The 54,767-nt window shown below is 64.6% G+C and carries 55 protein-coding genes, 4 tRNA genes and 1 riboswitch (1 of these 60 only partly in view); of the genes, 31 read left to right on the top strand and 28 right to left on the bottom strand.

Annotated features, from left to right (window positions below; genetic code table 11):
- Window positions 1-710 carry the beginning of a phosphomethylpyrimidine synthase ThiC gene (gene thiC, locus AB1A62_RS11060; RefSeq protein WP_366661542.1) on the bottom strand. The gene continues 1,105 nt to the left of window position 1, outside the view, so the window shows 710 of its 1,815 coding nt (coding positions 1-710); its start codon is at window positions 708-710; its stop codon lies beyond the left edge, outside the window.
- Between the two features lie 137 nt (window positions 711-847).
- A riboswitch (TPP riboswitch) is annotated at window positions 848-976 on the bottom strand.
- Window positions 977-1,189: 213 nt separating this feature from the next.
- Between thiC and bioB the strand changes: the two genes are divergently transcribed.
- The 12 genes from bioB (at window position 1,190) to AB1A62_RS11000 (ending at window position 13,580) form a co-directional block, all read left to right on the top strand.
- Complete coding sequence (gene bioB / locus AB1A62_RS11055) at window positions 1,190-2,167, top strand: biotin synthase BioB (protein ID WP_008556688.1); 978 nt, start codon at window positions 1,190-1,192, stop codon at window positions 2,165-2,167.
- The gene (locus AB1A62_RS11050) at window positions 2,167-3,306 is read left to right on the top strand and encodes an 8-amino-7-oxononanoate synthase (RefSeq protein WP_366661541.1); all 1,140 of its coding nucleotides are present in this window, start codon (window positions 2,167-2,169) and stop codon (window positions 3,304-3,306) included. Before bioB ends, AB1A62_RS11050 begins: the two co-directional genes overlap by 1 nt.
- A complete protein-coding gene (gene bioD, locus AB1A62_RS11045) occupies window positions 3,303-3,929 on the top strand; it encodes a dethiobiotin synthase (RefSeq protein WP_366661540.1) in 627 nt (208 codons plus the stop codon). Before AB1A62_RS11050 ends, bioD begins: the two co-directional genes overlap by 4 nt.
- Window positions 3,926-5,224: an adenosylmethionine--8-amino-7-oxononanoate transaminase gene (gene bioA, locus AB1A62_RS11040; RefSeq protein ID WP_366661539.1), complete on the top strand. Its 1,299-nt coding sequence runs from the start codon at window positions 3,926-3,928 to the stop codon at window positions 5,222-5,224. The genes bioD and bioA overlap by 4 nt, the downstream gene beginning before the upstream one ends.
- A gap of 3 nt (window positions 5,225-5,227) precedes the next feature.
- Window positions 5,228-5,842 carry a pimeloyl-ACP methyl esterase BioG family protein gene (locus AB1A62_RS11035; protein ID WP_366661538.1) on the top strand — a complete coding sequence of 205 codons (615 nt, stop codon included), beginning with the start codon at window positions 5,228-5,230 and terminating at the stop codon, window positions 5,840-5,842.
- A complete protein-coding gene (bioC, locus tag AB1A62_RS11030) occupies window positions 5,842-6,633 on the top strand; it encodes a malonyl-ACP O-methyltransferase BioC (RefSeq protein ID WP_366661537.1) in 792 nt (263 codons plus the stop codon). The genes AB1A62_RS11035 and bioC overlap by 1 nt, the downstream gene beginning before the upstream one ends.
- A gap of 162 nt (window positions 6,634-6,795) precedes the next feature.
- The gene (locus tag AB1A62_RS11025) at window positions 6,796-7,764 is read left to right on the top strand and encodes an ABC transporter substrate-binding protein (protein ID WP_366661536.1); all 969 of its coding nucleotides are present in this window, start codon (window positions 6,796-6,798) and stop codon (window positions 7,762-7,764) included.
- Between the two features lie 384 nt (window positions 7,765-8,148).
- Entirely contained in the window at window positions 8,149-9,114 is a 966-nt protein-coding gene (locus tag AB1A62_RS11020) for an ABC transporter substrate-binding protein (RefSeq protein WP_366661535.1), read from the top strand.
- A 10-nt stretch (window positions 9,115-9,124) separates the two neighbouring features.
- Window positions 9,125-10,177, top strand: a complete 1,053-nt coding sequence (locus AB1A62_RS11015; RefSeq protein ID WP_366661534.1) for a betaine/proline/choline family ABC transporter ATP-binding protein — start codon at window positions 9,125-9,127, stop codon at window positions 10,175-10,177.
- Entirely contained in the window at window positions 10,177-12,213 is a 2,037-nt protein-coding gene (locus AB1A62_RS11010) for an ABC transporter permease subunit (protein WP_366661533.1), read from the top strand. Before AB1A62_RS11015 ends, AB1A62_RS11010 begins: the two co-directional genes overlap by 1 nt.
- Window positions 12,214-12,336: 123 nt before the next feature.
- Entirely contained in the window at window positions 12,337-12,999 is a 663-nt protein-coding gene (locus AB1A62_RS11005; RefSeq protein ID WP_366661532.1) for an NnrU family protein, read from the top strand.
- A gap of 62 nt (window positions 13,000-13,061) precedes the next feature.
- On the top strand, window positions 13,062-13,580 hold the full coding sequence (locus AB1A62_RS11000) for a DUF2478 domain-containing protein (RefSeq protein WP_222505444.1): 519 nt from the start codon (window positions 13,062-13,064) through the stop codon (window positions 13,578-13,580).
- 132 nt (window positions 13,581-13,712) lie between these two features.
- On the opposite strand, the gene AB1A62_RS10995 is transcribed toward AB1A62_RS11000, so the two are convergent.
- Window positions 13,713-13,796: transfer RNA gene (locus AB1A62_RS10995), tRNA-Tyr, on the bottom strand.
- Window positions 13,797-13,916: 120 nt separating this feature from the next.
- Here AB1A62_RS10995 and rlmB point away from each other — a divergent pair.
- The 3 genes from rlmB (at window position 13,917) to AB1A62_RS10980 (ending at window position 15,924) form a co-directional block, all read left to right on the top strand.
- Window positions 13,917-14,693: a 23S rRNA (guanosine(2251)-2'-O)-methyltransferase RlmB gene (gene rlmB, locus AB1A62_RS10990; protein ID WP_366661531.1), complete on the top strand. Its 777-nt coding sequence runs from the start codon at window positions 13,917-13,919 to the stop codon at window positions 14,691-14,693.
- Window positions 14,694-14,787: 94 nt separating this feature from the next.
- Window positions 14,788-15,249 (top strand): YHS domain-containing (seleno)protein, encoded by a 462-nt coding sequence (locus tag AB1A62_RS10985; protein ID WP_366661530.1) that lies wholly within the window; start codon window positions 14,788-14,790, stop codon window positions 15,247-15,249.
- Between the two features lie 204 nt (window positions 15,250-15,453).
- Window positions 15,454-15,924, top strand: coding sequence for a CoA-binding protein (locus AB1A62_RS10980; RefSeq protein ID WP_366661529.1), 471 nt, complete (start codon window positions 15,454-15,456; stop codon window positions 15,922-15,924).
- A gap of 246 nt (window positions 15,925-16,170) precedes the next feature.
- On the opposite strand, the gene AB1A62_RS10975 is transcribed toward AB1A62_RS10980, so the two are convergent.
- The 3 genes from AB1A62_RS10975 to AB1A62_RS10965 all read right to left on the bottom strand — a co-directional run bounded on the left by AB1A62_RS10975 (window position 16,171) and on the right by AB1A62_RS10965 (window position 17,713).
- Window positions 16,171-16,488 carry a phosphoribosyl-ATP diphosphatase gene (locus AB1A62_RS10975; RefSeq protein ID WP_366661528.1) on the bottom strand — a complete coding sequence of 106 codons (318 nt, stop codon included), beginning with the start codon at window positions 16,486-16,488 and terminating at the stop codon, window positions 16,171-16,173.
- Between the two features lie 11 nt (window positions 16,489-16,499).
- Complete coding sequence (gene hisF / locus AB1A62_RS10970; RefSeq protein WP_366661527.1) at window positions 16,500-17,261, bottom strand: imidazole glycerol phosphate synthase subunit HisF; 762 nt, start codon at window positions 17,259-17,261, stop codon at window positions 16,500-16,502.
- A gap of 137 nt (window positions 17,262-17,398) precedes the next feature.
- Window positions 17,399-17,713: a hypothetical protein gene (locus AB1A62_RS10965; RefSeq protein ID WP_039171404.1), complete on the bottom strand. Its 315-nt coding sequence runs from the start codon at window positions 17,711-17,713 to the stop codon at window positions 17,399-17,401.
- A gap of 144 nt (window positions 17,714-17,857) precedes the next feature.
- Here AB1A62_RS10965 and AB1A62_RS10960 point away from each other — a divergent pair, with 144 nt between their 5' ends.
- Window positions 17,858-18,304: a DUF302 domain-containing protein gene (locus AB1A62_RS10960; protein ID WP_366661526.1), complete on the top strand. Its 447-nt coding sequence runs from the start codon at window positions 17,858-17,860 to the stop codon at window positions 18,302-18,304.
- A 2-nt stretch (window positions 18,305-18,306) separates the two neighbouring features.
- Here AB1A62_RS10960 and AB1A62_RS10955 read toward each other — a convergent pair whose 3' ends face one another.
- Both AB1A62_RS10955 and hisA read right to left on the bottom strand, forming a co-directional pair.
- Window positions 18,307-18,594, bottom strand: a complete 288-nt coding sequence (locus AB1A62_RS10955; RefSeq protein WP_366661525.1) for a hypothetical protein — start codon at window positions 18,592-18,594, stop codon at window positions 18,307-18,309.
- 25 nt (window positions 18,595-18,619) lie between these two features.
- Window positions 18,620-19,342, bottom strand: coding sequence for a 1-(5-phosphoribosyl)-5-[(5-phosphoribosylamino)methylideneamino]imidazole-4-carboxamide isomerase (hisA, locus tag AB1A62_RS10950; protein WP_039189700.1), 723 nt, complete (start codon window positions 19,340-19,342; stop codon window positions 18,620-18,622).
- A gap of 134 nt (window positions 19,343-19,476) precedes the next feature.
- Between hisA and AB1A62_RS10945 the strand changes: the two genes are divergently transcribed.
- Window positions 19,477-19,863 (top strand): DUF2147 domain-containing protein, encoded by a 387-nt coding sequence (locus tag AB1A62_RS10945; protein WP_366661524.1) that lies wholly within the window; start codon window positions 19,477-19,479, stop codon window positions 19,861-19,863.
- Window positions 19,864-19,881: 18 nt separating this feature from the next.
- Here the strand turns inward: AB1A62_RS10945 and AB1A62_RS10940 are convergent, their stop codons facing one another.
- A complete protein-coding gene (locus AB1A62_RS10940) occupies window positions 19,882-20,133 on the bottom strand; it encodes a WGR domain-containing protein (RefSeq protein ID WP_174147431.1) in 252 nt (83 codons plus the stop codon).
- A gap of 106 nt (window positions 20,134-20,239) precedes the next feature.
- On the bottom strand, window positions 20,240-20,776 hold the full coding sequence (locus AB1A62_RS10935) for a peroxiredoxin-like family protein (protein WP_366661523.1): 537 nt from the start codon (window positions 20,774-20,776) through the stop codon (window positions 20,240-20,242).
- A 113-nt stretch (window positions 20,777-20,889) separates the two neighbouring features.
- Here AB1A62_RS10935 and AB1A62_RS10930 point away from each other — a divergent pair, with 113 nt between their 5' ends.
- Window positions 20,890-21,621 carry an AraC family transcriptional regulator gene (locus tag AB1A62_RS10930; protein ID WP_366661522.1) on the top strand — a complete coding sequence of 244 codons (732 nt, stop codon included), beginning with the start codon at window positions 20,890-20,892 and terminating at the stop codon, window positions 21,619-21,621.
- 69 nt (window positions 21,622-21,690) lie between these two features.
- On the opposite strand, the gene hisH is transcribed toward AB1A62_RS10930, so the two are convergent.
- Window positions 21,691-22,329, bottom strand: a complete 639-nt coding sequence (hisH, locus tag AB1A62_RS10925; RefSeq protein ID WP_366661521.1) for an imidazole glycerol phosphate synthase subunit HisH — start codon at window positions 22,327-22,329, stop codon at window positions 21,691-21,693.
- Between the two features lies 1 nt (window position 22,330).
- Window positions 22,331-22,918 (bottom strand): imidazoleglycerol-phosphate dehydratase HisB, encoded by a 588-nt coding sequence (hisB, locus tag AB1A62_RS10920; RefSeq protein WP_039180015.1) that lies wholly within the window; start codon window positions 22,916-22,918, stop codon window positions 22,331-22,333.
- 192 nt (window positions 22,919-23,110) lie between these two features.
- Here hisB and AB1A62_RS10915 point away from each other — a divergent pair, with 192 nt between their 5' ends.
- A complete protein-coding gene (locus AB1A62_RS10915; protein ID WP_019294629.1) occupies window positions 23,111-23,350 on the top strand; it encodes an Lrp/AsnC ligand binding domain-containing protein in 240 nt (79 codons plus the stop codon).
- Window positions 23,351-23,483: 133 nt separating this feature from the next.
- Here the strand turns inward: AB1A62_RS10915 and AB1A62_RS10910 are convergent, their stop codons facing one another.
- The 8 genes from AB1A62_RS10910 to AB1A62_RS10875 all read right to left on the bottom strand — a co-directional run bounded on the left by AB1A62_RS10910 (window position 23,484) and on the right by AB1A62_RS10875 (window position 28,212).
- Window positions 23,484-23,699, bottom strand: coding sequence for a hypothetical protein (locus AB1A62_RS10910; RefSeq protein ID WP_366661520.1), 216 nt, complete (start codon window positions 23,697-23,699; stop codon window positions 23,484-23,486).
- A gap of 26 nt (window positions 23,700-23,725) precedes the next feature.
- A complete protein-coding gene (locus AB1A62_RS10905; protein WP_366661519.1) occupies window positions 23,726-25,078 on the bottom strand; it encodes an aminotransferase in 1,353 nt (450 codons plus the stop codon).
- 153 nt (window positions 25,079-25,231) lie between these two features.
- Window positions 25,232-25,306 (bottom strand) — tRNA-Gly (locus tag AB1A62_RS10900).
- A gap of 144 nt (window positions 25,307-25,450) precedes the next feature.
- Window positions 25,451-25,525: transfer RNA gene (locus AB1A62_RS10895), tRNA-Gly, on the bottom strand.
- 90 nt (window positions 25,526-25,615) lie between these two features.
- Window positions 25,616-26,029, bottom strand: a complete 414-nt coding sequence (gene vsr, locus AB1A62_RS10890) for a DNA mismatch endonuclease Vsr (protein ID WP_366661518.1) — start codon at window positions 26,027-26,029, stop codon at window positions 25,616-25,618.
- Window positions 26,014-26,916, bottom strand: a complete 903-nt coding sequence (locus AB1A62_RS10885; protein WP_366661517.1) for a NaeI family type II restriction endonuclease — start codon at window positions 26,914-26,916, stop codon at window positions 26,014-26,016. Before AB1A62_RS10885 ends, vsr begins: the two co-directional genes overlap by 16 nt.
- A gap of 117 nt (window positions 26,917-27,033) precedes the next feature.
- On the bottom strand, window positions 27,034-27,993 hold the full coding sequence (locus AB1A62_RS10880; RefSeq protein WP_366661516.1) for a DNA cytosine methyltransferase: 960 nt from the start codon (window positions 27,991-27,993) through the stop codon (window positions 27,034-27,036).
- Between the two features lie 144 nt (window positions 27,994-28,137).
- A tRNA-Gly gene (locus tag AB1A62_RS10875) sits at window positions 28,138-28,212 on the bottom strand.
- A gap of 157 nt (window positions 28,213-28,369) precedes the next feature.
- Here AB1A62_RS10875 and AB1A62_RS10870 point away from each other — a divergent pair.
- A complete protein-coding gene (locus AB1A62_RS10870) occupies window positions 28,370-28,555 on the top strand; it encodes a hypothetical protein (protein WP_366661515.1) in 186 nt (61 codons plus the stop codon).
- Between the two features lie 83 nt (window positions 28,556-28,638).
- Here AB1A62_RS10870 and AB1A62_RS10865 read toward each other — a convergent pair whose 3' ends face one another.
- The 4 genes from AB1A62_RS10865 to AB1A62_RS10850 all read right to left on the bottom strand — a co-directional run bounded on the left by AB1A62_RS10865 (window position 28,639) and on the right by AB1A62_RS10850 (window position 35,971).
- Window positions 28,639-29,130 (bottom strand): DUF2314 domain-containing protein, encoded by a 492-nt coding sequence (locus tag AB1A62_RS10865; RefSeq protein WP_366661514.1) that lies wholly within the window; start codon window positions 29,128-29,130, stop codon window positions 28,639-28,641.
- A 72-nt stretch (window positions 29,131-29,202) separates the two neighbouring features.
- Complete coding sequence (locus tag AB1A62_RS10860; RefSeq protein ID WP_366661513.1) at window positions 29,203-32,646, bottom strand: pyruvate carboxylase; 3,444 nt, start codon at window positions 32,644-32,646, stop codon at window positions 29,203-29,205.
- A gap of 322 nt (window positions 32,647-32,968) precedes the next feature.
- A complete protein-coding gene (locus AB1A62_RS10855; RefSeq protein ID WP_366661512.1) occupies window positions 32,969-34,114 on the bottom strand; it encodes an alpha-hydroxy acid oxidase in 1,146 nt (381 codons plus the stop codon).
- A 63-nt stretch (window positions 34,115-34,177) separates the two neighbouring features.
- Window positions 34,178-35,971: a sensor domain-containing diguanylate cyclase gene (locus tag AB1A62_RS10850; RefSeq protein WP_366661511.1), complete on the bottom strand. Its 1,794-nt coding sequence runs from the start codon at window positions 35,969-35,971 to the stop codon at window positions 34,178-34,180.
- A gap of 207 nt (window positions 35,972-36,178) precedes the next feature.
- On the opposite strand from AB1A62_RS10850, the gene AB1A62_RS10845 reads away from it, so the two are divergent.
- The gene (locus tag AB1A62_RS10845; RefSeq protein ID WP_366661510.1) at window positions 36,179-38,536 is read left to right on the top strand and encodes a UvrD-helicase domain-containing protein; all 2,358 of its coding nucleotides are present in this window, start codon (window positions 36,179-36,181) and stop codon (window positions 38,534-38,536) included.
- A 146-nt stretch (window positions 38,537-38,682) separates the two neighbouring features.
- Here the strand turns inward: AB1A62_RS10845 and AB1A62_RS10840 are convergent, their stop codons facing one another.
- The 3 genes from AB1A62_RS10840 to AB1A62_RS10830 form a co-directional block, all read right to left on the bottom strand.
- Complete coding sequence (locus AB1A62_RS10840; protein WP_366661509.1) at window positions 38,683-39,546, bottom strand: hypothetical protein; 864 nt, start codon at window positions 39,544-39,546, stop codon at window positions 38,683-38,685.
- Window positions 39,547-40,335: a phosphodiesterase gene (locus AB1A62_RS10835; protein WP_366661508.1), complete on the bottom strand. Its 789-nt coding sequence runs from the start codon at window positions 40,333-40,335 to the stop codon at window positions 39,547-39,549. It abuts the gene before it with no gap.
- Between the two features lie 357 nt (window positions 40,336-40,692).
- Window positions 40,693-40,902 (bottom strand): DUF1127 domain-containing protein, encoded by a 210-nt coding sequence (locus tag AB1A62_RS10830; protein WP_366661507.1) that lies wholly within the window; start codon window positions 40,900-40,902, stop codon window positions 40,693-40,695.
- Between the two features lie 342 nt (window positions 40,903-41,244).
- Between AB1A62_RS10830 and AB1A62_RS10825 the strand changes: the two genes are divergently transcribed.
- From AB1A62_RS10825 to mraY, 8 genes are all read left to right on the top strand, one after another.
- Entirely contained in the window at window positions 41,245-42,309 is a 1,065-nt protein-coding gene (locus tag AB1A62_RS10825; RefSeq protein ID WP_366661506.1) for an Mrp/NBP35 family ATP-binding protein, read from the top strand.
- A gap of 841 nt (window positions 42,310-43,150) precedes the next feature.
- On the top strand, window positions 43,151-43,654 hold the full coding sequence (gene mraZ, locus AB1A62_RS10820; RefSeq protein ID WP_174147414.1) for a division/cell wall cluster transcriptional repressor MraZ: 504 nt from the start codon (window positions 43,151-43,153) through the stop codon (window positions 43,652-43,654).
- A gap of 3 nt (window positions 43,655-43,657) precedes the next feature.
- Entirely contained in the window at window positions 43,658-44,650 is a 993-nt protein-coding gene (gene rsmH / locus AB1A62_RS10815; RefSeq protein ID WP_366661505.1) for a 16S rRNA (cytosine(1402)-N(4))-methyltransferase RsmH, read from the top strand.
- Complete coding sequence (locus AB1A62_RS10810) at window positions 44,647-44,997, top strand: cell division protein FtsL (protein WP_366661504.1); 351 nt, start codon at window positions 44,647-44,649, stop codon at window positions 44,995-44,997. The genes rsmH and AB1A62_RS10810 overlap by 4 nt, the downstream gene beginning before the upstream one ends.
- Complete coding sequence (locus AB1A62_RS10805; RefSeq protein WP_366661503.1) at window positions 44,994-46,778, top strand: penicillin-binding protein 2; 1,785 nt, start codon at window positions 44,994-44,996, stop codon at window positions 46,776-46,778. Before AB1A62_RS10810 ends, AB1A62_RS10805 begins: the two co-directional genes overlap by 4 nt.
- 17 nt (window positions 46,779-46,795) lie before the next feature.
- Window positions 46,796-48,283, top strand: coding sequence for a UDP-N-acetylmuramoyl-L-alanyl-D-glutamate--2,6-diaminopimelate ligase (locus AB1A62_RS10800; RefSeq protein ID WP_366661502.1), 1,488 nt, complete (start codon window positions 46,796-46,798; stop codon window positions 48,281-48,283).
- The gene (gene murF / locus AB1A62_RS10795; RefSeq protein WP_366661501.1) at window positions 48,280-49,680 is read left to right on the top strand and encodes a UDP-N-acetylmuramoyl-tripeptide--D-alanyl-D-alanine ligase; all 1,401 of its coding nucleotides are present in this window, start codon (window positions 48,280-48,282) and stop codon (window positions 49,678-49,680) included. The genes AB1A62_RS10800 and murF overlap by 4 nt, the downstream gene beginning before the upstream one ends.
- Window positions 49,681-49,701: 21 nt before the next feature.
- Window positions 49,702-50,784, top strand: coding sequence for a phospho-N-acetylmuramoyl-pentapeptide-transferase (gene mraY / locus AB1A62_RS10790; protein WP_222505476.1), 1,083 nt, complete (start codon window positions 49,702-49,704; stop codon window positions 50,782-50,784).
- Between the two features lie 325 nt (window positions 50,785-51,109).
- On the opposite strand, the gene AB1A62_RS10785 is transcribed toward mraY, so the two are convergent.
- Window positions 51,110-52,024, bottom strand: a complete 915-nt coding sequence (locus AB1A62_RS10785; protein ID WP_366661500.1) for a glutaminase — start codon at window positions 52,022-52,024, stop codon at window positions 51,110-51,112.
- 130 nt (window positions 52,025-52,154) lie between these two features.
- Between AB1A62_RS10785 and murD the strand changes: the two genes are divergently transcribed.
- A complete protein-coding gene (murD, locus tag AB1A62_RS10780; RefSeq protein ID WP_366661499.1) occupies window positions 52,155-53,555 on the top strand; it encodes a UDP-N-acetylmuramoyl-L-alanine--D-glutamate ligase in 1,401 nt (466 codons plus the stop codon).
- A gap of 7 nt (window positions 53,556-53,562) precedes the next feature.
- Here murD and AB1A62_RS10775 read toward each other — a convergent pair whose 3' ends face one another.
- Window positions 53,563-53,727, bottom strand: coding sequence for a hypothetical protein (locus AB1A62_RS10775; RefSeq protein ID WP_366661498.1), 165 nt, complete (start codon window positions 53,725-53,727; stop codon window positions 53,563-53,565).
- A gap of 92 nt (window positions 53,728-53,819) precedes the next feature.
- Between AB1A62_RS10775 and AB1A62_RS10770 the strand changes: the two genes are divergently transcribed.
- Entirely contained in the window at window positions 53,820-54,716 is an 897-nt protein-coding gene (locus AB1A62_RS10770; RefSeq protein WP_366661497.1) for a LysR substrate-binding domain-containing protein, read from the top strand.
- Window positions 54,717-54,767 lie beyond the last annotated feature (51 nt).

The raw sequence follows: 54,767 nt of genomic DNA, 5'->3' as shown, positions 1-54,767 counted from the left end.
GCGCCCCAGCGGATCGCCCAGACCAGCTTGTCGACCTCTTCCTCCATCGAGGAGGTGACGGCAGAGGTGCCCATATTGGCGTTGATCTTCACCTTGAAATTGCGGCCGATGATCATCGGCTCGATTTCCGGGTGGTTGATGTTGGCCGGGATGATGGCGCGGCCGACGGCGATTTCCTGGCGCACGAATTCCGGCGTCACGTAGTCGGGGATATTGGCGCCGAAGTCATTGCCGTCGCGGTTGCCGTGGCAGGGCGACAGCTCGCGCAGCTGGTTTTCGCGGATCGCCACGAACTCCATCTCCGGGGTGATTAGCCCTGCGCGGGCATAGGCCAGCTGGGTCGGCGCCTTGCCATCCTTGCCACGCAGCGGGGCGGGTTTCACCGGGAACTCCGGCGTCAGCCGGTCGCCTTCGACAAAGCCGTTGTCCTCGGGCTTCACGTCGCGGCCCTGGTAGCTCTCAACGTCGCCGCGCGCCTCGATCCACTGGCGGCGCAGCTGCGGCAGGCCCTGGCGGATGTCGGTCAGCACATCCGGGTCGGTGTAGGGGCCGGAGCTGTCATAGACCGGCAGCGGCGCCTCGCCCGCGGTGGGGTGAGTTGATATCTCGCGCATCGGCACGCGGATGTCCTCGTGGACCTCGCCGCTGACATAGATCTTGCGCGAGGCGGGCAATGCGCCCGTGGTGATTTTGGGGTTGGGGACGTTCATCTGGTGTTCCTCCGGGCCTTCGGTTCAAAAACACCAATTGAGCCGGGACGGAGGAAAACGGGCAGGGGGGTGTACAGCCGGTGTACGGCCGGTGCACGCATGCTGCCTGTTCGAAACACGGGTTGCCGCCGGGGCGCCGCGCCATGTTTCTTGCTTCCTACGCCAGTATCAACTGGGTCAGGTTCAAAGGGTCGCGCCGCCGGTCCGGGATGCCCCGCACCATGACGCCTCTCAGTCCCTTGGGCGGGACTCCCCTGCGTGCCTATAGGGCTAGGGGAGGTGCGGGGTTTGCGTCAACCGGAATCTTTGTAGATTATTTTTTGGCATTAATATCAGTCTGATATTGGCCTTATGGGCGGGTATTTGAGGCAAATCGCTGCAGCGCAGCTTTGATGCTTGATCGGTGGCTGCAAAATTATCTATAAAAACCGGAAACGCCATCCGCGCATGGCCAACAGGTATAGAGAACAGGAGACAGCATGCTGGACGCTGCACCCATCCGCACCGACTGGACCCGCGAGGAAGCGGAAGCGATTTATAACAAGCCTTTCATGGACTTGCTGTTTCAGGCGCACACCGTGCACCGGCAGTATTTTGACCCGAACCAGGTGCAGAAATCCAAGCTCCTCAGCATCAAGACCGGCGGCTGCGCCGAGGATTGCGCCTATTGCTCGCAGTCGGCACGCAACGGCGCGCAACTCTCGGCCTCCAAGCTGATCGAGGTGCAGCGGGTGATCGCCGAGGCCAAGAAAGCCAAGGAAGGCGGCGCGACCCGCTATTGCATGGGGGCCGCCTGGCGCTCGCCCAAGGACCGCGACATGGCTGCGCTGGAAGCGATGGTGCAGGGCGTCAAGGATCTGGGCATGGAAACCTGCATGACCCTGGGCATGCTGGACGAGGAGCAGGTGTTCCGCCTGCGTGATGCCGGTCTGGATTACTACAACCACAACATCGACACCTCCGAGCGCTACTATTCTGAGATCATCACTACCCGCACTTTTGCCGACCGCATCGACACCCTGAACCGGGTGCGCGAGGCGGGCATCAAGGTCTGCTCCGGCGGTATCGTCGGCATGGGCGAGCAGCAGCTGGACCGCATCGACATGATGCTGGCGCTGGCCACGCTGGAGGTGCACCCTGACTCGGTGCCGGTGAACATGCTGATCCCGATCGCCGACACGCCGCTTGCCAATGTCGAGAAGCTGGACCCGATCGAATTTGTGCGTTCCGTTGCGCTGGCCCGCATCCTGATGCCGAAATCGCACGTGCGCCTCTCCGCAGGCCGCACCGACATGTCGGACGAGATGCAGGCGATGTGCTTCTTTGCCGGGGCCAACTCGATCTTTGTGGGCGACACGCTGCTGACCGCGGACAACCCCGAAGAGGACAAGGACCAGCAGCTGTTCGACCGTCTGGGCATCACCGCCATGGCTGCGGGCTGCGACGGCAGCCGCTGATGGCAGGCGCCTTCCCAAGGCATGAGAAATCGCTGGAAGCGCTGCGCTCGCGCGGGCGCTACCGGCAGCTGATGCCGCGGGACGGGCATGACTTTGCCTCCAATGATTACCTCGGGTTGGCGGGCAGCGATGTGCTGCGTGCCGCAGCTGCCGATGCGCTGGCGCGGGGGGTGCCGGTCGGGGCAGGCGGCTCGCGCCTGTTGCGGGGCAACGACGCGGAGCATCAGCTGCTGGAGGCTGAGGCGGCCGCGTTCTTCGGCACCGAGACGGCGCTGTTCATGGGCGGCGGCTTCAATGCCAATCAGGCGATCTTTTCCACCCTGCCTAAGCAGGGGGATCTGGTGCTTTACGACGCGCTGGTCCATGCCAGCGCCCATGACGGGATGCGGCTGGGCCGGGCAGAGACGCGCAGCTTTGCCCATAGCGACGCGGAGGATGCCGCGCGTATTCTGAAAGACTGGCGCTCTGAAGGCGGCACCGGTCAGGTCTGGATCGCGGTTGAGGCGGTCTATTCCATGGACGGCGACCTTGCCCCGCTGGAGGCGCTGATGGCGCTGGCCGATGCCGACGGCGCCATGCTGGTGGTGGATGAGGCGCACTCAACGGGCGTGTTCGGCGACCTGGGCCGCGGGCTGGCACATGAAATTGCCCACCGCCCGAATGTCCTAAGTCTGCACACCTGCGGCAAGGCGCTGGGCGCCTCCGGCGCGCTGATCTGCGGCCAGCGGGTGCTGATCGAGACGCTGATCAACAAGGCGCGCGGCTTCATCTTTGCGACCGCCCCGTCGCCCTTGAACGCGGCACTGGTGCGGGCGGCCTTGCAGGAACTGCAACAGAACCCGGGCCGCCGCGAACAGGCGTGGCAGGGAATTACCCATGCGCAAAGCGAGGCGCAACGCCTGTGCGGGCTGGAAGGGTTCCAAAGCCAGATCCTGCCGGTGGTGATCGGCGACGACAAGCGCACCATGGCGCTGGCTTCGCGGATGCAAGGCCGCGGTTATGACATCCGCGGCATCCGGCCGCCGACAGTGCCGCGCGGCACCTCGCGGCTGCGGCTGTCGATCACGTTGAATACGGGGGCAGAGGTCATCACCCGGATGTTCGAAGACCTCGCCCGGGAAATGGAGACAACCCCATGAGCGCGCTGATCGTGACCGGAACCGATACCGGCATCGGCAAGACCATCTTCTCGGCCGGCCTGGTGCAGGCGCTGGGCGCCACCTATTGGAAGCCGGTGCAATCCGGGCTGGAAGAGGAGACGGACAGCCAGATCGTCTCCCGCCTGTCGGGCCGCCCGGCGCTGCCCGAGGGGTATCTGCTGCAGCTGCCCGCCTCGCCGCATCTGTCGGCGGAAGCCGAGGGCGTGGAGATCGACCCGGACGCGCTGTCTTTGCCTGAGGTGGACGGTACGCTCATCGCCGAAGGCGCAGGCGGTCTGATGGTGCCGCTGAACCGCAAGGTGCTGTACCTCGACCTGTTCGCCCGCTGGGGCGCGCCGGTGATCCTCTGCGCGCGGACCCAGCTGGGCACGATCAACCACACGTTGCTGTCGCTGAAGGCGCTGCGGGATGCGGGCTGCGCGGTTGTGGGTGTGGCCTTCATCGGCGATCCGGAGCCTGCGGTGGAGGAAACCATTTGCCAATTCGGCCAGGCGGCGCACTTGGGACGGCTGCCGGTCCTTGGTGAGCTGACCTCTGACGCGCTGGCCGTGGCGTTTCAAGCCAGCATCCGGGTCGATCTGATCAAGGAGGCCTTGGTATGAGTGCCGCAGACCTCTCCCAGCTGGAATTCGATCAGCAGCACCTCTGGCATCCCTACACCAATGTTGCCAAACCCGGCCCGACGTTCGTGGTGAAGGAAAGCGAGGGCGTGCACATAACGCTGGCGGACGGCACCCGGCTGATCGACGCCATGTCGTCCTGGTGGTGCATGATGCACGGCCACAGGAACCCGGCGATCACCAAGGCGATTCACGACCAGCTCGACACCCTGCCGCATGTGATGTTCGGCGGGCTGACCCATGATCCGGCCATCGACCTGGGCCGCAAACTGCTGGAGATCACCCCCGAAAGCCTCACCCGCATATTCTATTGCGACAGCGGGTCTGTCTCGGTCGAGGTGGCGATGAAGATGGCGGTGCAGTACCAGCACGCCATCGGCCAGCCGGACCGCAAGGAGTTCGCCACCATCCGCTCCGGCTATCACGGCGACACCTGGAAGGCGATGAGCGTCTGCGACCCGGATACCGGCATGCACCACCTGTTCCAGGGCGCGCTGAGCGTGCAGCATTTCGTCTCCCGCCCGCCGATCCGCATCCACGAAAAGTGGAATGACGATCCGGCCCGGAACGGCTTGGGTGAGCTGCGCGCGGTTCTGGAAGCCAACGCGCAAAAGATCGCCGCCTTCATTCTGGAACCCGTGGTGCAGGGCACCGGCGGCATGTATTTCTATCACCCGGAATATCTGAACCAGGCCCGTGCCATGTGCGACGAGCTGGGCATCCTCCTGATCTTCGACGAGATCGCCACCGGCTTCGGCCGCACCGGCGAGTTGTTTGCCACCAATTTCTGCACTGTCGAGCCGGATATCATTTGCCTCGGCAAGGGGCTGACCGGCGGCCATATCTCCTTTGCCTGCACCATGACCAACGACCGGGTGGCAGAGGGTATCGGCGGCGGCAACCCGGGCCTGTTCATGCACGGGCCGACCTATATGGGTAACCCGCTGGCCTGCGCGGCCGCAAAGGCTTCGCTGGACCTTCTTACCGGGCAGGACTGGCGCGGCACTGTGGCGGCCATCAGCGAACAGATGCAGGCCGAACTGGCCCCGGCCCGCGATCTGCCCAATGTGGCGGATGTGCGGGTGCTGGGCGCCATCGGGGTTATCGAGATGAAGCACCGCGTCTCGGCGGACGAGGCGCATGCGCGGGCGCATGAAATGGGCGTATTCCTGCGGCCCTTCGGCTGCAACATCTATACCATGCCCCCGTTCATCACCGCGCCGGAGCAGCTGAGCGAAATCACCGCAGGCATGCTGCGGCTGGCGCGGGAGCTGTAAGCCATGGAGTTCCGCTGGCTGAAACAGGACAGTGCAGCCGAGGCCATCGTGGTCTTCGGCGGCTGGGCTGTGGGGCCGGAGGTGTTCTGGCACCTGGACGGCCTGCAGGACATCCTGTTTGCAAGCGGCTACACCGGTCTGGATGCAGACCTGCCGGACCTGTCCGGCTACGAGCAGGTCAGCCTGCTGGCCTGGTCCTTCGGTGTGGCTTCTTACTCTCATTGGCAGCAGGGGCGGCCTGATCCGTTCCATCGCAAGGCGGCGGTGAACGGCAGCCTCAAGCCGGTGAACCGCGGCGCGGGCATTCCGCCAGCCGTGTTCCGCCGCACCGTGGAAACCCTGAGCCTGGACAGCTACCAGCAGTTCCTGGACCGGGTGTTCGGCGCGCCGCAAGAGGCCGAGGCGCTGGACGTTGAGGCCCGGCGCGCAGAACTTCTGGCGGTGGAGCGCCGCGGGGATGCTCCGCAAATGCGCTTTGACCGCGTCTGGATCAGTTCCGGCGACAAGATATTCCCGCCTGCCAATCTGGCCCGCGCCTGGGCCGGGCAGAACGTTTCGCATCTGGAGGCGCCGCATGCGCCGTTTGACCGGTTTGCACAGTGGGAGGAGCTGTTCTGATGAAGGACATCCAGCCGCCGCATCTGGATCAGACCCGTGTGCGCCAGAGCTTCCGGCGCGGGCTGGAGAGCTATCACGGCGCGGCCTCGGTGCAGGCGGAAATTGCCAGCCAGCTGGCGCAGATGCTGCAGGCGCAGGGCGCGCCGCGGCACTTCGGCAGCGTCCTGGAGTTCGGCTGCGGCACCGGCCACCTGACCCGTCAGCTGCTGCAGCGGTTCGGTGCGGACAGCCTGATCCTGAACGATCTGGTGCCGGAGGCCGCACAGGTGCTGCGGACGCTGGATAGCACCGCCGCGGCGCAGTCCCGGTTTGCAGCCGGCCCGATCGAATGCCTGCCGCTGCCGCATCAGCTGGACCTGATCGCCTCTGCCTCTACCGTGCAATGGATTCCCGGCCTGCCGGCGCTGATGGCCCGGCTGACAAACCATCTGAAGCCCGGCGGCTGGCTGGCGCTTTCGGGTTTCGGCCGCAGCCAGTTCCGTGAATTGGCGGCGCTGGGGTCCGACGCCGCGGCGCCCAGCTATCTGGATGCGGATGAATGGCCCGCCGCCCTGCCGGAGGATTTGGAGATCCTGCAGATCGAGCAGCGCCCGGTGGTTCTGGAGTTCGACTCTGCATTGCATCTGCTGAGGCACCTGCGCCGGACCGGGGTGAACGGCAACGCCCAGCAGGGCTGGAGCCGCAGGCAGCTGCGGTCTTTCGAGGACGCCTACCGCGAGCGGTTCGGCCGAGGCGGCAAGCTGCCGCTGACCTATGATCCGGTGCTGCTGGCGGCGCGGCGCACAGGCTGACGCGCAAGCGTTCTTGAAGCAAGTTTTAGGTTTTTTTCTATTCGATGGCGCGGCCGTTCCCGCCCCCCGTTAATCTTTGTCAACTCCCGCCTGATACGCCGGTTCCCGGAGCTGCGCTGAAGTGCAGCGCGTGGGACGACTGGCAGTACGGGAGTAACGCCAATGAAAATGAATGTGATTGCCGCGGCCTTTGCGGCGCTGGCGGTTTCGGGGGCCGCCGAAGCAGCTGATATGGGGGATGTGGGAACTCCGATCCGGCTGTCGCTGAACAATTGGACCGGCCAGCACCTGTCCACCTATATCGCCGGCGGCATTCTGGAAGAGGCCGGCTATACCGTCGAATATGTCGAGGCGGATCAGAGCGCCTTGTATGAGGAAATCGCCAATGGCGATGTCCATGCGATGGTGGAGATCTGGACCAGCAGCGACCCGGAAGAATACTTCGATCTCGTGGATGAAGGACGGCTCGAAAACCTGGGGGACATGGGGCTGGACGCGCGCAACGGGGTGGTCTTCCCGCCCTATGTGGCGCAGATGTGCCCAGGCCTGCCCAATTGGGAGGCGCTGCGCGACTGCGCGGGCATCTTCTCAAAGGATGGCAAGGGCAAGCGCGGCATCTATCTGGCCTACCCGGAATCCTGGGGATCGCCCGGGGCCGACCGGATCCGGGCGCTGGACCTGCCGTTTGACGTGGTCGCCGCCGAATCCGAGGCGGCGATGATCGAGGCCTTCCAGATCGCCTACCGCGAGAAGCGTCCGGTGATCTCCACCTTCTGGGCGCCGCATTGGGCGATGTCCTCTTACGCGCTGCAGTTCGTCCGCCTGCCCAAGCCGGAGCCTGCCTGCTACTCCGATCCTTCCTGGGGGCCGAACTCCAAGGCCACCGGCGATTGCGACTTCTACCGCGGCGGCGTGGTCAAGGCGAGCTGGCCGGAGCTCAAGGACCGCTGGCCTGCCGCACACGAGATCCTAAAGAACTACGAGCTGAGCATCTGGGACCAGCAGCCGCTGATCGGACTGGTGGATGTCCGCGGCGAGACCCCGCAGGGGGCGGCACGCGGCTGGCTGGCGGTGAACCGCGCCAAGTGGATGCCTATTGTCGAGGAGGCCACCGGCAAAGCCCGGTCCTGACCCGCGCAATTCCCCCCAAACTCCGAAACAGCGCTCCCGCGATGCAGGGGCGCTGTTTTGCTGTCCGGGCATCCGTGTTGCGGCCCTGAAAGCAGCTGCGGTAAGCCCTGCGGAGCAGGGGCAGGTGATTCCGGAACTTGTGTGTTTGCACAAAAACTTGAACCGTCAATCAAAAAATTTCACCTTTTACGCCGCTATCGCTCGACAAAGTGTCGTAATATGTTCCAATACTTGCATTATCCCCGGCCACACTTGAGCCACTGGCACCTGCAGGCAAGAAGAAGACAAGCCAAAACGCCGGACAGGTGCCATGAGCCGCCGGGTTCCAAAGGCGCGCCAAGCCGGACAACCGGCGGCGCAACAACAATGACAGGGAGAATTGATATGAACTTCAAGGGATACGCGCTGGCACTGGGTGCTGCAACGATGACGGTTGCTGCGGGCATCGCCTCCGCCGCCGAACTCGGCGACACCAGCAAGCCGATCAAACTGGCGGTGAACGAATGGACCGGCCAGCATGTGACTACCCATATCGCGGGCGAGATGCTGAAGGCCGCGGGCTATGATGTGGAATATGTCTCTGCCGGGATGATGAACCAGTTCCAGGCGATTGCCGATGGCGACATCCACGCGACGCTGGAAATCTGGTCTTCCAACGTGTCCGACGAATACGCCAAGAAGGTTGAGGAAGGCACCGTCGTCGAGCTTGGCGATCTGGAGCTGAACGCGCGCGAAGGCATCGCCTATCCGGCCCATGTGGCCGAGATCTGCCCCGGCCTGCCGGCCTGGGAGGCGCTGAAGGACTGCGCCGCGCAATTCGCCACCGCCGAAACCCTGCCCGAAGGCCGCCTGGTTGACTATCCGGCCGACTGGGGCACCCCGGGCGCCGACCGCATGACCGGCCTGGCGCTGCCGTTCAAGGCCGTGCCTGCAGGTTCCGAGGCAGCGCTGATCGTCGAGCTGCGTGCAGCCACCGAACGCAAGACGCCGCTGTTGATCACCTTCTGGCAGCCGCATTGGGCGATGTCGGCTTATGACGTGAAATTCGTCGACCTGCCGCCGGGAGAGGATGCCTGCTTCAACGATCCGGCCTGGGGCCCGAATCCGGACGCGGTGAACGACTGCGACTTCTCGCCTTCGCGCATCTTCAAGGCCGCCTGGTCCGGCACCGCGGAAACCTGGCCTGCCGCTTATGAGATCCTGTCCAACTATACACTGGCCGTGGAAGACCAGCAGCCGATGATGGGCGCGATTGACGTGGACGGCGGCAAGGTCGAAGAGGTGGTTGCCGAATGGATGACCGCCAACGAGGACAAGTGGCGCCCGGTTGTCGACGCCGCCATCAACTGAGCTGCACACTGTGAGCGGCTCTGAGACGCCTGCCATCACCTGCCGGAATGTCTGGCAGGTGTTTGGCAACAACGCAGACAGCGCCTTGAAGGAGGCGCTGTCGCGGCACGAAGCACCCGAAGCTGCTGCGCAGGAGCTGCGCGGCAAGGGTCTGATCCCGGCGGTTCAGGATGCCTCCTTTGATGTGAAGGAGGGGGAGCTGTTTGTGATCATGGGGCTGTCCGGTTCCGGCAAGTCCACCCTGATCCGCTGCATCTCGCACCTGCTGCATGCCACCGGCGGCGAAATCCGCATCGACGGCGAAAACATCGTCGAGGCCAGCCCCAAGCGGCTGATCGAGCTGCGCCGCAAGAAGCTGGGCATGGTGTTCCAGCACTTCGGCCTGTTCCCGCATATGACCGTGGCCGAAAATGTCGCCTACCCGCTGCGGGTGCAGGGGGTGAAGAAGAAGCAGCGGCTGGCCAAGGCGCAGGAGGTGATCGAGCTGGTTGGCCTCGGCGGGCGCGAAAAGAATTTCCCGCGTGAACTCTCAGGCGGCCAGCGCCAGCGCGTCGGCATTGCCCGCTCGCTGGTGGCCGATTGCTCGGTCTGGTTCCTGGATGAACCCTTTTCGGCGCTGGACCCGCTGATCCGGCGGCAGCTGCAGGATGAGTTCCTGGAGATCCAGGCCAAGCTGAAGACCACCATCGTCTTCATCACCCATGACATCAACGAGGCGCTGAAGCTGGCCGACCGCATCGCCATCATGCGCGACGGCAAGGTGGTGCAGATCGGCACCCCCGCCGATATCGTGCTGCGCCCGGTCGATGACTATGTGCGCGAGTTTTCCAAGGACGTGGCCAAAGGGCAGCATGCGCGTGTGTCTTCGGTGATGCAGGAAGGCGAACACCATGTCTACGGCGCCGACGATCCCGGCCTGCGCCAGGATATGACGCTGGATGCGGCCCTGGCGCGCTGCATGGAGCTGTACGAGCCGGTGCCCGTCCGCACGGATGACGGCAAACTGGTCGGCGTGGTGAACCCTGCAGACCTCGCTGCCGCGCTGCAGGTGGAGCAGGGCTGATGGCGTCTCTCTCGAAAGGCTCGATTGCGGCGCTGATCGCGGCGGCGGTGGGTGCCCTGTGCCTGCTACTGGAAAGCAGCCTGCCGTGGCTGGTGAAATTCCCCGCCGCCTGGGTGCTGCCCGCCACCGACTGGGTCGGGGCTGCCATGGAGTGGTTCCTGGCGCTAATCAAACCAACAGCCCGCGCTTTCTCGGCACTGATGTTCTACCCGATGGAAGCCGCCAACTACGTGCTGAGCCACACGCCCTGGCCGCTGGTAATCTGCGCCACCACGGCGCTGGCCTGGATGCTGGGCGGCCTGCGGATGGCTCTCATGTCTGTTGTGGGTCTCGGCTTTGTGCTGGCGTCGGGCTATTGGCCCGAAAGCATGAACACCCTGGCGCTGGTTGCTGTCTCGGTGCCCTTGGCGCTGATCATCGGCGGCGGCATCGGCATCCTCGCCAATGAATACCCCCGCATCCGCCAGCCGGTGCAGGCGGTGCTGGACATCATGCAGACGGTGCCGACCTTTGCCTATCTCACACCCTTGCTGGTGCTGTTCGGCTTTGGTCCTGTGGTGGGCCTCATCGCCTCGGCGATCTACGCGGCGCCGCCGATGGCGCGAAACGTGCTGTTGGGTCTCGAGCGGGTGGAGCCCGAAATCAAGGAGGCCGCCATCATGGCCGGCGGCACCCGCCTGCAGCAGCTGTTCCAGTGCGAGATCCCCTCCGCCGGGCAGCAGATCATGGTGGGCGTCAACCAGTGCCTGATGGCGGCGCTGTCGATGGTGATCATCGCCGCTGTGATCGGTGGCTTTGACGACATCGGCTGGGAGGTCCTCTTGACCATGCGCAAGGCCCAGTTCGGGCAGAGCCTGCTGGCGGGCCTGGTGATTGTGATTTTTGCGATCCTGATCGACCGGATGAGCGGCACCCTGACCCAGGACCGCCGCGACAAGCACGATGTGCGCGTTGCCTGGGGCATTCTGGCACTGGGCGTGGCGGTGAGCGCCGCTTTCTGGAGCAGCGTTCAGCAGCCCGGAACCTATGGCCTGTTCAACCCGGTGGCGGACAGCGTCGACCGGGGGCTGTCTTCCTTCACCAGCGCCAATGCGGAGTTTCTGACTGCGCTCAAGAACAACGTGCTGTTCTATGTGCTGCTGCCAATGCGGATCGGGCTGGACCAGGCGGTTCTGCCCTTCACCTGGGGTTTTGCCTGGACCCCGGCGATGAGTGCGGCGCTGTTTGCGGCGGGCGCTGTTGCCGGCGTGGTCTTTGCATTGCGTGGACAGATGGCGCTGGGCGTGATGCTGCTGATTGCGGCAGGGATGCTGGAAACCGGCATTTCGCAGCTGCCCTGGCCCTTTGTGCTGGTGGGCGCAGGCGCGCTGGCCTGGGTCGCTGGCGGCCGCGGTCTGGCCATCCTCACCGTGGTGCTGCTGGGCACCATCCTGCTGTCCGGTCTGTGGGAGCGGGCGCTGCTGTCGCTCTACCTTTCTGGCGCTGCGGTGTTCGCCTGCGCGGTGATGGGCGGCGCCATCGGCTTGGCCTCGGCGGTCTCGCCGGGCGTCTGGCGGGTGGTGCGCCCGGTCTGCGACATGCTGCAGACCATTCCGCTGTTCGTGTTCCTGATCCCGGTGCTGATGGTGTTCCAGATCGGCGAGTTCTCCGCCTTCCTGGCGATCATCGCCTATGCCATCGTGCCGATGATCCGCTACACCCGGCACGGGCTGGTCTCGACGCCGGAAGAGATGATCGAGGCAGCAACCGCTTCCGGCGCCACAAAGTGGCAGATGCTCAAGGATATCCGCGCGCCTTATGCGGCACCTTCTATCCTTTTGGGGCTGAACCAGACCATCCTCTATGCCTTTGCGATGCTGGTCATTGCTGCGCTGATCGGCACCACCGGCCTCGGCCAGTCGATCTATCTGGCGCTGGGGCAGGCGGATGTGGGGCTGGGCATCTCTGCCGGCGCGGCGATGGCGATCCTCGCCCTGATCGCCGACCGCATGGTGCAGGGGTTTGCAGAGGAGCGGCGCAAGGCCCTGGGTCTGTAGCGGTCCTCAACTCCAGCAGTGAAGGGCGCCCCAGCGGCGCCCTTTTTTGATCTGGGGCAACGTTTTATACTGCCAGCCCGCCTATAGCTGCACTCAAGACTGATCAATATCCGGAGCGACCCCATGGGCTGGCTTGAATTCACCACCGCGCTGATGCTGTTCCTGGCCAGCCACGCGATCCCCGTGCGCCCGCCGGTGCGGCCCTGGCTGGTCAACCGCCTGGGGCTGCGCGGCTATATCGTCGCCTACAGTGTGCTGTCGCTGGCAATCCTGGCGTGGCTGGCGGTGGCAGCCGCCCGCGCGCCCTACATGGGCGTGCTGCCCTATTGGGAGGGTTTCCGCTGGGTGCCGCTTCTGGTGATGCCGCTGGCCTGCCTGCTGGCGGTGGCGGGGATGATGCGGCAGAATCCGTTCGGCTTTGGCGGGCTGGGCTTGCGCGCCTTCGATCCTGAGGATCCGGGCGTTCTGGCCGTCAGCCGCCACCCGCTGCTGGCGGCGATGGCGCTCTGGGCCGGAGCGCATCTGCTGGCCAATGGCGACTTGGCGCATGTGATCCTGTTTGGCCTCTTTGCAGGCTTTGCCTGGATGGGCATGGCGCTGATCGACAAGCGCAAGCAGCGCCAGATGGGGCAGGGTGAATGGCGCCGCCTCAGCCGCAACACCGCGCGGCTGAACCTCGCCGGCCTGCGGCCCTCGGCCGGTGAGGCCGGGCTTGCAGCGGCCGTGTTCCTGGCGCTGCTGGTCCTGCACGCGCCCGTCATCGGCTACAGCCCAATGCCCTGGTAGGGCTTGACCCCGGCGGCCGCATGACCACCTATGAAATAACATGAGACTGGAGAGACCAAGAAATGCACCTGGCCTATGTGATGACCGAAGAGCGCGGCGCCACCGACCGCCTGCTGAGTGAGCTGGCCGAACGGCTGCAGGCCAAGGGCCTACGCCTGGCCGGCATCGTGCAGACCAATGTGGAATGCTACGACAAGGAGTTGTGCGACATGGATGTGCGGGTGCTGCCCGAGGGCGAGACCATCCGCATTTCGCAATCGCTGGGCGCGGGCGCCCGCGGCTGCCGCCTCAACCCCGAGGCGCTGGAGCAGGCTGTCGGGCGGGTCTCTGCGACGCTGCATGGCGACCCGGCGCCGCAGTTGATGATCGTCAACAAATTCGGCAAGCACGAGGCCGACGGGCGCGGCATGCGCCCCATCATTGGTGAAGCACTGGCCCTGGGCATTCCGGTGATTTCCGGCGTCAACAAGATGAACGTGGAACCGTTCCAAGCCTTTGCCGACGGTATGGCCGTCGCGGCAGGCCCGGAGCTGGACGCGCTGGTCGAATGGGCGCAGCAGGCCGTCGCCGAAACCGCCTGACCTTCAGGTTCCTGTTTTAAATCAAAAGGAAAGCCCGCTTAGATCACGCGGGCTTTTTGCTGTGCCGCACAGCACGCGGCCTGTCCAGCCTGCTGCTGAACCACCATCATCCGTCGTTTAAATGAGAGAAGATGGTGGGCGACCCTGGAATCGAACCAGGCGTGCGTCTCCGCGAGGGAGTTACAGTCCCCTGCCACACCTTGCGGCCTGTCGCCCACTGTCAGTTGCGTGTTGCACCTGATGTGGAGGCGTGATTACAAGCAGGCCAAAGGGGCGTCAACCGGAAAAACGCAAGTTTTTCGCGCGCCTCGCAAATTCTTTCTGCCGGAGAGCAAAATGTCCAAGAAACCCAAGTGGGTCGTCGAAAAAGAGCAGGCCAAACGGGCCGCCGCTGCGGAAACCGTGTGGCTGTTCGGGCTGCATGCGGTGCGCGATGCGCTGCTCAATCCCAAGCGCGAAAAACTGCGCCTGATGGTGACCATGAACGCGCAGGCAAAACTGGCAGACGCAATCGAAGAGTCCGGCATCGCGGCAGAGGTTATCGACCCGCGCAAGTTCAACCCGCCGATCGACCCGCAGTCGGTGCACCAGGGCGCGGCGCTGGAGGTGAAGCCGCTGAACTGGGGCGGACTGGCCGAGAACTGCATCGGCCGGGAAGCCCCGCGGGTGCTGCTGCTGGACCGGGTGACCGATCCGCATAACGTTGGTGCTATCCTGCGCTCGGCCGAGGTGCTGGGGGCCAGCGCGGTTATTGGCACCCGCCACCACTCAGCCCCGGAGACCGGCGCGCTGGCCAAGACCGCCAGCGGCGCGCTGGAGCGTCAGCCCTATCTGCGGATGCGCAATCTTGCCGATACCATCACCGAACTGCAGGGCATGGGATTCATCGTGCTGGGGCTGGATGGCGAGGCGGATGAGACCATCGAATCCGCGCTGGAGGGCAAGCAGCACCTGCCGGTGGCTCTGGTGCTGGGCGCCGAGGGGCCAGGGCTGCGTCAGAAGACCAAGGAAACCGTTGACGGGCTGGTCAAAATCGATGCCGCGGGCGGCTTCGGCTCGCTCAATGTTTCCAACGCAGCAGCCATCGCGCTCTACGCCTCCATTGCCCGCTGACGCCCCTGGTGTCACGTCCTGTTCACATCTGCGTATGCTGCCTTTGCAAAGCCGGGGCTGTGCGGCAGACTGGCAGGCCAGTTGCAAGCAGTGAATGGAGAGCAATGTGATCCTGCGCCTGGTCCTGATGGCTGCCGCGGTGCTGTTCCTGTCCTTGCCGGAGACGGCGCGGGCTGAACCGGCGGTGTTTTCCTCCCGGTCGGGGGTGGCCATCGGCGGATATGACGCGGTTGCGTTTTTCGAGCACGGCGCCGCAGAGCATGGGCGCCGCAGCCATGCGGTGATGTGGAAAGGTGTTGTCTGGCGCTTTGCCTCCGCCCGCAACCAGGCGCGATTCGAGGCCAATCCGCGCGCCTATGCGCCCGCCTTTGGCGGCTACTGCGCCTATGCTATGTCGATGGGGCTACTGCACGAAGGCAACCCGCAGTTGTGGGCGATAGTTGATGGTGAGCTTTTTCTGTTGAATAACAGGCGGGTGTATGTGCTGTGGCAGGCTGACACCGCAAATCTGATCACTGCCGGCCGCAGCCATTGGCCCGCTGTGTTACAAAAATAGCTTGTCACCTCACAAATGCGTGAGGGGCACTTTTATTTTTCAAACTGTGGCCCATATTCAATACAGACTGCGGAGTGGAACCACCGCAGATCTTTTTCACTGTCCCTCGTTCCATACCTCGCGCCCGGTTCGTCCGGGCGCATTTTTATTGGCCGGAAGCGAATCCGTCTATGCGGCTGCCGGCGCCGCGGCTAGGGTGCCCGCATGACTGACTACAGCGACGAACATCTGAAAAAGGTCCTGCAGCGCGCCAAGATTGTGGCCGTGGTGGGCGTGTCGATGAATCCGGTGCGCCCCAGCTACTATGTGGCGCGCTATCTGGGCCTCAAGGGCTACCGGGTGATTCCGGTGAACCCGGGCCATGCGGGCAAGATGCTGTTCGGCGAGACGGTGCGGGCCAGCCTGTCGGAGATTGATCTGCCTGTGGACATGGTCGACATCTTCCGCCGGTCCGAGGCGGTGCCGCCGATCGTGGATGAGGCGCTGGAGGTGTTTCCAAAGCTCAAAACCGTCTGGATGCAAATCGGGGTGGAACACGCCGAAGCCGCCGCCAAGGCAGAGGCGCGCGGCGTGACAGTGATCCAGAACCGCTGCCCCAAGATCGAATACCAGCGGCTGTTCGGCGAGCTGCGCATGGGCGGCTTTGCCACCGGGATCATATCCTCGAAACTTTGACGGCTGGCGCGGGGCGGGCGGGGCGCTCCCGCCCGTTCCCGCCGCCCTGCAGGGCGGCCTTCACGGTTGGGCCGGGCGCCGCTGCGCGGCGCAAAGGATTTGCTGAGAAGCCATTTAGGGGCAGAAATGCCCTCAATGGCCTTGCCGATTGTGTTGTTTATTGGCGCGTCAAGGGCAAGCCGCGCGTGCCGCGCGGAGGCTGCGCCTCCCTTGACCCGCCGCGAGCGGGCCGGCCGAGCGCTGGGATCAGCCCTTGGGGCGGCTGGCTTTCTCGGCAATGCCGCTGAGGCCCTGGCGCTCGGCCAGCACCTGCAGCACGTCGTCCAGCGCCACGTCCCGGGCGGCCAGCATCACCAGGAAATGATAAAGCACGTCGGCGCCCTCAGACGCGAGCCCCGCCTTGTCTCCCTTCACCGCTTCGATGATCGCTTCAATGGCTTCCTCGCCGAATTTCTCGGCGCATTTCTCCGGCCCCTTGGCCAGCAGCTTGGCGGTCCAGCTGGTGTCCGGATCGGCGCCTTTGCGGGACAGGATGGTGGCTTCGAGATCGTGCAGCAGGCTCATCACATGCCCCTTCAGTTCAGCCGCATCGGAATGCCTGCAGCGGCCATGTGTTCCTTGGCTTCCTGGATGGTGAATTCGCCGAAGTGGAAGATCGAGGCCGCCAGCACCGCGCTTGCGCCGCCTTTGGTCACGCCTTCCACCAGGTGATCCAGATTGCCGACGCCGCCCGACGCAATCACAGGCACGTCCACCGCGTCCGAAATGGCCCTGGTCAGCGGCAGGTTGAAGCCCGATTTGGTGCCGTCGCGGTCCATCGAGGTGAGCAGGATTTCCCCCGCGCCCTTGGCCACCACGGTCCGCGCGAATTCCACTGCGTCGATTCCGGTCGGCTTGCGTCCGCCGTGGGTGAAGATCTCCCAGCGGCCCGGCTCCACCGTCTTGGCGTCGATGGCGCAGACGATGCACTGGCTGCCGAACTGGTCCGCCGCTTCGGCGATCACGTCCGGATTGGCCACCGCGGCTGAGTTAAAGGAAACCTTGTCAGCCCCTGCCAGCAGCAGTGCCCGCACGTCTTCCTTGGTCCGCACCCCGCCGCCCACGGTCAGCGGCACAAAGCACTGCTCGGCGGTGCGCTGCACCACGTCGAACATGGTGCCGCGGTTTTCATGGGTCGCGTGAATGTCGAGAAAGCAGATCTCATCCGCACCGGCGGCGTCATAGGCCTTGGCCGATTCCACCGGGTCGCCTGCGTCGCGCAGGCCGACAAAGTTGACGCCCTTGACCACGCGGCCGTCGGCGACGTCGAGACAGGGAATGATGCGGGTCTTCAGCATGTTGCCGTGCCTTTCAAACTGCTTGGCCCCGTGGGTACGCAAACCAAAAGGCAAGCGCAACAGATATGGCGGGGGATGCGCGTTTTGGTCCAGGCATGCGGAACTGCGCTGAGTTTATGTTAGTCCAGTTGCTGCGTTCATCTAAGCTTCCGAAAGGCCAGGAAAACAGCCAGCCCAAGGAAGCAGGGCACGGCAAAAGGCAGCAAGAGCATGTTCAGGATGAACGGCCATGTAAGAAAGTTACCGATGGCTTCCAAGAGCTCTGGGCTGCAATTCGTCCAGCCGACCTTTATGTGGTTGCCACCGCATCCCTTAATAACAACCATGTTGAGCAGCACTAGCAGCCCCATCAAGAGTGGAGCCAGAGCAATGCCTTTGGCTTTTCTCGGGGCTGCAAAAAGGAGTGCGGCAGCCGTGAAAAGGGGTGCCCCTACGAAAATGAAATCCTTCAAGTGTTGACCCAAAACCTCAAAATTTTCTCTGCCTCCTAATGAAGCGGGGAGAATAAGAATAATCTAGTGCCGGAAACGTGATTTGATGCTGGCGCTTTGTTAGCCAGATTTCAATGACGTGTATGACTGATTGGAGCTGATGTTATGAAAAAATATCTTTCCCTTGCAGGCGCCGTTGCGCTCGCCTCTACACTCCCCGCCGCCGCTGAACTGGTGACTGTGCAAAGCCAGAAATCCGTCGGTGAAACCATGGATGCGCTGCAGGCCGCGGTGGAGGGTGCGGGCGCGACTGTCTTTGCCCGGGTGGACCATGCCGCAGGCGCGCAGAATGCAGCACTGGAACTGAGCCCGTCCCAGCTGCTGATCTTCGGCAATCCGAAACTCGGCACTCCGGCGATGCAGGCAGACATGCGGGCGGGGCTCTACCTGCCGCTCAAGGTGCTGGCGTATGAGGATGGGGACGGCAAGGTCTGGCTGACCTATCAGGATCCAGGCGAAATGCTCTCTGGCCTCGACATCCCGGCTGATGCGGCGTTTATCGCCAAGATGCAGGGCGCCCTGGGCAAGCTGACCGCAAAAGCAGCCGAGTAGGCTTAGCGCCGCGCTGCCAGATAGCGTGACAGCGCAATTGCCAGCCCCCACAGCAGCCCGGCCCCAACGGAGACCGGGCCAAAGATCAGCGGCCCCCAGGCGGCAAGAACCCCCATAGTATAGGCGGTCTCGCCCAAGTCCTGGCCCAACACCACGCAGGGGTTGGCAAACCCCTCGTGGATTTCGCAATCAAAGCCGAACCCCAGCAGCATCACAAAGGCAATGCACAAGAGCCACAGGACAATCGGCCCAATGGTCAGGATTGCCAGAACTCGGCGGACAAGGCGCATGGGTTTTCCCTTCGCCAGTAAGGCGTCAGGCTTTCAGAACCGCCAGCGCCTCTTTCAGGTCAATGGCGCCATCATAGAGCGCCCGGCCTGAAATCGCACCATTGAGAGGCGCGCCGCAGGATTTCAGCGCCCGCAGATCGTCCAGCGAGGAGACGCCGCCAGAGGCAATCACCGGGATGCTGACCGCATTGGCCAGATCGGCAGTCGCCTCGACGTTCGGGCCCTTCATCGCGCCGTCGCGCAGGATGTCGGTATAGATGATCGCGGCAACGCCTGCGTCTTCAAAGGATTTGGCGAGGTCGGTGACCATCACGTCGGTCTCCTCGGCCCAGCCCTTGGTTGCGACCTTGCCGTTGCGGGCGTCGATGCCGACCGCGACTTTGCCGGGGAATTCCCGCGCCGCCTCGCGCACCAGGTCCGGGTTCTCCACCGCCACGGTGCCCAGGATCACCCGCGCCAGGCCCTTATCAATCCAGCGTTCGATGGTGGCCATGTCGCGGATGCCGCCGCCCAGCTGCGCGGGCACCTTGGTCTGCTTCAGGATCTCCTCGACCGGTGCGGCGTTCACGGGCTCGCCGGCGAAGGCGCCATTGAGGTCCACCAGATGCAGCCACTCGCAGCCCGCCTCGACAAACTCCAGCGCCTGCGCGGCGGGATTGTCGTTGAACACGGTGGTCTTGTCCATCTCGCCATGCAGCAGGCGCACGGCCTGGCCGTCTTTGAGGTCAATCGCGGGGTAGAGGATCATCCGGGCGGTCCTTCGTGAAATCAAGCTGGCGGTGTTTTGCACAACGCGAGGGCAGATTGCAACGCGACCCGAAGTCAACCTTGCCTCGAAGCGCGCATCAGGGACAGGCTGCCTGAAAACAGGGAGGAAATGGAATGAAACATCTTTTTGCGGGCGTGGCGCTGGCTCTGGGTTTGGCAGGGGCCGCAGCGGCGGACCCGGTGCTGGGTGTCTGGAAGACCCAGCCCGACGATGGCTCCTACGCCCATATCCAGATGGCCAAATGCGGTGCTGCGGTTTGCGGCAAGATCGCCCGCACCTTCAACAGCGGCGGCGAATACCAGTCCCCGAACCTCGGCAAGACGCTGGTGATCGACATGGTGCCGAACGGTGACGGCTCGTACGAGGGCAAGGTCTGGCGGCCGTCGAATGACAAGATCTACATCGGCAAGATGGAAGTAGCGGGCAACAGCCTGGCCTTGCGCGGCTGCGTGGCAGGCGGGCTGATCTGCTCGAAACAAACCTGGTCCCGCGTCCAGTAAGCCCCTGAGGGGCTGTCTTTACAGCAGCCCCAGCTGCACCGGGATCGGCGCATAGCCGCGCTTCAGCTGCCGGTCCCGGAACCCTTCAAAGATCGCCAGCGCCTCGGCATGGGCGGCAAAATAGGTCCGCTTCTGAGCGCCGCCCGGTGCATTCAGCGGTCCCGAGACACGCTCAACACACCAGTCGCCGAACAGCGTCGGCGTCAGGCTCAGCAGGCAATAACGATGCTTGCCGTCGGCGTGGTCGTATTTCTCGAAACGGATGTGCAAGGGGCTGCCGCAGTGACAAAAGGTCCGCTCCGTATGCCTCGAAGCGGACCTCTTGTCTATTGCTCAAACCGGTGAATTGCACTGGTCCCTGCGGCAGCTGTGACGGTTACACATCACCGGTGTATTCGCCGCGCGCCGGGTAGTTGTTGGGGATAGCGAAATCCAGCGCCGCCACCAGTTCCGCGAAATGCGGGCGCACAAACGGCATGGTCTGCACCGAGCCGTAATACAGCGTCTGTTCCGGCGTCACCATGAACAGGCCGGGCTCGGAGAACAGCGCGGGCTCCTCGATCCCGATCGAGGTCTTGCCGCGGGAGGTGGAGATGTAAAGCCCCCATTCCTTGGCAACAGCCAGCGGCAGGCCGTAGCCGAACCGCAGCTCCTTGGCCTCGATCTTGTCGGCCATCGCGCGGGTGCGCTCCTCGCCGTCGGAGCTGATCGCGATGCAGTTGACGCCGCGCTCGGCAAAGGCGGCGACCTTCTTCTCGAACTCCTTCAGATAGGTGGCGCAGATCGGGCAGTGCAGGCCTCGGTAAAAGCAGATCACGGTGCCGCGTTCGGCCGTTTCTGACGACAGGTCGAACTGGCCGTGGTCCAGCGTCGGCAGGGTCAGGTCCGGGGTCTTCTGGCGGGGGATCAGCATGGGCAGGGTCCTTGTGAATGGTGTGAGTGGTGTGAGTGGTGGTGCTTGCCTAACTGTATCGCGCGGTTTACTGTCTCATAAATCCGAAAAACCTGATGGAAACACCGGAGTTCATGGACCGCCTGACCACACTAATGGACCGATTTCAGCTCGCCGTGCAGGCAGCTGCACCGGGGGAGGCCAATCTGATCGCACTTGCGGATGCGGCAGGGGAACCGGTGCGGATCCTCTATTGCACCCGTGGAACGCCGACGGATGTGTCCCCCTTGGACGTCATGTGGGCGGCGCGGGTGGAATGGTCGGGCCAAAGCAACCCCTTCCTGGCCGCCTTGCCGCCGGTGGTGGACTATGACGTTTCCGGCAATGCCGAGGCGCAAGGGCTGGTGCGGCTGATGCAGGAGGAAGCCGAAGGCCAGCACTGCGGCGCTCAATCGGTGATCAACCGGCTGGGCGAGGTGCTGATGGTGCGTCTGTTGCGCAATCAGATCAAAAAGGGCGCGACTGAGCCCGGGCTGCTGGCGGGTCTTGCCGATCCGCGCCTCAGCCGGGCCATCGTGGCGATGCATGATCATCCCGGCAGGCTCTGGACCAATGCTGATCTGGCGCATGAGGCCGGGCTGTCGTTGTCGCGCTTTGCGGAACTCTTCGCGGCGGAAGTGGGCGAAACCCCGATCGGCTACCTGCGCCGCTGGCGGCTGATCCTGGCGCACCAGGATCTTGCGCGCGGCGACCGGGTGGAGGCGGTGGCGCGCCGCTATGCCTATACCAGCCCCGAAGGCTTCACCCGCGCCTTCCGCAAGGCCTATGGCGTCGCGCCGGTTTCCCTGAGAACGGCTGCGGCCTAGAAACCCTCCAGGCTTCTTCTTTGTTTAAATACTCAAAGCCGAAGGCAACGGCGCGCCAGCGCCGTCCTCTTACGGTTTCCAGGTCAGGAAGTTGCCGATCATCCGCAGCCCGGTGGTCTGGCTTTTTTCCGGGTGGAACTGCATGCCCACCATCGTGTCCCGGCCGATGACCGCGGTCACGTCGCCGGCATAATCCACATGCGCCAGCCGCTCCGCCGGACTGGCGACGCGGAAATGATAGGAATGCACGAAATACACGTGATCGCCGCTCTGGATGCCGTCAAACACCGGGTGCGCATGATCGATCACCAGATCGTTCCAGCCCATGTGCGGCACCTTCAGCGCCGGATCCGCCGGCGTGATTTTCACCACGTCGCCGCCGACCCAGCCGAGGCCCGGCGTTTCTTCATACTCATGCCCAGTGGTCGCCATCAGCTGCATGCCAACGCAGATGCCCAGGAACGGCCGACCCTTCTGCTCCACCGCCTCGACCATGGCGTCATAGATGCCCTTATGGCCGCGCAGCTCTGCCGCGCAGGCGGGAAAGGCGCCGTCGCCGGGCAGCACCAGCCGGTCAGCTTTGGCAACCACATCGGCGTCGGAGGTCACCACAACCTCGCCTGCATCCACTTCCCGCGCCATGCGCTGAAAGGCTTTTTCGGCGGAGTGCAGGTTGCCGGATTCGTAATCAATAATTGCGGTCAGCATGTCAGAGCGCGCCCTTTGTCGACGGAATCGCATCTGCTTTGCGCGGGTCGGTTTCCACCGCCAGCCGCAGCGCGCGGGCGACAGCCTTGAACGCCGCCTCGGCAATGTGGTGGCTGTTGAACCCGTGCAGCTGGTCGATGTGCAGGGTGATGCCGCCATGGGTGCTGAGCGCCTGGAAGAACTCGCGCACCAGCTCGGTATCAAAGGTGCCGATCTTCTGGGTGGGCAGCTCCACATTCCAGATCAGGAAAGGCCGCGCCGACAGGTCCAGCGCGCAGCGCACCTGCGCGTCATCCATCGGCAGGTGGCACTCGCCGTAGCGGCGGATGCCCTTCTTGTCCCCCAGCGCCTGCACCAGCGCCTGACCCAGCGCGATGCCGGTGTCCTCCACCGTGTGGTGGTCGTCGATGTGGTAGTCACCCTTGGCGCGGATGGTCATGTCGATCAGCGAATGGCGCGCCAGCTGGTCCAGCATGTGGTCGAAAAAGCCAACCCCGGTCTGGTTGTCGTAAACCCCGGTGCCGTCGAGGTTGATCTCGACCGAGATATCGGTTTCCGCGGTCTTGCGGGTCACTTTGGCGGTACGCATCAGCGGCTTATCCTTCGTCATGCTGCCAGAACTTCAATTCTGCCTGGGCGCTTATAGGGCGGGCAGGGGGGCTGGCTCAAGTGCGGCATTGTGCAAGCGGGGCAATCTGTTGCAGCAATCCCGGTCTCTTGCGCCCGGATGCGGCGCATGCGAGCTTGGGCGCAAATCCGTGACCATTCAAAAGGGCCGCCCATGTCCACCTGCGTCTTCGTCCAGATCCGCTGCAAGCCCGGCACCACCTACAAGGTGGCCGAGGAGATTGCCCTGCGGGAAATCCACTCCGAGCTTTACTCCACCAGCGGCAACTTCGACCTGCTGATGAAGCTCTACATCCCCTCAGGCGAGGATGTCGGCAAATACATCAACGACCAGCTGCTGCAGATCGATGGGATCGAACGCTCGCTGACCACCATGACCTACAAGGTTTTCTGAAGCACCCAGCGAAAGCCCCCCGCAGCTGCCCGGGCCGCGAGGGGCATTGAGGGTCCCCGGTCCCCAACGGAACTCGTGACCGGAACAGGCGCCCGGTCTGCGTGTCAGCAGGCTGAGATTCGGCGCTAAGCGCTCAGCGGGTCATGAAGCGGACCCTGGCGGCGGTATGTCTGGCAGATTGACCGGCAATGCCGGTACGGCGCGTCATCATAAAAATCTCGGTCTGAAACAAACTGCGCGCAGTGTACACGATTTCCGCGGAAAAATCGACCTGCTTGCCGGGGCGCGAAACCCATTTGCGCCACAGATGCTTACAGGAAAACGCCCCGGACAGGCCGGGGCGTTTCACGGAGAATGCAAAGGCGCCAGGCAGGCTCAGCCTGCGATCAGCCCCTGCGCCTTCAGCTCCTCATAGGCGCTGTCGACCGCGGTCTTCATCCGCGCCAGCATGTCGTTGATTTCATCCTTGGTGATGATGATCGGCGGGCAGAGTGCCAGCGCATTTCCGGCCACCGCCCGCAGGATCAGCCCGTTTTCCTGGCAGGCCTTCTGCGCGGCAGCGCCCGCGGCCCCCTTGTCAAAGCTTGCACCGGTGGTCTTGTTCGACACCAGCTCCAGCGCCGCAATCAGGCCCTTGCCGCGGACCTCGCCCACCAGCGGATGATCGGTGAAAACCTCCCGCAGCTGCGCCTGCATATAGGCGCCTACTTCGGCGGCGTGCTCAAACAGGTTGTCGCGCTCATAAATCTCCAGCGTCTTCAGCGCCGCGGCACAGGCCGCCGGGTGGCCGGAGTAGGTATAGCCATGGCCGAAGACGCCGACCTCATTGGTCTGGTCGATCATCGCCTCGTACATGTAGCCCGGGATCACCGAAGCCGAGATCGGGAAATAGGCCGAGCTCAGCTGCTTGGCGAATGTCATCAGGTCGGGCTTGATGCCCATGGTGGTGCAGCCGAAATCGGCACCGGTGCGCCCGAAGCCGCAGATCACCTCATCGGCCCAAACCAGGATGCCGTGCTTGCGCAGCAGCGCCTGCAATTTCTCGTAATACCCTTCCGGCGGCACGATCACGCCCGACGCGCCGGTGATCGGTTCGACAATCATCGCCGCGATGGTGTCGGGGTCTTCGGCCAGGATCTGCTCTTCCAGGTTATTGATGATCCGGTCGACAAACTGCTCTTCGGTCTCGTTGCCCTGGCGGCCGGTGTAATAATGCGGCGCGTCCGAGCGCAGGATGTGCAGCGCCTCCAGCGGCGCGTCGAAATGCGCCAGGTTCGCGGGCAGCGAGGTCAGCGAACCGGCCGCCACAGTCACCCCGTGATAGCCGCGCTCGCGGGTGATGATCTTGCGCTTCTCCGGCTTGCCGATGGCGTTGAAGTAATAGCGCAGCATCTTGTAGTGGGTGTCATTGGCGTCGGACCCGGAGTTGCCGAAGAAGATATAAGCATCCTCCACCGGGACCATCGCCTTCAGCTTCTCCGCCAGCTCCATGATCGGCGTGTGGGTCTTGCCGCCGAAGGTGTGGGTGAAGGGCAGCTTGTGCAGCTGCTCGGTGATTGCATCCATCACCTCGGTGTTGCTGTAGCCCAGCGAGGTGCACCACAGGCCCGCCAGCCCCTCGATGTATTTGTTGCCGTCCGTGTCATAGACATAGATGCCTTCGCCGCGGTCCAGGCACAGCTGTTCGGTCGCGGTGAAATTGGTGGTGGGGTAGATGACTGGGGCCATGGCCAAACTCCTGCGATGATCTGCCCGTGAGCATTGTTTGGCAGTAGCATTGGCCTGTTTTTCAGCCCGCGTCAAAGGAATTTGATCAAATTTCACGGGGGCGCTTGAAAAAGCGAAAGGCCGCCCCGGAGGGCGGCCTTTTCGGCTTTCGGATGGAGCGGGCGATGAGATTCGAACTCACGACCCTTACCTTGGCAAGGTAATGCTCTACCCCTGAGCTACGCCCGCGTTGCCATCCGGTGACGCGGTGAATAGGAAATCCGGCAGGAGGCTGCAAGCGGAAAATGACAGGAGGGTGAAGAAAGTCCGGCCGGCGCAGCGGTTTGGAAAAGCGAAAGGCCGCCCCGAAGGGCGGCCTTTTCGGCTTTCGAATGGAGCGGGCGATGAGATTCGAACTCACGACCCTTACCTTGGCAAGGTAATGCTCTACCCCTGAGCTACGCCCGCGCTGCCATTCGGTGAGGCGGTGTTTAGGGTTTTCCCAAACGGGCCGCAAGAGGAAATTTTCAGAACCGAGCAAGTATCTGTGGGTAAGCGTTATTCTCCGGTTTCGAGGAACTCCGCGAGGCGGGATTGCAAAGCGCCAAGGTCCTTGGTCTCGCATTCCCAGACGGTCAGCACCTGCCAGCCCGCCGCCTGCAGGGCGGCCAGCTGTTCGGCGTCGCGCTCGGCATTGCGCTGCAGCTTAGGCTCCCAGTAGTCGCGGCGGCTGGCTGGAATGCGCCCGTCGCGGCAGTCATGCAGATGCCAGAAACAGCCATGCACAAAAATCACCTTGCGGCGGGGGCCAAAGACGAGGTCGGGCTTGCCGGGCAGGTCCTTGCGGTGCAGCCGGTAGCGGTAGCCCATGCCATGCACCATCCGCCGCACCAGCATTTCCGGCTTGGTGTTCTTGGCGCGGATCTTTGCCATATTGGCGCTGCGCCGTTCCGGTGTCAGCTTGTCGGCCATTCCACCTTGTGCCTGGATTGTTCCACCATGCGGGCATGGTAGCTGGTTTCAATCCGGCAGGAAATGAAGGCGCTGGCCGGGCAGGGTGGCAGCCCAAGCGCCTTGATCAGCTGGGCATCCTTCTGGCCTTCCAGCAGCACGATCCGCTCGCGGGCCAGCATGTCACGGGTGCCGTGGCCGCCATCGGCCCGGATGCGGCGCATGAAATCCTTCTGCTGCGCCACCGCCTCCACCACGTCGCGGGGAACCGGGCGGCCCTGGATCAGCCTGAACAGCTGCGCCATCCGTTCATTGCCGGTCTCGCCTGCGAAAATCCGCTCCACCGCCGCTTCATCCGCGGTGCGCCAGAAGTTGGCGGGGTAGGGCTGGTCCTTGAGCAGCCACAGGATATGGCGGAATCCTTCGGCGGAGATACTGCGCTTGGCATCCTTGTTCTGGCCGTGCGTCAGGTACTCGGGCCGGGCGATGATCAGGCCGAGGTAGCAGCGCGCCCGGACCTCATCGGCGGCAACCAGCAGGCAAGCGCAGTCAATCGCCTCGGTCGGGATCATCCAGTTGCCGCCCATGGTGTGCTTGATGTCGACATCCTGGCCCAGGATCTCGGTGTCCAGCCGCCCCTTGCGCAGCTTCAGCAGCGCCCGCAGCTCGATCTCGACCCTTGTGCCGATATAGGTCTTCTCGGTCTTCTCCAGCTCTTCATATGCGCGCCGCCCGGTCTTGGGCGTCATGATCACATCGTCGATGCACTGGCGCAGCATCTGCGGGACATCGTATTCCAGCGCCAGCGCGCCGCCCGCACGGGTAGTGATCTCCTCCGCCAGCGGGAAGAGGACGCCAAAGTCCGGGTGGCCGGGAAGCACAAGGCTGTTGGGAAGTTTCTGTTTCAAATGCGGATCTCCCGCCCGGCGGCACGCCGGGCAGCGCCCGGCCCCACGGGGCGGGCGCTACGCTTCCACCCCGTGGGGCCGGGCGCTGCCCTCAGTTCGATAATCGCTTTGATGCTTCTACGCCCGCACAGCATGCAGCTTCGGCTTGGCAATTGCCGCCTTCAGCTCCCGCGCCACCGCCTCCGCCACCGGCGGCGGGAAGGCGTTGCCGACCTGACGGTAGGCATTGGTCTTGGCGCCGGTGAAATGCCAGGCGTCCGGGAAACCCTGAATGCGTGCCACCATCCGCACCGTGAGGCGCGGCATGTCGTTGTGGAAGGGATCCGGCGCCTCATTGGCGATGGTGCGCCCCTCTACCCCCAAGGCCGCCCAGGCGCGCCGCGCGCGGGTCGGACCCAGGTCGGGGCCCCCGTGTTTCTTGGAGCCGCCGACGATGGTCGGCGCGATCTCATCCGCCTTCGCGGCCCAGTCATCCGCCCCGCGCCAGCCGCGCTCCTTCATCAGATCGATGAGGGTTGCGCCCACGGTCGGCGGGTTGTGCGGCAGCGGCTCGGGCCAGTTGAACTGTCCGGCAAACTCCTTGCGCAGGGCAACGATCGCCACCCGCGGCCGCAGCTGCGGCACCCCGAAGTCGGAGGCGTTCAGCAGCCGCCAGTCGGTCTCATAGCCAAGCTTCGAAAGCTGCTTCTTCAGCTTCTCGCGGTAGTCGTGGAATACCGCATCCAGAAAGCCGCGCACGTTCTCGATCATCACCGCGCGGGGGCGGGTGGCATCGACGATCTCGATCGCGTCATCGAACAGGTTGCGCTCGTCCTTCTCGCCCAGCTGCTTGCCGGCCACCGAGAACGGCGGGCAGGGCAGGCCGCCCGCCAGCAGGTCGATGCCCTTGTAGTCGCCCGCAACCTCCTTGAACTTGCGCACGTCCTCTTCCAGCACGTTCCACTGGGGCCGGTTGTGGCGCAGGGTGGCACAGCAGTGCTTATCGATCTCAACCAGCGCGGTGTGATCAAAGCCTGCCTTCTCCAGCCCAAGGGCCTGGCCGCCCGCACCTGCGCATAGTTCTACCGATGTCAGCATTTTGCTCTGCCCGCCCGTATCTGTTCCTGCTCTGTTCCTATGCGGTAAAGCGATTCCGCACAAGGTTTTCTGCACCCGGCCAGACTAAGCGGAAATGCTGAAAAGCGAAAGGCCGCCCCGAGGGCGGCCTGTCCGTTTTCCCGATGGAGCGGGCGATGAGATTCGAACTCACGACCCTTACCTTGGCAAGGTAATGCTCTACCCCTGAGCTACGCCCGCGCTGCCATCCGGTGAGCGGTGAAATAGGGTCTCCGCCCGCCGCCTGCAAGAGGAAAATCGGCAGCGGGAGAAAAAAATCCGCACCGGTGGCGACGGAAGTGCTGGGGGCACGCGTTTCACCCCCAAACAACCGGATTTTCAAAGGGAGATTTTAGCCATGCTTTGGAAAGATGTTCTGCGGATCACCAGCCTGGCTTCAGCAATCGCGGTCGGGCTTCTGGTGCAAGGTGCCCGCCACGCCAGTGCGCCGGAGGCGGACAGCTTGGCGGGGCAGGCCGAGGGGATCAAGCCGGTGCAGGTCGAAACCGTCACCTTGCCTGAATTTGCCGCACGCAACGCCTGATCCGGAAACGTACTCTTCGAACGCGCCCCCCTGCGGAACAGGGGGGGGCTTGGCCCGCCAGGCACTGCTGCTGGCTGCCGTATCTACCAACCCTGAGGCACAGGATTGGCCGACAGCACCTGTTCAAGCTGAGCCCGGCTGTCCGCGTCCAGATGCGGTATCATCACCCGTGTGGTGAAGTTGCCGTAAAGCTGCCCGTTAATGAAAACGCTCCAATCGCGCAGGCTTGCCCGGCCGAATTCCACCGTATCGCCAAAATGCTTGCCTGGCAGGTCATTCGGTTCATTGGCCAGCTTGCCGGTCATGCTGCCGCCGGATGCAAGGGTGAACTGGTCCACCCAGATGTTCTCGTGGCCATAGCTGGTCTTCAGCGCCACTTTGACCAATGCACCGTCTGCCGCATTACCCTGGCTGTCCAGAACATAGGTGAAAAAGGCATCCATCGAGCTTAGCGCCGAGCCGATGGCGGCGTTCATTTCCGGGTCTTCAGTTTCGAACTGGATGATGGGATCCCCGGCGAATGCGGCGGCAGGGGAAAGTGCGACGAAAGCAGCGAAAATCAGAGGCCTGATCATTTGAAACTCCACAAAAGAAAAGCTGCGGCCAAGATCTGGCCGCAGCTTCAACTCTAGTGCTTTCGGGCTGGCTTATTCCAGCTCAACCAGCAGGTCCTTGGCGTCGATCTGGCCGCCGGCCTGAACGTGCACGGCCTTCACCACCGCGTCGCGCTCGGCGTGGATGCCGGTTTCCATCTTCATCGCTTCGATGGTCAGCAGCATGTCGCCTTCATGCACCTGCTGGCCCACCTGCACCGCGACCGAGGCGACAACACCCGGCATCGGCGCGCCGACGTGGTTGGGGTTGCCAGCTTCGGCCTTCGGGTTGGCTTGGGTCGACGCCTTCACCAGACGGTTCGGCACCCGGATCACCCGCGGCTGGCCGTTCAGCTCGAAGAAGACCTTCACTTCGCCCTTCTCGTCGGTCTCTGAAATCGCCTGCAGGCGGATTTCCAGGGTCTTGCCCGGATCGATTTCGGCGGTGATCTCCTCGCCCGGCTCCATGCCATAGAAGAAGGTCTTGGTCGGCAGGGTGCGCACCGGGCCGTACTGGCGGTGGCGGCCCATGTAATCCAGGAACACCTTCGGATACATCAGGTAGCCGTTCAGGTCCTCGTCATCGACCTTGAAACCTTCCAGCTGCTGGGACAGATCGGCGCGGACCGCTTCCAGGTCAACCGGCGCCAGATGCGCGCCGGGGCGCTCGGTGTTCGGCGCTTCGCCCTTCAGCACCTTGCTGACGATCCCTTCCGGGAAGCCGCCCGGAGGCTGGCCCAGGTTGCCGCGCATCATGTCGACAACCGAGTCGGGGAAGGCGACGTCGGTCTCCGGGTTTTCAACCTCATCGCGGGTCAGGCCCTGGGAAACCATCATCAGCGCCATGTCGCCAACCACCTTGGAGGAGGGGGTCACCTTCACGATGTCGCCGAACATCTGGTTCACGTCGGCATAGGTCTGCGCCACGTCGGCCCATTTCTCTTCCAGGCCCAAGGAGCGCGCCTGCGCCTTCAGGTTGGTGAACTGGCCGCCCGGCATCTCGTGCAGGTAGACCTCGGAGGCCGGGGCCGCCAGGCCGCTCTCGAATGCCGCGTACTGCGCCCGCACCTGTTCCCAGTAGCCGGAGATCTCGCGCACCTTGGCGATGTCGATACCGGTGTCGCGGTCGGTGTTGCGCAACGCCTCGACGATGGAGCCCAGGCAGGGCTGCGAGGTGCCGCCACTGAAGGCGTCCATTGCCGCGTCCACCGCATCCACGCCGGCATCCGCCGCCGCCAGGATGGTTGCGCCGGCCACGCCGGAGGTGTCGTGGGTGTGGAAATGGACCGGCAGGCCGACCTCTTCCTTCAGCGCCTTGACCAGCTGGCGGGCGGCGGCAGGCTTCAGCAGGCCCGCCATGTCTTTCAGGCCCAGGATATGGGCGCCGGCGGCTTCCAGCTCCTTGGCCATGCCGACATAGTACTTGAGGTCGTACTTGGCGCGGTTCGGGTCCAGGATATCGCCGGTATAGCAGATGGTGCCTTCGCAGACCTTGCCGCTCTCGACCACCGCATCCATCGCAACACGCATGTTCTCGACCCAGTTCAGCGAGTCGAAGACGCGGAACACGTCGACGCCGGTCTCGGCCGCCTGGCGCACGAACTCCTGCACCACGTTGTCCGGATAGTTGGTGTAGCCGACGCCGTTGGAGGCGCGCAGCAGCATCTGGGTCATCAGGTTCGGCATCCGCTCGCGCAGGTCGCGCAGGCGCTGCCAGGGGCATTCCTGCAGGAAGCGGTAGGCCACGTCAAAGGTCGCACCGCCCCAGCACTCGACCGAGAACAGCTGGCTGAGGTTCTGCGCATAGGCCGGCGCCACCTTGATCATGTCGATCGAGCGCATCCGGGTCGCCAGCAGCGACTGGTGGCCGTCGCGCATGGTGGTGTCGGTCAGCAAGAGCTGGCGCTGCGACTTCATCCAGTCGGCGACAGCCTGGGCGCCTTTCTGCTCCAGCAGGTTGCGGGTGCCATAGGGCAGGTTGCCGGGCTCCGCCTTGGGCGCGCGCGGCTCTTTCAGGTCGGCGGCGGGGGCCGCGCGGCCTTCGGTCTCCGGATGGCCGTTGACGGTGATGTCGGCGATGTAGGTCAGCACCTTGGTGCCGCGGTCGCGGCGCTTCTTGAACTGGAACAGGTCCGGGGTCTCGTCGATGAATTTGGTGGTGTATTCATTCGACAGGAAGGTCGGGTGCTTCAGCAGGTTCTCGACGAACGCGATGTTGGTCGACACACCACGCACCCGGAACTCGCGCAGCGCGCGGTCCATGCGGGCAATCGCCTTCTCCGGAGTCGGCGCCCAGGCGGTCACCTTGGTCAAGAGCGAGTCATAGTAGCGGGTGATCACGCCGCCCGCATATGCGGTGCCGCCGTCCAGGCGGATGCCCATGCCGGTGGCGGAACGGTAGGCGGTGATACGGCCGTAGTCCGGGATGAAGTTGTTCAGCGGATCCTCGGTGGTGACCCGGGTCTGCAGCGCGTGGCCGTTCAGGCGGATGTCGTCCTGCGACGCCTTGCCGGTGGCTTCGGCAATGGTCTTGCCTTCGGCGATCAGGATCTGCGCCTGCACGATGTCGATGCCGGTGACCTCCTCGGTCACGGTATGCTCCACCTGCACCCGCGGGTTCACTTCGATGAAGTAGAATTTGCCGTCGTTCATATCCATCAGGAATTCGACGGTGCCCGCGCATTCATAGTTCACATGCTGGCAGATTTTGCGGCCCAGGTCGCACAGCTCGGCGCGCTGCTCCTCGGTCAGATAGGGGGCAGGGGCGCGTTCCACCACTTTCTGGTTGCGGCGCTGCACCGAGCAGTCACGTTCATAGAGGTGATAGATCTCGCCGTGCTTGTCGCCCAGGATCTGCACCTCGACGTGGCGGGCGCGGGTGATCATCTTCTCCAGATAGCCCTCGCCGTTGCCGAATGCGGCTTCCGCCTCGCGGCGGCCTTCTAGCACCTTCTCTTCCAGTTCCTTGTCGGCGTGGATCGGACGCATGCCGCGGCCGCCGCCGCCCCAGGAGGCCTTCAGCATCAGCGGGTAGCCGATCTCGGCCGCTTCCTTGCGGATCGCGTCCATGTCGTCGCCCAGCACTTCGGTCGCCGGAATGACCGGGACGCCGGCCGCAATCGCCACCTTGCGGGCAGAGGCCTTGTCACCCAGCGCGCGCATGGTTTCGGCCTTGGGGCCGATGAAGGTGATGCCGTTGCGGGCGCAGGCGTCCACGAATTCCGGGTTCTCGGACAACAGGCCGTAACCGGGGTGGATCGCATCGGCGCCGCTTTCCTTGGCGACGCGGATGATCTCGTCGATCGACAGGTAGGCTGCAACCGGCCCCATGCCCTCGCCGATGCGGTAGGCTTCATCCGCCTTGAACCGGTGCAGGCCGAGCTTGTCCTCCTCGGCATAGACAGCGACGGTGCGTTTGCCCATTTCGTTGGCGGCGCGCATCACGCGGATCGCGATCTCGCCACGGTTGGCAATCAGGATTTTTTTGAAGTCGGTCATGTCACCCTCGGGGTCCGTGCAAGTTGGTGCAGTGTTAGGCGGATATTATCGAACCGCACAACAGTAGTTCTGGGTATTTCCGGCATGATTGCGCTCTCAAGCGGCTTGTCCTTTCCTTTCTGGCCACGTTTTTGCGGGGTGCTGACTTTGCAACTTACCGCATTGCTTGGCGCTAACATTTGCAGATTCTGCAGAAATTCTGCGCATGCAGCATGGTTTTGTAACTTTTTTTGTTGCGGCGCAGCGCAAAGTGACGCTGCGGATGCGTCATTTTGGCGCAATTCGTGCGAATTCGCGCAAAAAGCGCCGGCAGAGCGCGCAATCAGCCCAGATGACGGGTTTGCAAACCGCGTGCTTCGGCCAGGCTGGACAGGCCCAGCTGGCCCATGTTGGCTTCCAGATCCTTGGCCAGAATGCTGACCAGATGCGCAGGCCCGGCACTGCCCAGGGCCGCCAGCGCATAGTGGAAGGCGCGGCCCAGCATAATGAAATCCGCCCCCAGCGCCAGCGCCCGCAGGATGTCCAGCCCGCCACCGATGCCGCTGTCGAATATCACCGGCACGGTCACGGCGTCGCGCACCTCCGGCAGCAGGCTGATTGCGGGCGGGCAGCCGTCGAACTGGCGGCCGCCGTGGTTGGACAGCCAGATCGCATCGGCACCGGCCTCCTGCAGGCGGCGGGCATCCTCCGCCCGCTGCACGCCCTTGATGATGAACGGCCCGTCCCAGTGGCGCCGCAGCCAGTCGACATAGGCCCAGTCCGGCGAGGTCCGAAGCAGGTAACCGATATGCGCGGTGGGCGGCAGGTTGGCCTGTTCGCCGCTGATGTATTTGTCCAGCGTCCGCATATGCGGCATCCCGGCCCGGGCCATCCCCAGCGCCCAGGCGGGCCGCAGCGCGATCTGCGCCAGCAGCCGCGGGGTCAGCCGCGGCGGCTGGGTCAGGCCGGAACGCGTCTGCCGCTCCCGGCGCGAAGCCACCGGCACATCCACCGTCAGCACCAGCGTTCGGAACCCGGCGTCCTTCGCCCGCGCCAGCAGATCGGCGCGGATGCCCTCATCCTTGGGCGGATACAGCTGAAACCAGGCGTCTGAGCCGATATGCGGTGCCAGATCCTCCGGCATCTGGCTGGCGACGGTGGACAGGCAATAGGGGATGCCCGCGGCGGCGGCGCTGCGGGCCAGAATGCCCTCGGCGTCGGGCCAGATCAGCCCCGACATGCCGACGGGGGCGACCCCGAACGGGAATGCGTGCTTCGTGCCCAGCAGCTCAACTGACAGATCCGTCTCCAGCGGCCCGTGCAGCACCGAGGGCAGCATCCCGATCCGGTCCAGCCCCGCGCGGTTCTGCGCCTTGGCGGCCTCAGCGCCGGTGCCGCTGTCCAGATACTCCCAGACAAACCTGGGCAGCCGCCGCTGCGCCCGCTGTTTCAGGTCGTCAAGGCCCGGGTATCTCTGATGCAGATCCATGCGGGCATTGGTACGCGGACACAGGAATTGTGCAAGGAAAAGAAGGGGCAGCGCGCCGCAGCCCTAGGCTGCCGCGCCCGTGTCCTTCTCCCCGCCGGTGCCAATCTCCGGCACGGCAGACGGATTGCGCGGTGCGGGCACTGCGCCTTCAGCCACGCAGACCTGGTTGCGGCCCTTGGCCTTGGCCTCATACAGCGCCTCGTCCGAGGCGCGCAGCAGGTCCTGCGGCATGGCGCCATGCGCGGGATAATGGGCGACCCCCAGCGAGATAGAGATCCTGGGCAGTGCTTTTTCACCATAGCGCACCACCACATCCTCGATCGCCTGGCGCAGCAGTTCCGCCTTGGTGACCGCATCCTCCGGGCGCACGCCCGGCAGCAGTAGCGCAAATTCCTCACCGCCGGGGCGGCAGGCCACCTCGTCGCCGTCGCAGGCCTGCTCCATCGCGGCGCCGACAGCCCGCAGCACCATGTCGCCGGCATCATGGCCGTGATTGTCGTTGAATTTCTTGAAGTGATCCACGTCGATCGACACCACGCTCAGCGGCCGGCCGCTGTTCTGGCTGGCGGCCACGAACTTGCGCAGGGACTCGGTCATGTGGCGGCGGTTGAACAGGCCGGTCAGCGGGTCGCGCACCGACTGGTCATGCAGCTGGTCGCGCATTTTCACATTGGCAATCGCCATGCTGATCTGTTCCGCGCACATTTGCGCCAGCTGCTTGCAGCCGGCGAAATCGCCGGCCCGGCTCGGCCGCGCCCGCAGGTGCATCAGGCCGACGGTCTCGCCATGCGCCAGGATCGGAAAGCAGAAATAGGGCCGCCCGTCATGCGGCTCCGCATGGGCGCAGGTGAACTCCACCTCCGACGCGCCGAACTCATAGGTCCGCCCGCGGCGCAGGCCCCAGCACTCGCCCGGCTGGATATGATCCTTGTGGCTGCCGCCGTTCCAGCTGGAGCAGCCGTCCAGCACATCGCGGGAGTTTGAGAACACATAGATGCTGCCCTCGGAATCCGGCAGCAGATGGCTCATGAACTGCGACACCATGTCGAACAGCTCATCCAGCGAGCGGCAGGACTGCAGCCATTCGTTCAGCTCGCCCAGGAGCTTCACCTCCCGCGCCAGTTGCAGCTGGTTGGCCATGATCTCCTGATCCTTGGCCGAACGCTCCTCAACCTGGCGCAGGCTGCGGCGGTTGGTCTTGAAAACAACCACCGACACAATGGTCATCGCCGCAACCGTCACCGCAAAGATGAAGGCAAGGGAGATTCGGACACGGGTGATAAAGGTGTTCCGGACATCGGTGATGTCCGAGTAGAACTCGATGGCCCCGATGAAAATGCCGTCATGCATGACAGGGGAGTAGACTTCGGCCACCTCGCGGTTCGGGATGGAGCCGTCCGCATTGACCGCGGTCTGCAGCCCGTCCACCTCGGTCGCGGGCTTCTCTTCATGTTTGTAGTAGACCAGTCCCCGCGAAACGACGGTCAGGAAATACGGCTTGGTGTTGCGCTCACCGATTTCCCCGGGGCGGGTCGACCAGAAGATGGTGCCATCCGCTTCAAACAGCTTCAGCCGGAAAACATCCGAGGTTGCCGGCACCAGTCTCAGATACTCCTTGTCGTGCTCATCCAGATCGCCCAGCACGAAGGCATCCTTGCTATTTGAAAGATGCAGCAGAACAGCCCGCCGCCAGGTGTCGGCCTGTTTGCGCAGATCCGCCTCCAGCATCCGGTCAACAACCGGGGCCGGCACGGTATAGACCGCCCAGGCCGACAGCGCCGCCGCCGCCAGCAGCAGCGGCAGCATCGAAAAGGTTTTGAGCTTGGAGCCTAGTTTCCAGGCTGGCCGCTGTGTCATGATGGTCCTCAGGCGTTAGGCGTTTGCGCTAGAATTGCGCAACAGCCTTTACAGACCATGAAGACACCCCGTCTTTGCGAGTGCCGGATAGGCAAAATACAAGCAAAAGCGGGTCTTGACGCCGGGCGCGGATACTACGTCCGGACAAGTGAACAGACTGTGAACGTCCTCTTTCCGCCGGACCTGAATCAGGCTAGGATCGCGGCCATGAGCAGTTTTGACGAAATGGACGCCTTTGAGGGCGCATCGCTGTCGTCCCGCGCCATGGCAGCGCGGCCGATGCCCTATCTGGATACGCTGAACCCCGCCCAGCGTGAGGCGGTGGAATGCCTCGACGGCCCGGTCCTGATGCTGGCCGGCGCCGGCACCGGCAAGACCAAGGCGCTGACCACCCGCATCGTGCACCTCCTCAGCACCGGCAGGGCGCGCCCGAACGAGATCCTGTCGGTCACCTTCACCAACAAGGCCGCGCGCGAGATGAAGGAGCGGGTCGGCGGCATGCTCGGCCAGGCGGTCGAGGGGATGCCCTGGCTCGGCACCTTCCACTCGATCTGCGTCAAGCTGTTGCGCCGCCACGCCGAACTGGCGGGGCTGAAGTCGAATTTCACCATCCTTGATACGGATGACCAGATCCGCTTGCTGAAACAGCTGATCCAGGCCGCGGGTATCGACGACAAGCGCTGGCCCGCGCGGATGCTGGCGAACATTATCGACGACTGGAAAAACCGCGCTCTGACACCTGAAAAGGTGCCCGCAGGCGACGCCAGCGCCTACAACAACCGCGGCATTGAGTTCTACGCTCAGTACCAGACACGCCTGCGCGAGCTGAACGCGGTCGATTTCGGCGACCTGCTCCTGCACATGGTCACGATCTTCCAGAACCACCCGGACGTGCTGGAGCAGTACCAGCGCTGGTTCCGCTACATCATGGTGGACGAATACCAGGATACCAACGTCGCCCAGTACCTCTGGCTGCGGCTACTGGCCGGCGCGCATAAAAACGTCTGCTGCGTCGGTGATGACGACCAGTCGATCTATGGCTGGCGCGGCGCTGAGGTCGGCAACATCCTGCGGTTCGAAAAGGATTTTCCCGGTGCAATGGTGGTGCGGCTGGAGCAGAACTACCGCTCCACCGGCCACATTCTGGCCGCCGCTTCCAACGTGATCCGCGGCAATGCCGGCCGTTTGGGCAAGGAGCTGTGGACCGACGCCGGCGACGGCGAGAAGGTCCGCCTGATCGGCCACTGGGACGGCGAGGAAGAGGCCCGCTGGATCGGCGAAGAGATTGAATCGATGCAGCGCGGCACCCGCGGCCAGTCGCCCGTCGGCCTCAACAGCATGGCCATCCTGGTCCGCGCCTCGCACCAGATGCGCGCGTTCGAGGACCGCTTCCTGACGATCGGCCTGCCGTACCGGGTGATCGGCGGCCCGCGCTTCTATGAGCGGATGGAGATCCGCGACGCGATGGCCTATTTCCGCGTCGTGGTCTCGCCCGACGACGACCTGGCGTTTGAGCGCATCGTCAACACTCCAAAACGCGGCCTTGGCGACAAGGCGCAGCAGACCATCCAGATGATTGCCCGTGAAAACGGCGTCTCATTGGTTGAAGGTGCCCGGCTTGCAGTTGAAGGCGGCCAGATCAAGGGCAAGGGCGGCGGCGCTCTGCGCCAGCTGGTCGAGGGCATCGCCCGCTGGGGCCGCATGGCCGGCGACGCGGACATCACCCACATGGAGCTGGCCGAGATCATCTTGGACGAGTCGGGCTACACCGCCATGTGGCAGAACGACAAGAACCCGGATTCGCCCGGCCGCCTGGAAAACCTCAAGGAACTGGTGAAGGCGCTGGAAAGCTTCGAGAACTTGCAGGGTTTCCTCGAGCACGTCAGCCTGGTGATGGACAACGACAAGCAGGACGCGGATGAGAAGGTCTCGATCATGACCCTGCACGCCGCCAAGGGCCTGGAGTTCCCCGCCGTTTTCCTGCCGGGCTGGGAGGACGGTCTGTTTCCCTCGCAGCGCTCTATGGACGAAAGCGGTCTCAAGGGCCTCGAGGAGGAACGCCGCCTGGCCTATGTCGGCATCACAAGGGCGGAGCAGATCTGCACCATTTCCTTTGCCGGTAACCGCCGTGTCTTTGGCCAGTGGCAGTCGCAGCTGCCCTCCCGCTTCATCGACGAGCTGCCCGAGGAGCATGTCGAGGTGCTGACCCCGCCGGGCCTCTACGGCGGCGGCTATGGCGCCGCAGCACCGGGCGCGGGGCAGGTGCGGTCCACCATCGAAGAAAAGGTGGCCCAGGCCGACGGCTACAATTCCCCGGGCTGGAAACGGATGCAGGCGCGTGCCGGCCAGTACGGCATGTCGCAGCCGAAGGAGAGCAAGAACACGGTGATCGATCTCACCGCCACCTCCAGCTTCACCCTGGGCGAAAGGGTGTTCCACCAGAAGTTCGGCTATGGGGCCATCACCGGCATCGAGGGTGACAAGCTGGAAGTGGACTTTGAGAAGGCAGGCCCCAAGAAAGTGGTGGCCAAGTTCGTGACTGCCACCGACGACGTTCCGTTCTGAATAACGTTTTTACACCGGCAAGGCCGGCGGATCGGATCGCCCCGCGATCCGATCCGGGCGCAGGCGCGGCGGGCAGCTTTGCTGCCCGCCGCGCCTGCGCCACCCCCTTCTTCTGATATTCGTGTGAGGCGGGGAGGGCGGCAGCCCTAGCGCAGCGCAATCATCGCAATGCCCGCGGCAATCAGCACCGCCCAGCCCAGGCGGCTGAGGCCGCGCGGCTCCCTTAGTACCAGCGCCGCCAGGATCACCGAGACCGGGATCGACACCTGCCGCACCGCGCTCACCGCTGCCGCCTCAGCCCCCAGCTGGAACACCCGCAGGATCAGCAGGTAGGACAGGTAGGACGAGAGCCCCGCAAACAGGATGCGCCAGGGGTGCCGCGCCCAGCCGCGCACCACGCCCAGCAGGGGCGCCGACTGCCCCCGGTCCTCCCAGGCACGCAGGGCCCCCATGGCCAGGGTCACCAGGATATAGGTCCAGAACAGGAACGGCGCGCTGGCCGCTCCCTGCATCGCCGCCGCATCGGAGATCGAATAGGCCGCCGACCCCAGCATCGCCATGGCAGCCATGGCAAAGGCGCGCGGATCGTCCAGCAGCCGCCCCTTGCCCTTCTGGATCATCAGCCCGGCCCAGATGATCAGCCCCATCCCCAAGAGTGCCGCGCCGGTATAGCTGCGGTCCAGCACCAGCCAGCTGAACGCGGCAATCGCCAAGGGCGAGGAGCGCACGATCGGGTAATAGGCGGACAGGTTTCCCCGCCGCAGCGCCGACAGCGTGCCGAAATAGTAAACCGTCAGCCCCAGCGCCGAAGCCGGCACCAGCGGCCAGATCCCGGCGGGCAGGGCAGGGCTATGCCCCGCCAGCGCCATATGCACAGCGGCAAACACCACCCAGGACAGACACACCCCGGTGTAGCAGGACACCGGATGCGCCACGCCCTTCAGCGCCAGGTCCCGCAGCGGGTGGGTAATCGCCGACAGCAGCACCAGCAGGATCCACAGCAGTTCCACCTAGGAGGCAGCCCCCTGGCCGGGCCGGTCCAGGTAGGCATCGAAATGCACCGTCAACTGGTTCTCCGAAACCTGCACCACCGCGTATGCTACCGGTTCAACGCTGTATTCCGTGCCGGCGCGCTCCGGTACCAGCGGGATCTGGTGGTTGGTGCCGGGCAATGAGGTGAAGCTGTAACCGCGCCAGTTCACATAAGTCATCCGGTGCACATGGCCGTAGAAGATGTGGCGGATGTTCCGGCCCTTCTGCAAGGCGCGGTGAAACGCCTCCGGGTCGCGCAGCTTGATTTCGTCGACATCGGGCAGGCCGATGTCAAACGGCGGATGGTGCAGGAACAGGAACACCGGCGCCTCATCCGCCGCCTCCAGTTCGGCCTCGAGCCAGGCCAGCCGGTCCGCGCACAGCTCCCCGTCATGCACGCCCGGCCCGCCGGTGAGGGTGTCGAGGAACAGGAATTTCGCGCCGCCAGCCGCATGGCCGTGCTGCACGAACCCCTGCGAATCCCGCGGATGATCCGCAAACACGCTCAGGAATGCCTCCCGCACGTCATGATTGCCCAGCATCAGGAAGGCCGGCAGCGGGAAGGCCGCCAGCTGCTCCTGCAGCCATCCATAGGCCGTGGGGTCGCCCTCATCCGCCAGATCGCCGGAGATCACGCAGAATTCCGCGTCCCGGTGCCACTCGGCAATATCGTCCAGCACCCGAGACAGATTCGCCGCCGGGTCGCCGCCGTTCAGCGGCACCCCCGGCGCCATCAGGTGGATATCGGTGAGGTGGATGAATTTCATGGTGCTATCCTGCAATGCCTCCTGCCTGCAAAGCCTCCTGCTCGTTCGGCACGTGTAACAGAGCGCGGCGAGATGTGACAACTAGACAACTGAGGGCCAATAATAGACAGCAGGATGTCAATAACGGAGTTGTGAAGGCGCGGTGCATTTCGAACGCGCAAACAAGAAACGGCGGCGCCCAGGGAGGAGGAGGGGCACCGCCGTTCTGTCATACACCGGGCATCAGGGAGGAGGAGATCCCGGTGATCCGAACCCGGCTTTCGGCCGGTATAGGGTGCGGCGGCATCAGGGAGGAGGAGGATGCCACCGCCAAAGACAGGTCCTTCAAGGGAGGAGGAGAAAGGACCTGATCTCTATTCAGTTGTTCTCGTAGGCCGCCTGATAGGCGACGCGCTTGATTTCGGACCGGTTCAGGCCCAGGTCTGCCAGGTCGCGGTTGGTCAGGGCAGACAGCTCGTTGACGGTCCGGCGGTACAGGCGGTAGCGGGTGAACTTGACCAGCAGGGCATCCAGGAAGCCAACCGGGGGTGCAATGCTCACCGCGGAGATCTGTTGTGCTGCTGCCATCGTTCTGTTCCTTCGTCTATCGTCTCGTCGTGTGCCGCTGTGGCGTTTCTTGAATGACAATTTAAGGATATGCCGCAGATGCACAATCCCGTGCCTCGTCAATGCTGCTATGCGGCATGTGCATGGGTGACGCTAGGTAGGTCTTTGTAATTGGACAAGATTTTCAGCGGTTCGTTATGCGGCTGTATAATTTCCGGGCACGCCGCTGCACTCAATGCATGGCTTGTGCGGCTGCGGATTGACACATCCCCCTCCCTGTGGCTGCGGCAAACGCGCAGGCCGGGTTCCCTGCGCGCCGGGGCACACATATATATGGCCCGGATTTGACGCAGGAGAGCAGCTATGGGTGTCACACAGGAACAGATTCGCGCGGTGCTGGAACGGCTGGCGCTGCCGGACGGCGGCACCCTTGTGTCGCGCGACATGCTGCGGGCCTTGCGCATCGAGGGCAGCAAGGTGAGCTTCGTGATCGAGGCGCCGAGCCCCGAGATTGCCAAGCTGATGGAGCCCTTGCGCAAGGCGGCGGAGGCAGCGGTGCTGTCGCTGGAAGGGGTGGAAACCGTCTCCGCCGCGCTGACCGCCCATGCGCCGCAGCAGCCCGCCCCCAGCCTCAAGGTCGGCGGCCACCCGAAGCCGCAGGCCGAGCCGCTGAAACCCGCAGGCGTCAAGCGCATCCTGGCGATTGCCTCCGGCAAGGGCGGGGTGGGCAAATCCACCGTCGCCTCCAATCTCGCGGTGGCGCTGGCCAAACAGGGCCGCAAGGTGGGCCTGCTGGACGCCGATATCTACGGCCCCTCCCAGCCCCGCATGATGGGCGCCAAGGGGCGGCCTGCCAGCCCCGACGGCAAGATCATAGAGCCGCTGCACGCCCATGGCGTCACCCTGATGTCGATCGGCTTCATGCTGGAGGAGGGCAAGGCGGTGGTCTGGCGCGGCCCGATGCTGATGGGCGCGCTGCAGCAGATGCTGGGCCAGGTGAACTGGGGCGAGCTGGACGTGCTGATCGTCGACCTGCCGCCCGGCACCGGCGACGTGCAGCTGACGCTCTGCACCAAGGCGGAGCTGTCCGGCGCCATCGTCGTCTCCACTCCGCAGGATGTGGCCCTTCTGGATGCGCGCAAGGCCATGGACATGTTCAAGACGCTGAAGACCCCGGTGCTGGGATTGATCGAGAACATGTCCTTCTTCACCTGCCCGGACTGCGGCGGCGAGCATCACATCTTCGGCCACGGCGGCGTCGCGGCAGAGGCCGAGACGCTGGGACTGCCGCTTTTGGGTGCGCTGCCGATTGATCTGGAAACCCGCCTGGCCGGAGACGGCGGCACGCCCATCGCGGCGGGGGAGGGGCCGATGGCCCGGGCCTACGCCCGCATCGCCGAAGGTCTGATCGGCGGCGGCATGGCCTGAAGCGCTCATCCGCCCCTATATAGAGAGCACTGAAAGGCCTGCCATTCCGGCGGGCCTTTTGAGTCAGCACGGCCAGCCGCGCTGCAATTCGGGCGCGGATGGGATTGCCCGCTGCAAATGGGACTGCATGGCACCTGCCGCACCGCGTGGGATCTTATGGGGCGGCCGGGAAACCATGGGACAGCCGGGAAATCATGGGATCGGCGGGATTTCATGGGCTGCATGGGAAATCATGGTCCGTTTTCCGCCCAATCCCTCTTGCAGACGCGAATCACCCGGTGTTGAAACGCTGTTGCGGGGCATTTCCGGCGCTTCCGCGGGCTGGAGTGTGCGAACGTAAGGGGAACTTTTCAGAATCCTGACACCTGGTAGGCGGAATCGCGGGAAACTATGGGAAAAAATTTGCGGCCGCAACTCACCTCTATATCTGGTGTTTGCGAAGGGAATGCTCACAACAAGTTCCGAAATCCCCGCTGAATCAATCACGAATCTGGTCCGAATCTGTGGATTACCTGTCAAGGCTTCGGCGGTTTCCCGCAAAAAACAGTTGCAGGGCCATCAATTCCCATAGTATCCCTAGTTCATCAGATGAGACGAGGGACGGGGCGCCAAACGACCCCAGAGCCAAAAACAAAACAAGCAGGTTTCATACAGGCCTTCGCTTTCATCGAACAAGAGATCCGGCGCGCGGGCGAGCAGACATCCCCCCAGGTGGCGCGTGCAGTCGGACATCCCGCAAAGCGGGCCAAGGCGGCGGGTTGATCAGTGGCAGCAGATCAACCCGCCCCTTTTCATTCTGGGGGACGGATTAACGCGAGGGACGCGCGAAAAGGACGGGAAATTGGGCCGCAGGTTCAGAGGCGAAAGCCACCACAAGGTGGACAGCAAGGGGCGGGTGTCAATTCCTGCCTCCTTTCGCCGTGTGCTGGAGGCCGCGGACCCCAATTGGCAGCCCGGCCAGAACCCCGAACTGGTGATCGTCTACGGCGACCAGCGCCGCAACTTCCTGGAATGCTATACTATAGAGGCGATCGAGGAGGTCGACGCCAAGATCGACCAGCTTCCGCGCGGCTCGATGCAGCGCAAGATGCTGCAGCGCATGTTCCACGGCCAGTCGTTCCCGACCAACGTGGACGAGACCGGCCGCCTGGTGCTGCCCGCCAAACTGCGCCAGAAGATCGACCTTGAGGCAGAGGCCTTCTTCATCGCTGCGGGCGACACCTTCCAGATCTGGAAGCCGGAAACCTACGAGCAGGAAGAACTGGCCCAGGCCGAAGAATGGATGGAAGACCTGCCCGAAGGCTTCGATCCGATGGAATTCCTAGACGGCGCCGGGGGCGCTTAAGACATGACCCAGGACCAAACAGCTGCCAATGGTCCCCACATCCCGGTTCTCCTCCGCCCGCTGCTTGCAGCCGTGGCGCCGGTATCGGGCCGCTGGCTTGACGGCACCTTCGGGGCGGGCGGCTATACCCGCGGCCTGCTGGAAGCCGGTGCTGAGCAAGTGATCGGCGTCGACCGCGACCCGCTGGCCTTCGAACTGGCAAAACCCTGGGCAGGGGACTACGGCGACCGCCTGATCCTGCAGCCCGGCGTCTTTTCCCGCATGGATGAATATGCCCAGGATCTCGACGGGGTGGTGCTGGACCTTGGCGTCTCCTCGATGCAGCTGGACCTAGCCGAACGCGGCTTCTCCTTCATGAAGGACGGCCCGCTGGACATGCGGATGTCCCAGTCCGGCCCCTCTGCCGCCGACCTGATCGCCGAACTCACCGAGGCGCAGATCGCCGACATCCTGTTCCACTACGGCGAGGAACGCGCCAGCCGCCGTATCGCCAAGGCGATTGTAAAAGAACGGACAATCGAGCCGATCACCACAACCCTGCGCCTTGCGGGCATCATCGAAAGCTGCCTGCCGCGCCCCAAGCCCGGCCAGTCGCACCCGGCGACCCGCAGCTTCCAGGGCCTGCGCATCGCGGTGAATGCCGAATATGACGAGCTGTTCGAGGGCCTGCTGGCCGCCGAACGGGCGCTGAAGCCCGGCGGCCTGCTGGCCGTCGTGACCTTCCACTCGGTCGAGGACCGCATGGTCAAACGCTTCTTCCAGCACCGCGCAGGGAAAACCGGCCGCGCCAACCGCTATGCGCCCGAGCAGGCCGAAACCCCCTCACAATTCGAGCTGGTCACCCGCAAGGCGGTGGGCCCGGACGATCAGGAGCTGGCCGAGAATCCCCGCTCCCGGTCCGCCCGCCTGCGGGTCGGGCGCCGCACCGATGCGGAACCCGGGCCGATCTCGGCCAAGGAACTTGGAATGCCGCAGCTGAAAGAGGCGCGTAAATGAAGACTTTGCTGTATGCCGCAACCTGCCTGGCCGTCTTCGGCCTCGCCTTCTGGGCCTACCGCGAAAACTACGCCACCCAGCAGGTGCTGAAAGACACCCGCGCGCTGCAGCGCGAAATCGGCGCCGCCCAGGTGCGCCTCAGCGTGCTGCGCGCCGAATGGGCCTACCTCAACCGCCCGCAGCGGCTGCGCGATCTCGCCGACATCAACTTCGACCGTCTTGGCCTGTTGCCGCTGCGCCCGGACCAGTTCGGCCGCGTCGATGAGGTCTCCTACCCGGTGCCGCCGGAACTGGAGATCGAAAACGGGATCGAGGTCTCCGGCCTCAACGCAAGGAGCCAGCCATGATCCGCACGCCCCTTCGCCCGCTGGCCCGCATCCTCCACGCCCGCGCAAGCGGCGAAAACCCGGATGTGATCGAAGAGGAAAACATCAGCCTGCGCCATCAGGAGATGCAGGTGCAGGCCCGCCAGCGCGCCGAGGGGCGGCTTCTGGTGCTGGGGTTGTTCTTTGTTTGCGCCTTCGGGGCGATCATCGCCCGCATGGGCATGACCGCGGTGTCTGAACCGGCGGAACCCGTGGCCAGCGTTCCCGGTGCCGCCATCGCCGCGCAGCGCGCCGACATCGTCGACCGCAACGGCAGCCTGCTGGCCACCAATTTCGAGACCCATTCCCTGTATGCCCAGCCGCCGCAGATGATCGATCCCATTGGTGCCGCGGAAAAGCTGGTAGAGATCTTCCCCGACCTCGACCGCGAGCGTCTGATCAAGGACTTCACCGGCAAGCGCAAGTTTTTGTGGGTGAAGAAGAAAATCAGCCCCGAGCAGCTCCAGGCAGTGCATGATATCGGCGACCCCGGCCTCTTGTTCGGCCCCCGCGAAATGCGGCTTTACCCGAACGGCAGCCTGGCCGCCCATGTGCTGGGCGGTGCCGGTTTCGGCAAGGAAGGCGTGAACGCGGCAGAGGTGATCGGCGTTGCCGGTGTGGAGCGCCAGTTCGACGACTACCTGCGCGACCCGGCCAATGCAGGCAAGCCGCTGCAGCTGTCCCTCGACCTCACCGTGCAGGCAGCGGCGGAGCAGGTGCTTTATGGCGGCATGAAGCTGATGAACGCCAAGGGGGCCACCTCGATCCTTATGGATGTCCACACCGGCGAGGTGATCTCGGTGGTGTCCTTCCCGGATTTCGACCCCAACGACCGGCCGCGGCCGCCGACTTCCGGCTTCGACCCCTCCGACAGCCCGCTGTTCAACCGCGCAGTGCAGGGGGTGTATGAGCTGGGTTCGACCTTCAAGATCTTCACTGCCGCGCAGGCGATGGACCTTGGCCTGGTCAATGCGGATACCGTCATCGACACCCGCGGCCCGCTGCGCTGGGGCCGCTTTGCGATCCGCGATTTCCGCAACTACGGCAACGAAATGTCGGTGACCAAGATCATCGTCAAATCCTCCAACATCGGCACCGCGCGGCTGGCGCAGCAGATCGGGGTGGAGCGGCAGAAAAGCTTCCTCGACACCCTTGGCATGCTGGACCCGACCCCGTTCGAAATCACCGAGGCCGCGGGCGGCAAACCGCTGCTGCCGCCGAACTGGTCGGAGCTGTCGGCGATGACCATTTCCTACGGCCACGGCATTTCCACCACGCCGATGCATCTGGCGGCGGGCTATGCCGCGGTGGCCAATGGCGGCCGCTACGTGGCGCCGACGATTCTGAAGCAGAACTCCCCGCGGCTCGGCGAGCGGGTGATGAGCGAGGCTTCCGCCGCCGCCGCGCGCAAGATGTTGCGCAAGGTGGTCAGCGAGGGCACCGCCTCTTTTGCCGAGGTCGAGGGCTACCAGGTGGGCGGCAAGACCGGCACCGCGGACAAGCCCAAGCCCCGCGGCGGCTATTACGATGACAAGGTGATCGCCACTTTTGCCTCGATTTTCCCGGCACATGACCCGAAATACGTGCTGATCGTGACGCTGGACGAACCTTCCATCATCGCCCACGGCGAGGAGCGCCGCACCGCAGGCTGGACCGCCACCCCGGTGGCCGCCGAAATGATCGGCCGTGTCGCGCCGCTGCTGGGCCTGCGTCCGCAAGTTGAACCCGCAGAGGTGACTGGTATAACCCTCACCTCGAACTGACACAGGTGAGGGCCGCCATGAGCAGCAGCAGACCAGACCAGCCTCTGAGCCAATTGGGGCTCACTGCCCGCGGCGGCGCCGACCCGCAGATTTCAGGACTGGCGGTGGACAGCCGCGAGGTGCGCGAGGGGTTCCTCTTTGCAGCGCTGCCGGGCAGCCAGGTGCATGGCGCCAAGTTCATCCCGGGCGCGCTGGAGAAAGGCGCGACTGCCATCCTGACGGACGCCGCCGGAGCAGAGATTGCCGCCACGGTATTGGGCGAAAGCCACGCCGCCCTGGTGGTGGTCGAGGACCCGCGCCAGGCGCTGGCCTATGCCGCCGCCCTGTGGTTCGGCGGCCAGCCGCAGACCGTGGTTGCGGTGACCGGCACCAACGGCAAGACCTCGGTCGCGACCTTCGTGCGCCAGATCTGGATGGAGCTGGGCCATCAAGCCGTCAACATGGGCACCACTGGCATTGAGGGCGCCTGGAGCTACCCGCTGGCCCATACCACGCCGGAGCCGATCACCCTGCACCGCGCGCTGGCAGAGGCCGCCGCGGCAGGCGTCACCCATGCGGCGATGGAGGCCTCCTCGCACGGGCTCGACCAGCGCCGTCTGGACGGCGTGCAGCTGGCCGCTGCCGGTTTCACCAACTTCACCCAGGATCACCTGGACTATCACGAGACATTCGACGCCTATTTCGCCGCCAAGGCGGGCCTGTTCCGCCGGGTGCTGCCAGAGGAGGGCGTCGCGGTCATCAACATGAACGACCCCCGCGGCGCCGAGATGCGCGCGGTGGCCGCCGCCCGCGGGCAGGAGGTGATCAGCGTCGGCCGCGGCCTGGGCGATCTGAACCTGATGGGGATGCGCTATGACGGCACGGGGCAGGACGTGCGCTTCTCCTGGCATGACAAACCCTACCAGGTGCGGCTGAACCTCATCGGCGGTTTCCAGGCGGAAAACGTGCTCTTGGCCTGCGGGCTGGTGATTGCCGGCGGCGAGGACCCGGAGCGGGTGTTTGAAACCCTGCCGCATCTGACCACCGTGCGCGGCCGGATGCAGCTGGCGGCGGAGCGCGAGAACGGCTCGGCCGTCTTTGTCGACTACGCCCACACGCCCGATGCGGTTGCCAGCGCCATCAGGGCGCTGCGCCCGCATGTGCTGGGCCGGCTGATTGCCATCGTCGGCGCCGGCGGCGACCGCGACACCACCAAGCGGCCGCTGATGGGGCAGGCGGCGCATGACAATGCCGATGTGGTGATCGTCACCGACGACAACCCCCGCAGCGAGGATCCGGCGGTGATCCGCGCCGCGGTCAAGGGCGGCGCGCCGGACTGCATCGAAATCGGCGACCGTGCCGAGGCGATCCTGCGCGGCGCTGACATGCTGCAGGCGGGCGATGCGCTGATTGTCTGCGGCAAGGGCCATGAGACCGGCCAGACCGTGGGCGACACGGTGCTGCCGTTTGACGATGTGGAGCAGGCCAGCATTGCCGTGGCCGCGCTGGACGGGAGGATCGCATGACGCTTTGGACCGCTAATGAGGCCGCCGCCGCCACCGGCGGGCGGGCGCAGGGGGACTGGTCTGTCTCCGGCCTGTCGATCGACACCCGCACTATTGAATCCGGCGATATGTTCGTTGCCCTGAAGGCCGCGCGCGACGGCCATGACTTCGTGGCTCAGGCGCTGGAAAAGGGCGCAGGCGCGGCGCTGGTCTCCCGCATTCCTGAGGGGGTTTCTGCGGATGCGCCGCTCTTGATTGTTGATGACGTGCAGGCGGGGCTGGAAGCCCTGGGCCGGGCATCGCGGGCGCGGACGCAGGCCAAGGTCGTTGCGGTCACCGGCTCGGTCGGCAAGACCTCGACCAAGGAAATGCTGGCGCGGATGCTGTCCGACCAGGGCCGCACCCATGCGGCGGTGGCGAGCTACAACAACCACTGGGGCGTGCCGCTGACGCTGGCGCGGATGCCGCGCGACACCGAATATGCGGTGATCGAGATCGGCATGAACCATCCCGGGGAAATCGCGCCGCTGGCAATGCAGGCGCGCCCGCATGTGGCGATGGTGACCACCGTCGCGGCGGTGCACCTGGAGGCGTTTGACAACGTCGAGGGTATCGCGGCTGAGAAGGCCGCGATCATGGAAGGGCTGGAGCCCGGCGGCGTTGCGGTGCTGAACGCCGATATCGCAGAGGCCCATGTGCTGCGCGATGTGGCCGCGGATCTGGGCGCAACCGCCCGCTGGTTCGGCGAGAGCGCCGCGGACTACACCTTGCATTCCGCCGGGATCGAGGGCGAGGAGACCGTTGCCCGCGCCACTGCAAACGGGCGCGAAGTTGAGCTGCATATTCAATCCCTTGGCGCCCATTTCGCGATGAATGCGCTGGGAGCGCTGGCCTGTATCGAGGCGCTGGGCGCTGATCCGGCAAAAGCCGTCGAAAGCCTTGCCCTGTGGTCCCCGGTCAAGGGCCGCGGCGTGCGCGAGACGGTCCGGCTGTCAGGCGGTGCTATCACCCTGCTGGACGACAGCTATAACGCCAACCCGACCTCGATGGCGGCGGCGCTGGCGGTGCTGGCGGCGACTCCGGGGCAGGGGCGCCGGATCGCCTATGTCGGCGACATGAAGGAGCTTGGCCCGCAGGAGGTGCAGCTGCACGCCGGGCTGGCGGATCTGGACGCGGTACAGGGCATCGACAGGATCCACTGCATCGGCCCGCTGATGCAGGCGCTGCACGAAGCCTTACCGGAGGAAAAACGCGGCGGCTGGTACGCAACCAGTGCCAAGGCGGTGCCGGGCCTGGCGGGTGAAATCCACGGCGGCGACATCGTGCTGGCCAAGGGCTCGCTCAGCATGGCGCTAGCCAAGATCGTTGACGGCATCCGCGAAATGGGTCACTCCACCCCCACACAAGAAAACGCATAAGAGAACGAGGGAAGGGCTCAGATGCTCTATTGGCTGACCGCTTTGTCGGACGGGGGGGATGTTTTCAACCTCTTCCGCTACATTACATTCCGCGCAGGCGGCGCCTTCATGACTGCGCTGATCTTCGGCTTCCTGTTCGGCAAGCCGCTGATCAACGTGCTGCGCAAGCGCCAGGGCAAAGGCCAGCCGATCCGCGATGACGGGCCGGAGGGGCATTTTTCCAAGGCAGGCACCCCCACCATGGGCGGCCTGCTGGTGGTCGGGGCGCTGCTGACCGCAACCCTGATGTGGGCGCGCTGGGACAATCCCTTTGTCTGGCTGGTGCTGTTCGTGACCATGGCCTACGGCCTCATTGGCTTTGCCGATGATTACGCCAAGGTCTCCAAGCAGAACACCAAGGGCGTGCCCGGCAAAGTGCGGCTGGCGCTGGGGATCCTGATTGCGGTGATTGCAGCGCTCTGGGCCGCGGCCTACCACCCGGCGCCCCTGCAGAACCAGCTGGCGCTGCCAGTGTTCAAGGACACGCTGATCAACCTCGGGATCTTCTATGTGCCGTTCTCGATCTGCGTGCTGGTGGGGGCTGCCAATGCCGTGAACCTGACCGACGGGCTGGATGGCCTCGCGATCATGCCGGTGATGATTGCGGCGGGCACCCTGGGCGTCATTGCCTATGCGGTGGGCCGCGTCGACTTCACCGAATATCTGGACGTGCATTACGTGCCCGGCACCGGCGAGATCCTGATCTTCTGCGCGGCGCTGTTCGGCGCAGGACTAGGCTTCCTGTGGTACAACGCGCCGCCCGCGGCGGTGTTCATGGGCGACACCGGCTCGCTTGCCCTGGGCGGCGCGCTGGGCGCTATCGCCATAGCCACCAAGCACGAGCTGGTGCTGGCCATCGTCGGCGGGCTGTTCGTGGTCGAGGCGCTGTCGGTGATCATTCAGGTCCTGTACTTCAAGCGCACCGGGCGCCGGGTGTTCCTGATGGCGCCGATCCATCACCACTACGAGAAAAAGGGCTGGGCCGAGCCGCAGATCGTGATCCGCTTCTGGATCATCTCGCTGATCCTGGCGATGATCGGTCTGGCGACGCTGAAGGTGCGGTAATCCACACCGTTTGGCCGCCGCGCCGTGTCCTTGGCGGGGTGGTTTGAATTCTCTTTTTCATGGAACCGCCCGGGGCTGCTGCGTCGGGCGGTTTGTCATTCAGAAGAAGGCGGCGCCGCCGGAGGGGCGGAGCATCGGATGGCTGTTGTCAGCAGCCATGTCCGTCTAGCGGCCTGTTCGGACCCGCCCTGCACCCAATGAGGAGGTGGTCTGAGGGGGCCGGTCTCCTGGTCTTGTCGTTGCAACGGTTCGAACGTAGCGCAGGCGGGTGAATATGTGGTGAGGGCAGCGTACGGTGGGTGCGCAACACCCGCACGCGCGGCCTTCAGAACACCGACCAGTCCATCTCGCGAGCCAAAACCTCCATCGCTTCGGTGCCCAGTTTGGAGTTGCCGTTGTGGTCCAGCCCCGGCGACCAGACCGCGATGCTGGCCTTGCCCGGCACAATCGCCAGAATGCCGCCGCCAACCCCGCTTTTGGCGGGAAGGCCGACGCGGTAGGCGAACTCGCCCGACCCGTCGTAATGGCCGCAGGTCAGCATCAGCGCATTCAGCCGCCGCACCCTGCCTTGCGACACCAGCGCCGGTTTGGCGCCGCCGCCGATCAGGAAGCGGCCCGCCTTGGCCAGCTGCACCGTGGTCAGTTCGGTGGCGCATTGGTGGAAATAGGTGCCCAGCGTCTTCTCCGGCGTGTTCTTCAGATTTCCGAAGGAGGCCAGGAAATTGGCAAGGGCAAAGTTGCGGTGGCCGTGGCGGGTTTCTGAGCCGGCCACTGCCTTGTTGATGTGGATGTCCTCGTCCTCCGCCGCGGCGCGGATGAAGGCCAGGATTTCCGCCAGCGCCTCCTTCGGCGCGCGGCCGGCCAGCAGCTCATCGGTGGTGACGATGGCGCCTGCGTTGACGAAGGGGTTGCGCGGGCGGCCGCGCTCATGCTCCAGCTGGACGATGGAATTGAACGCCGTGCCCGAGGGCTCGCGCCCGACACGGCTCCACAGCTGATCTCCAGCGCGGCCAAGCGCGATGGCGAGAGTGAACACCTTGGTGATGCTTTGGGCGGAAAACCGGGTCAGCGCATCGCCTGCGTGGAACAGTCCGCCATCGGCGGTGGCAACCGCGATGGCAAACTGGTCCGGGTCGACCTGCCCCAGTTCGGGTATGTAGCTGGCGACGGCGCCGCGGTCGGTGCGGCCCTGCATCTCAGCACTGATCCGGTCGAGCAAAACCTGCATATCCGCGGCCACGGGGCGATCCTTCCTTATTGATTTGCGCGGAATCTCCGGCATGGGCCGGGGCTTGTCAATCTGACGGCTCTGGCAAAGGCCGGCGGGATCGGTTAGCGGTTCTGGCAACAGGTCTTAGGGAGGGCAGGTGATGATCCCGGTCAAAGGATATGAAGGCGCCAAGGTGGCTGTGCTGGGGCTGGGGCGGTCCGGTCTGGCAACCGCACGGGCCCTGCGCGCAGGCGGTGCGGAGGCCTTGTGCTGGGATGATAACCCGGCGGCGCGCGAGGCGGCCGAGGCGGAAGGCTTCGCCTGCCGCGATCTGCATAAAGCCGGCGCTTTTGACGATGTGGCGGCGCTGATCACCTCGCCCGGCATTCCGCATCTCTATCCCAAGCCGAACCCGGTGATCCGCGCTGCGATCGAGGGTGGGGTGCCGGTGGACAATGACATCGGGCTGTTCTTCCGCTCCTTCGCCGATGCCGAGTGGCAGATGCATGACCAGCCGCCGCGGGTGGTGGCGGTGACCGGCTCCAACGGCAAGTCGACCACGGTGGCGCTGTTGCACCACATCCTGCAGGAAGCCGGGCGCGAGAGCCAGCTGGCGGGCAACATCGGCCGCGGCGTGCTGGACATCGACCCGCCGGGCGAGGGCGGTGTGGTGGTGCTGGAGCTGTCGAGCTATCAGACCGAGCTGGCGCGCGCGCTGACGCCGGATGTGGCTGTATTCACCAATCTCTCGCCCGACCACCTGGACCGGCACGGCGGCATGGGCGGCTATTTCGCGGCCAAGCGGCGTCTGTTTGCCGAGGGCGGGCCGGACCGCGCTGTCATCGGCATTGACGAGGACGAGGGGCTGTTCCTGGCGGGCCAGTTGTCCGAGGGCGCCAGCGACGACCGGGTGATCCGCATTTCCGCTGCGCAAAAGCTGACCGGGCCGGGCTGGCAGGTCTTTGCAAAGAAGGGCTTCCTGAGCGAGTACCGCAAGGGGCGGCAGGCGGCCTCCATCGACCTGCGCGAGATGATGGGCCTGCCGGGCGCGCATAACCACCAGAACGCCTGCGCAGCCTATGCGGCTGCGCGCACCCTGGGGCTGGCGCCGCGGCTGATCGGCGAGGCGATGGCCACTTTCCCGGGCCTGCCGCACCGCAGCCAGACCATCACCGAGGCGGGCGGGGTGCGCTATGTGAATGACAGCAAGGCCACCAACCTGGACAGCGCGGTGAAGGCGCTGAGCGCGTTCAGGAACATCCGCTGGATTTGCGGCGGGCTGGAAAAGGACGGCGGGCTGGACGCCCTGAAAGGGCAGACCGGCAATGTGGTGAAGGCCTATGTGATCGGCCGCGAGGCGGCGGGTTTTGCGCTGCAGCTGGACGTGGAAGCCGAGGTCTGCACCACCATGGCGGCCGCGGTGGAGCGTGCCGTGGCCGAGGCGCAGGAGGGCGACACCGTGCTGCTGGCGCCGGCTGCCGCGAGCTTTGACCAGTACGACAACTTCGAGCAGCGCGGCGATGATTTCGTGGCCGAAGTTACAAAGCGGCTGAATACCTAGCCCTGCCTCAAAGCCCGATGTCGCGCAGCAGGTGCTCGGGCAGGTGGCTCAGCCGCCTGCGGGCCAGCTGCTGCCCGGCGGCCTGGCTGGCCCGGTCGCCCCTGTGCCGGTGCGAGGCAAAAATTCCATTGATGACGTGCCAGAGGTTCATCTGTGAAAGCATTTCAGCCATGGGGGCGATCCTTGTTCTGTATGAGCAAGATGTGGGCGCTTGCCGCGCCAATGACCAATTGAATCTCAGCGGCTCTGGTATAAGCTGTGTTGATGGATCGTTCTGTAAATCCCCTGCCGCCGCTGCCGGCGGTGCGCGTCTTTGAGGCGGCGGCCCGGCTGGGCAGTTTCAGCCGCGCGGCGGAGGAGCTTGCGATGACGCAGGCGGCGGTCAGCTACCAGATCAAGCTGCTGGAGGACCGGGCGGGCCAGCCCCTGTTCAACAGGCTGCCGCGCGGGGTAGCGCCGACCGCGGCCGGCAGGGCGTTCCAGCGACATGCCGGCGAGGCGCTGGATATGCTGCGCCGGGGCTGGGCGGAGGTGCGCGGCAGCGGCGGCGAGGAGCTGGTGATCAGCACCATCACCAGCTTTGCGGCCTTCATCCTGGCGCCCCGGCTGGGGCTGTTCCAGGTGGCGCACCCCGGCATCACCACCCGGGTTGATGTCAACCCGCGGGTTGCGGACCTGCTGGCGGGGGAGGCCAGCGTAGCGATCCGGGCCGGCCGGGGGAGCTGGCCGGGACTGGCGGCGGACCTGCTGATCCGCGGCAGCTACACGCCGCTGCTGACGCCGGCGCTGATTGAGGCCTATGGCCCCTTCAAGGAACCTGCCGACCTGCTGCGGGTGCCGCTGGTGGACGTCGGCGATCCGGCCTGGGCCCTGTGGTTCCGCGCGGCCGGGGTGGAGCCGCCGAAGCAGGCGGAGCAGCACAGCCTTGGCACCCAGATGCTGGAAGTGCAGGCCGCGCTGGCGGGCCAGGGCGCCTGCCTGCTGACACCGGCCTATGCCCGCGGCCTGATTGCCAGCGGGGCGCTGGTGCAGCCGTTCGATCTGGTGACGGAGGATGACATCTCTGTCTGGCTGGTCTACCCGGAATCGCGCCGCGGCGCGCCGGCCATAGCCGCCTTCCGCAGCTGGCTGCTGGCGGAGGTGGCGGAACTGGCGGGGTAAGGTCCGGCAGGTGAGGGTGGAGGGCTTCAGGCTCACCCAAGCGGAACTTCC

The organism is Leisingera sp. JC11 (assembly GCF_040704725.1).
Lineage (GTDB): Bacteria > Pseudomonadota > Alphaproteobacteria > Rhodobacterales > Rhodobacteraceae > Leisingera.
The sequence above is the reverse complement of the archived record's forward strand: the minus strand, read 5'-3'. Positions and strand labels throughout refer to the sequence as shown.

Excerpts from the sequence above, each read along its gene's own strand:
- bioB (WP_008556688.1), top strand. The coding sequence starts at position 1,190 with ATGCTGGACGCTGCACCCATCCGCACCGACTGGACCCGCGAGGAAGCG.
- AB1A62_RS11050 (WP_366661541.1), top strand. The coding sequence starts at position 2,167 with ATGGCAGGCGCCTTCCCAAGGCATGAGAAATCGCTGGAAGCGCTGCGC.
- bioD (WP_366661540.1), top strand. The coding sequence starts at position 3,303 with ATGAGCGCGCTGATCGTGACCGGAACCGATACCGGCATCGGCAAGACC.
- bioA (WP_366661539.1), top strand. The coding sequence starts at position 3,926 with ATGAGTGCCGCAGACCTCTCCCAGCTGGAATTCGATCAGCAGCACCTC.
- AB1A62_RS11035 (WP_366661538.1), top strand. The coding sequence starts at position 5,228 with ATGGAGTTCCGCTGGCTGAAACAGGACAGTGCAGCCGAGGCCATCGTG.
- bioC (WP_366661537.1), top strand. The coding sequence starts at position 5,842 with ATGAAGGACATCCAGCCGCCGCATCTGGATCAGACCCGTGTGCGCCAG.
- AB1A62_RS11025 (WP_366661536.1), top strand. The coding sequence starts at position 6,796 with ATGAAAATGAATGTGATTGCCGCGGCCTTTGCGGCGCTGGCGGTTTCG.
- AB1A62_RS11020 (WP_366661535.1), top strand. The coding sequence starts at position 8,149 with ATGAACTTCAAGGGATACGCGCTGGCACTGGGTGCTGCAACGATGACG.
- AB1A62_RS11010 (WP_366661533.1), top strand. The coding sequence starts at position 10,177 with ATGGCGTCTCTCTCGAAAGGCTCGATTGCGGCGCTGATCGCGGCGGCG.
- AB1A62_RS11005 (WP_366661532.1), top strand. The coding sequence starts at position 12,337 with ATGGGCTGGCTTGAATTCACCACCGCGCTGATGCTGTTCCTGGCCAGC.
- AB1A62_RS11000 (WP_222505444.1), top strand. The coding sequence starts at position 13,062 with ATGCACCTGGCCTATGTGATGACCGAAGAGCGCGGCGCCACCGACCGC.
- rlmB (WP_366661531.1), top strand. The coding sequence starts at position 13,917 with ATGTCCAAGAAACCCAAGTGGGTCGTCGAAAAAGAGCAGGCCAAACGG.
- AB1A62_RS10985 (WP_366661530.1), top strand. The coding sequence starts at position 14,788 with ATGGAGAGCAATGTGATCCTGCGCCTGGTCCTGATGGCTGCCGCGGTG.
- AB1A62_RS10980 (WP_366661529.1), top strand. The coding sequence starts at position 15,454 with ATGACTGACTACAGCGACGAACATCTGAAAAAGGTCCTGCAGCGCGCC.
- AB1A62_RS10975 (WP_366661528.1), bottom strand. The coding sequence starts at position 16,488 with ATGAGCCTGCTGCACGATCTCGAAGCCACCATCCTGTCCCGCAAAGGC.
- hisF (WP_366661527.1), bottom strand. The coding sequence starts at position 17,261 with ATGCTGAAGACCCGCATCATTCCCTGTCTCGACGTCGCCGACGGCCGC.
- AB1A62_RS10960 (WP_366661526.1), top strand. The coding sequence starts at position 17,858 with ATGAAAAAATATCTTTCCCTTGCAGGCGCCGTTGCGCTCGCCTCTACA.
- AB1A62_RS10955 (WP_366661525.1), bottom strand. The coding sequence starts at position 18,594 with ATGCGCCTTGTCCGCCGAGTTCTGGCAATCCTGACCATTGGGCCGATT.
- hisA (WP_039189700.1), bottom strand. The coding sequence starts at position 19,342 with ATGATCCTCTACCCCGCGATTGACCTCAAAGACGGCCAGGCCGTGCGC.
- AB1A62_RS10945 (WP_366661524.1), top strand. The coding sequence starts at position 19,477 with ATGAAACATCTTTTTGCGGGCGTGGCGCTGGCTCTGGGTTTGGCAGGG.
- AB1A62_RS10935 (WP_366661523.1), bottom strand. The coding sequence starts at position 20,776 with ATGCTGATCCCCCGCCAGAAGACCCCGGACCTGACCCTGCCGACGCTG.
- AB1A62_RS10930 (WP_366661522.1), top strand. The coding sequence starts at position 20,890 with ATGGACCGCCTGACCACACTAATGGACCGATTTCAGCTCGCCGTGCAG.
- hisH (WP_366661521.1), bottom strand. The coding sequence starts at position 22,329 with ATGCTGACCGCAATTATTGATTACGAATCCGGCAACCTGCACTCCGCC.
- hisB (WP_039180015.1), bottom strand. The coding sequence starts at position 22,918 with ATGCGTACCGCCAAAGTGACCCGCAAGACCGCGGAAACCGATATCTCG.
- AB1A62_RS10915 (WP_019294629.1), top strand. The coding sequence starts at position 23,111 with ATGTCCACCTGCGTCTTCGTCCAGATCCGCTGCAAGCCCGGCACCACC.
- AB1A62_RS10905 (WP_366661519.1), bottom strand. The coding sequence starts at position 25,078 with ATGGCCCCAGTCATCTACCCCACCACCAATTTCACCGCGACCGAACAG.
- vsr (WP_366661518.1), bottom strand. The coding sequence starts at position 26,029 with ATGGCCGACAAGCTGACACCGGAACGGCGCAGCGCCAATATGGCAAAG.
- AB1A62_RS10880 (WP_366661516.1), bottom strand. The coding sequence starts at position 27,993 with ATGCTGACATCGGTAGAACTATGCGCAGGTGCGGGCGGCCAGGCCCTT.
- AB1A62_RS10870 (WP_366661515.1), top strand. The coding sequence starts at position 28,370 with ATGCTTTGGAAAGATGTTCTGCGGATCACCAGCCTGGCTTCAGCAATC.
- AB1A62_RS10865 (WP_366661514.1), bottom strand. The coding sequence starts at position 29,130 with ATGATCAGGCCTCTGATTTTCGCTGCTTTCGTCGCACTTTCCCCTGCC.
- AB1A62_RS10860 (WP_366661513.1), bottom strand. The coding sequence starts at position 32,646 with ATGACCGACTTCAAAAAAATCCTGATTGCCAACCGTGGCGAGATCGCG.
- AB1A62_RS10855 (WP_366661512.1), bottom strand. The coding sequence starts at position 34,114 with ATGGATCTGCATCAGAGATACCCGGGCCTTGACGACCTGAAACAGCGG.
- AB1A62_RS10850 (WP_366661511.1), bottom strand. The coding sequence starts at position 35,971 with ATGACACAGCGGCCAGCCTGGAAACTAGGCTCCAAGCTCAAAACCTTT.
- AB1A62_RS10845 (WP_366661510.1), top strand. The coding sequence starts at position 36,179 with ATGAGCAGTTTTGACGAAATGGACGCCTTTGAGGGCGCATCGCTGTCG.
- AB1A62_RS10835 (WP_366661508.1), bottom strand. The coding sequence starts at position 40,335 with ATGAAATTCATCCACCTCACCGATATCCACCTGATGGCGCCGGGGGTG.
- AB1A62_RS10830 (WP_366661507.1), bottom strand. The coding sequence starts at position 40,902 with ATGGCAGCAGCACAACAGATCTCCGCGGTGAGCATTGCACCCCCGGTT.
- AB1A62_RS10825 (WP_366661506.1), top strand. The coding sequence starts at position 41,245 with ATGGGTGTCACACAGGAACAGATTCGCGCGGTGCTGGAACGGCTGGCG.
- rsmH (WP_366661505.1), top strand. The coding sequence starts at position 43,658 with ATGACCCAGGACCAAACAGCTGCCAATGGTCCCCACATCCCGGTTCTC.
- AB1A62_RS10810 (WP_366661504.1), top strand. The coding sequence starts at position 44,647 with ATGAAGACTTTGCTGTATGCCGCAACCTGCCTGGCCGTCTTCGGCCTC.
- AB1A62_RS10805 (WP_366661503.1), top strand. The coding sequence starts at position 44,994 with ATGATCCGCACGCCCCTTCGCCCGCTGGCCCGCATCCTCCACGCCCGC.
- AB1A62_RS10800 (WP_366661502.1), top strand. The coding sequence starts at position 46,796 with ATGAGCAGCAGCAGACCAGACCAGCCTCTGAGCCAATTGGGGCTCACT.
- murF (WP_366661501.1), top strand. The coding sequence starts at position 48,280 with ATGACGCTTTGGACCGCTAATGAGGCCGCCGCCGCCACCGGCGGGCGG.
- mraY (WP_222505476.1), top strand. The coding sequence starts at position 49,702 with ATGCTCTATTGGCTGACCGCTTTGTCGGACGGGGGGGATGTTTTCAAC.
- murD (WP_366661499.1), top strand. The coding sequence starts at position 52,155 with ATGATCCCGGTCAAAGGATATGAAGGCGCCAAGGTGGCTGTGCTGGGG.
- AB1A62_RS10775 (WP_366661498.1), bottom strand. The coding sequence starts at position 53,727 with ATGGCTGAAATGCTTTCACAGATGAACCTCTGGCACGTCATCAATGGA.
- AB1A62_RS10770 (WP_366661497.1), top strand. The coding sequence starts at position 53,820 with ATGGATCGTTCTGTAAATCCCCTGCCGCCGCTGCCGGCGGTGCGCGTC.